Here is a 51,061-nt window from a genome sequence, read left to right on the forward strand (position 1 = left end):
GTTCGTTATGTGCCCGTACTCAGACTGAATTTTAAACCGGTTCAGAGCTGCTTTCCAGTCATGGTGCACGCTAATAACATCAAGCTGTTGTTATTTTTTATGAACTAGTCGCCACGCTCAGGAACTGGGTGTTTCTGCAACTTACGTTGTAACGTGCGCCGATGCATATTAAGTGTGCGAGCGGCAGCGGAAATATTACCGCCACAGTCAGCAAGTACCTTTTGCAGATGCTCCCACTCGAGGCGATCTACTGACATTGGTTTTGTCATAATCGCAGCTTCAGCGACACCCGGCTGATGATCAAAAGCTGCGACTATTTCATCCGCATCTGCGGGCTTGGCCAGATAGTATGTCGCACCCAGCTTCACCGCTTCCACAGCAGTTGCAATGCTCGAGTAGCCAGTAAGCACCACAATACGCACATCAGACTTACGTTCCTTGAGATATGCAACCAATGTTAAACCCGACGGCCCGGGCATTTTTAAGTCAACCACAGCGTGAGAGGGAAGATTTTGTGCAATCATTTGCATAGCTTCATTCACATTGTTTGCGACACTTACCACGAAACCGCGCCGGGCAAGAGCCTTCGCTAACACTGTGCAATACGTAACGTCATCATCCACCAGCAGCAGCGTGCGCGACAACGATTTTTTCAATCCTGGCAAGGTCATATTACATTCGTTACACGTAAACGAGCCAAGGGCAATATCACGCAGGTGCACACTCCCCCGCCATCCCGGTTCGATAATGAGAGTACGCCACCAAACCGGCGCAGTGTGGCATTGACCAGAAATAATCCGAGCCCCTGCCCACTTGCTTTAGTAGTAAAAAATAATTTTCCGGCATGTGTTTTAGCTGATGGCGTCAGGCCATTGCCGCGGTCAGAGACTTCGATCTTCAATTGCTCTGCATTGCAACTGGCCTCCACTTCAACACTGTGTTCCGAAGCATCGGCAGCATTGTTTAGAATATTAGTGATCACTTGGCCCAACACTAGTTCCGCTACAATCTTCGGTGCAGGAGATGGGCCCGTCCAGCGATAGCTCACCTGTGCAGCAGGACGCATGCTGCGCCATTGCGCAAGCAAATCTGCAAGATAACGATCAAGCTCAATACTGTAACCACTTTCCGCACGGGCTTGTTCTGTGGACGAAAGCATATGGGAAAGCGTGTTCTTACATCGCGTAACTTGGTCACGCAACAAGTGCAGTTCTTTTACCAATTCTGGTTGCATCGCATATTCGTGTTCCAGCTCTTTAAGCACTACCGCCATCGTCCCCAACGGCGTGCCTAGCTCATGCGCCGCACCCACTGCCAGTGTGCCAAGCGCCACCAGATGTTCATCACGCAGTGCGTTTTCACGCACTTCCGCCAGCATGCGCTCGCGTTCGCGCAAGGTGTTACCCATCTTCACCACATAATAACCGACCAACCCCACACCCAGTACAAACCCGAACCACAGAAGCCAAGCACTTGAGTCAAGACGAGCAACGTGGTCAATATGAAAATGCGGCAGCGGGATGTAAACGAACATCAAGAACGTGTAACAAGCCACGATTATCGCGGCCAACAACCAGGCATAGATCGCCAACAGCGTGGCGGCGGCTATTGTAAGTGGCAACAATAGCAGTAGCACAAACGGATTAGTGGTGCCCCCAGCCAGATAGAGCAACGTGCTCAGTAACAGAACATCCAGCACCAACTGTCCGAACACCTCGATTTCTTGCACTGGCCATGGCAATTTGAACCGTATCCAAGTGAGTATATTGAGAACCAGTAGCACGGTCCCGATCACTGTGAATGGCAAAGGCATCCCCATACCTTTGGCAACCACCAGCACCGCCAGCGTCAGACCGACCACAGCAATATTTTTGAGCACCAGCACACGTCGCAGATTTACTGGTGACGACATTGAGAAAGAAACAAATGACTTCATTAATTAATCCGATAATTCAATTTTCTCTCACTGAAGAAAGAAATAATAAACCATAGTAGCACCTAGCAGCCTGTCCGCTGTATACCTACTTACTATCCAATTATGATCGACGTACTTCGATTATAAAAGCTGAGCAGGGGGCATGATGTGAAATATAGAAGCAGAAAAAATTTGGGCAGCGTTTGTAGTGCACATGATGGCTTGAGCTAAGGAAACGCCTAATAATTCATAAATATAAGTCAATCATATTGATACTGACTATAGGTATTGCTTATAATCAAACGATGTTAAATTTAACCATTCGTCAGCTTAGAATTTTTGATGCCGTAGCACGGCATTTAAGTCATTCACGTGCAGCCAAAGAGTTGTATTTAAGCCAGCCGGCAGTCTCTATGCAAATCAAACAACTCGAACATTGTGTCGGCTTACCCTTGTTTGACCAAGTGGGCAAAAAAATGCACCTGACCGAAGCAGGACAGGAAATGCTGCACTACACTCGCAGTATCGCGCAGCAGCTAGAGGAAATGGATGCTATGTTGAGCGAGATGAAAGGGCTGGAATATGGTCGCTTGAATATCTCTGCAGTCAGCACCGCCAGCTATTTCATAGCCCAGCTATTGGCAAAATTTATTCAGCAATACCCCCAGATCAAAGTAAGCCTCAATGTTGCCAACCGGGATGCGGTCATAAAATTGCTCGCCGATAATAGCGCCGATCTTGCCATCATGGGTCAGCCACCGGAAGGGACGGTCATGCAGTCGCAACCGTTTATGCAAAACCCGCTGGTTGTTATTGCTGCACCCAACCACCCTTTGACCAAGGTATGCAACATCAAGCCCAAGCAATTGGCACAGGAAATTTTTTTGCTGCGCGAACAAGGGTCTGGCACGCGCGGTGTGGTAGAACGATATTTCGCCAGTCACCATTTGAAATTACCGACTCATATGGAAATGGACACGAATGAAGCTATCAAGCAATCAGTACAAGCAGGCATGGGAATAGGCATCATCTCTAAGCATTGCATCGAACTCGAACTGGAAATCAAGCGTCTACAAGTACTAGATGTGGATCATTTTCCTATCTTGCGTCACTGGCATATCGTCCATCGTAAAAATAAACGGCTTTCCACTGCTGCAAATGCATTTAATCAATTTTTACTGAATGATGCAGAGAGTCAGGCATCAGCAACAAAGCTTACTACAATACCGAGCAAGCGAAGCCGCACCAAGTAAGCAAAAAAATCTTTACTATCTGCCTTCATTATTTTAGGCAGCTATTATTATGTGCCGCTATTCGATAAAGCATAGCTGTTCTGAGATAGAGTGCGACATAGGCAAGGCCATGTATTTGTTCTTCGGCCAACGGCAATCGCAAGAAGGTGATGCGTCTGGAAACGTGCGAGTTCATCGGGCGTTTTATGCAACACATGTTGCCCAGTGGTTTCAAGCGTATCTGCCACTACGGCTTGCTCGGCCCCGCGCACAAAACCGCCAACCTGGCCGCTGCGTGCGCGGCGCTGGAAGCGCCCGAACCTGACTCGATTATGGTGGAATCGGTGGAAGCGTTCATGCGGCGGGTGGCGGGCATCGAGTGGCTGAACTGTCCGCACTGTGGCGAAGGCGTATTTCGGGTAGCGCAGGCGATTCCCCCGCACATGCCCCGCGCGCCATCATGAAGCCGCTCTTTTTTATTGCGCCGTCCCGGCAATCGTGTGTTTACACCTGTTGTGGATGCGCTCGTCCATACGGCAGGAATGGCGTTTGCATTTATCCTTTTGCGCGGTATTCAGGCAGCAATGTGCTGCAGAAAGTATGCTCCGGATCAACCGCTTATTCCTCACCCACTAGCGTACTCTCCGATCATGCAGTTGACGATCTGCCGCAAAACCTTACAATCCCCATAGGTTCCTCTCTCCGCAAGGTTCAGTTCAACAAGGTTTATCTGCCGCCAATAAGGTCGCGGGTTTAATAAACTTGGGGAGGGCGGCAGATAAACGCTATTCGTTGGGCATATTAATAATCTAAGAAGGAAAAAAAGAATGGTGAAGTTAGTTTCAGTTACAAAGGCTGGTGGCGAAATGCTTGATGACGAAAATGATGTTCGTGTTTCTGTGAACGCCGACAACATTAATATTTGCAAACCAGTACATGAAGATCAAGTAGGAAAAACAAAAATAGTCTTCAACGACGGTACAACAATTAACGTTGTAGAAACCTAAGAACAATTGCAAAAACTCATTAATACATAAGTGTCTCTAACCTCGCAAAATTTGCCCAACCCATCCATCAAGCGGGACGCGCTAAAGCGCGCCCCTTATGTCAAACGTTAGATTCGGACAGGGCCTCCGTTGAACGGAAAGGCCGGAGCAATGATCCGGAGTGGATGGCAACATTAAATAATAGCGCGATAAATACGCATGTATAAAACGCGGGAAAAATGCTAAAAAGCTAAAAAGCGAAGTGCGTAAATGCGCTGCCGCATAACTGAAAGCGTTAGGCGTCACGCACCTCCGCAAACCGCTCGCGTACAAAGAAGGAATCTATGGACATATTTATTGGAAGCTCCCGCGAGGCCTCAGAAGTACTCGATTGGGTGTCAGAGGCTCTTGAGCGCCAGGGTCACAAGCCAGTGCGCTGGGACAACCCTGGGCTGTTCCCACCGGGGAAGGCCACGTTCGACCGGTTGATTGAAATAAGCAAGACAGTTCATGGCGCCGTCTTCATCTTTGCGGAGGACGACAAGGCCTGGTACAGAGGCGACGGTGTGTATCTCCCGCGTGACAATGTGCTTATCGAGTACGGACTCTTTGCGGGTCGCCTTGGTGCAGGCAGATCGATCGTGGCAGTGCACAAGTCGCCAAAGCAACCGGCAGATCTTCTGGGCATAATCTACGTAGATGTCAGCGAACCTCGAAGAGAACGAGCGCGTGTGGAGCTTCGAATTTGGGCAGGCAGTCTTCAGTCTGAGCAAGTTGACCCGGCCACCCTCCAACTGCTCGCAAAGCTCGCGGAGAAGGACAAGACGATTGAGTCCTTGGGACACAAAGCCGCATTCGAAAATGAGAAGAGCCTGGAGCTTGAAGCAATCCTTGCTAAGAAGGGCATACTTGATCTCGCAGAGTTTGATTTGCAAACTGATGGCTATTGGAAGCTATTATTTGAGTACGGATTCTTCGTTGGGATAGTCGAGCAGCTCACAACCTTCTACGGCTCTCAAGACGCGATGAGCGCGGCGTTGAGTGATTGCGGGGCTGATGCGATAAAGGAGTCACTTGCTTGGGACGGAAATCCAATGCGAAACAGATTTCTTATGCGCAAGATTCTTCGGCAGTTCCGCGCATTGTTTCTAAAGGACTCGTTCCGCGAACTCCTGGAGCACACTGGCAATGAATCATTGGCCAAGATCAAGACAATCGCGTCCGACGCCATTACCAGGCGCCGCATGAGCGAGCCGCTGAATGACGCCCCTTAAGAAACACCTCCCAACCAACTGATTTTAAAAAGCGGAATTAAACGGGCTGTTCATTGACGACAAACTCGCGTAAGGCGTATGTAGGGTGTCAATAAGCGAAGCGCATTGCACCGGATGTTTTCCATGCGTCGCAATAACGTTCGCGCCCTGCGCTGGGGGGGTGCCAGGCACGACGGTAATCAGGCATGGCGGCAGCATCCTTGAGAAATCATTCGGCGTTACGGCGGACCCCTTACGCGCGTTGCATCACACAAAATTGAGATAGCCGCTTCAGAATTACACGCTAATGTTCATTTACTATCCAACTTGACAATGCTTATTAAATACTTATATTTTACAAATAAACACAATCGACTGGAAACCCAAAGCAGCCAAGCAGCTTTTTAAGTTACCCAAGTCAGCACAAACCTCCATTCGAGACAGTGTTGCTGATAAATTAATCTTACTTCCCGAAATGCGATGGTGTAAAAAAGCTGGTCAATCACGCATACGGCTATCGGCTTCGAGTTGGAAATTACCGCGTATTTTTTGAGTTTGACGGCACCGTCAATATTGTTGAAATTGAAGAAGTGAGGAAACGAGATGAACGCACCTACTAATATCCAAACCATCATGGGCGCAGACGGCAAGCCAGCGTTCGTTGTAATGCCCTACGCTGATTTTTTGAAATTACCAGGCAGCTTCCGCCCCGGCATGATTCCGCATGCAGTCGTCAGTGCCGCTGTAGATGGAAAACCCATGCTTCAGACATGGCGTGAATACCTGCACTTAACGCAAACTGAATTAGCCGAGCGCATGGGGATTACACAGGCCGGATATGCACAGATCGAAGCTGCCAAACGTCCGCGCAAGGCTACCCTGCTAAAAGCGGCTGAAGCTATGGGGATTACACTGGAGCAGTTGGCACTGTAAAGATCATAATACAAGATGTGACCCCGGGACTTTGCGGACGAGGAAGAAAACGCACGTTCAAATCGGAAGAATTAAGACAGTTTCGTCCCGGCGGCCACACCTGTGTAGGCTGTCAATAAGCGAAGCGCATTGCACCAATTACCATACGGCGCAATACGCTTCGCTATTGACACCCTACGGAGTACGCCTTACGCGCGTTTCCCCTCAGAAACTATCATGAATATTTTTTGTATTTACGCTCGTTTCAACCGGCGGCTGTGTGGTTTTAACAGCCGGAAATTTGCTCGTCCATGCAACATGGATAGCGCTTTGGCCGGACAGTTTGTGCGGCGTTTTGGTGTCGGTGCAAGCTACAAATGCTCTCCAAGATATACGTTTCTCCTTCACCCATTGCCACTCGTTCAGGACATTGGATTGACGCCGCACTTTAAAACCTTACAATCCCCATAGGTGCCGTTCCCTTTTGGTTCAGTCCAACGAGGTTTATCCGCCGCCAATAAGGTCGCAGGTTTAACAAGCTTGGGCAGGGCGGCAGATAAACGCTATTCGTTAGCTACTTTAGGAGATATAAATGCAATCTGGAAGTTGTCACTGTGGAGCGGTAAAATTTACCGCCCAAGGCGAGCTTGATCAAGCAATTGAATGCAATTGCTCACACTGCAGTCGTAAAGGTTTTTTGCTCTGGTTCATTCCTAGTGAATCACTCACCGTTACGGCGGGCGAAGATAAGCTCTCAACATATACTTTCAATAAACACGTAATAAAACATCAATTTTGCTCTGTGTGTGGCTGCCAACCTTTCGGTATTGGAAAGAAGCCTGATGGAACTCAAATGGCGGCAATCAATGTTCGCTGCGTGGAAGGTATTGATCTCGCGGACATCAAGCGAGTGCCAGTCAACGGCAAAGAGTTCTAGCAGGAGCAGCTAACAAAGCAATCAAGCGGATGGTTTTTAAGTTGTAGTTTTGCCATTCCGCTGCGCTCCATTTTATGGCAAAACTACAACTTAAAAACCACCGCTTATTGCGGCGTCAGGCTTTACGACAATCAACAAATAAAAGAAGAAAGATATGAATCGCTATATTGATGGATTTGTTATTCCAGTACCTAAAAATCGGATTGACGACTATCGGCTTGTCGCTAAAAAGGCGGCAAAAATCTGGAAAGAGCACGGCGCGTTGGATTATTGGGAATGTGTAGGTGACGATATGGATGTAAAAGACATATTGTCGTTTCCGCAGCTCACGAATGCCAAATCAGATGAAACTATAATATTTGCTTGGGTAGTCTTTGAGTCACGCGAGGCAAGAGATGCTGCAAATACTAAAATATTTGAAGACCCTCGAATGCATGAGTTGATGGACACATCAAATCCAATTTTTGATTGTAAGAGAATGGCGTACGGTGGTTTTAAGCAATTGGTGCACGGATAAAACCTATGCCATCATTCAAGCGGGGCGACTTTCGTCGCCTCTTAATTTAAACGTTATAATTCGCAGCTAGCTCATGAATTGACATTAGTATTCGAGGGTAATTTAATGACTGATATGATTTTATTAGGTACTCGCAAGGGTACCGTTATATTCGATTTTATAAATTCTAGCTGGCGGCCTCGTGCTATTGCACATGCTGGCATTCCAGTATGTTACGCAGCGCGTGATTCCCGAAACGGGACATTGTGGGCATCATTAGATCATGGGCACTGGGGACCAAAGCTATCTCGTTCTCGTGATGGTGGTGCGACGTGGGAAGATATTTCATCCTTAAAATACCCTAAAGGCGCAAGATATATCGTCAAATACTTGCCCACACCAGATTTCAATCCAGAATCACCTAGCGCTCAAGCAAAGTATGCAGATGCATCTGTGCTTAAAATATGGAATATTGCATTTGGTACTCCTAATCAACCAAACAGGCTTTATGCTGGAACAATTCCAGGTGGTTTATTTTTTAGCGATGATGGCGGTGATAGCTGGGAACTCAACCGTCAATTATGGAACCATGATAGTCGCGGTGGAGATTTATTTAAGGGTGATGCAACAACCGAAAACCATTGGCAAGGCACACCAGCCAGCATCGATTATGGGATTTTTGAACCTGGCATACATTCAATTTTTGTAGATACACACGACTCAAATCACATATACGTAGCAGTATCAACTGCAGGCGTCCTTGAGAGTACCGATGGTGGAAAAAGTTGGCATGGTCGTAATCGCGGGATGCTGATGGACTACCTACCTAACCCTGAGTCGGAATGGGGTCACGATCCGCATTTTGTGACAAGTTGCCCTAGTGAACCGAATCACCTTTGGCAGCAAAACCATTGCGGTGTTTTTTATAGTGATGATGGCGCTCAAAACTGGAGGAAAGTTAGCATGCCAGATCTTGGTGTAAATTTTGGCTTTCCAATCGCAGTTGATACTAAAAATGGGCGCACTGCTTGGGTTGTACCCGCACGTGCAGATTCTGAACGTATGGCAATTGATGGTGGTTTATTCGTAGCACGAACGAACGATGGTGGACAAACATGGGAAACCTTTAGAAACGGTTTGCCGCAAGATAACGCCTATGACATTGTACTTAGGCATAGTCTTGATGTATCTGGAGATCGATTATGCTTTGGAAGTACAACTGGCAATGTTTACTTATCAGAAGATCGTGGTGAGACATGGCAGTGCCTAGCTAACAATTTGCCGCCAATTTACTCAGTACGGTTTGGCTAAGAGCTATGCCTACAGTTCAATTGACGCAGCATCTTTACCGGTTTTTCCCGCAACTAGAGAATCAAAAGATAAAAGTGCCAGCAGGTTCAGTCGCGGAAGCACTACTGGCAATTAACGAGATTGCACCAGGGTTTACCGATTATGTACTTGACGAACATGGCGTACTGCGTAGACATGTAAATCTCTCCATCAATAACACTTTAGTCGTAGATAAAATAAAACTTTCTGATCGCATTCCAGATGACGGGGTTGTTTATATTTTCCAAGCTCTTAGCGGTGGCTGAAACTTTCAAATGTTAAGCACGATTATTATCTGGTTTTAATCAACTTAACTTCTTAGCTTTAAAGAATCACAGCAACGTAATCTAATCAAATCATAGGGTAGAGTAGAGAATAGGTTCTCGCCTGCCCTCCCTCATCAAACCGTACGTGCGCTATTAACGCATACGGCTTTCCGATGTTCTTCACGCCAAGGCATGCACACTTGCACGACCTACGTTACTAGTGCGACTGAGGGTGTCACACCTGTGCTCAATCATCGAGCGCGTAACAGCAGGCGTCAATTGCTTGGCCTTGGTATAACGCGGTAAGTTGGGCTACGCAGGTTGGAGCTGAGCTTGCGAAGCCCAACATCACAAGGAATGAATACATTCGTCACCGGCGTGCTGATGCTGGAAGAGGCACAACCTTCTTCACTGTTAATCTGGCTGAACGGCGCTCCGATCTATTGTTGGAACTGACCCCGCACACGCGTTGTTAAAGTTCACGTGCAGAAAAAACAACTTTGGGGAACTCTTGAGGTACATCCAGTATTTTCAAATATTTTTGTGCGACGTGCTCAGGAGTATCCAATGCATTGGTTTCATGTAGATCTATAAATCGATCTACCATAGAAAATGAATGCTTTGAAACAGCTCTAATTTTCGCTTGCATAAGCGTATCTACAACGCCGGGTGCTACTGAAAAAATATGAATATTTGCCGCACTCTTTAGCTCCATCTCTTTGGCTGCATGAAGAGATGCGTGGTCGAGGGCTGCCTTCGATGAACCATATAATGACCAACCATCGGTTACTTTTGATGCAGCGCCAGAAGAAACATTTATAACGATTTTCTTTTTTACTTCTTGTGGAATTTTCAAAAAAGCATTCATTAATTGTATTGGGCTTATAAGATTTACCTGCATAAGCAGTAAAATCTCTTCCGCTGTAAAGTCTCCAAGATACTTGATTGGATCAATCATGCCTGCATTATTAATGAGATATAGGGAATCCTGATTGGTGAATGACGCTTTAAATAATTCAAAAATGGATGATAGTTGAGACGGATTGCTCAAGTCTGCAAACACATGTTTGTAGTGCGTATGAGAGATGGAAGATGTTCGTGAAATTCCATATACAAAAACATCTTCGCGTTGCAACAATGCCTCTGCAATGGCCTTGCCCAAACCAGCAGATGTTCCTGTTATGAAGTAATAATGCATTATAAATATTTCCTGATTAGCCACAATATTTAGCCGCACAGACGAAGCGTTCAGTGCAGGGCGAAGTGACTGACGAAGCTGCGAAAGGGAACACGCCATGCATACGCTAACCACTTTAATGGCTAACTATTTTACACCGCATTTTTCCGGAAACTTGCCAGAAATCAAGCAAATCGGCTGACAAGTTCTGGGTACTATATGCACCCGATCCCATTGATACTTTCAATTCGTCAAAGCCATTTTCACAATCGGCGGGAACACGTTAGCTGCCTCATATGTTGAACACCGATGCTCCATGAAAAGACAGGGAAAGCTGCTCGCTGCACTGAGAGTTCATTTAGCTTGCATACCCAGTGCCGCCTGGTAATCAGCATACCCTTTGAACAAGTTGCTGGCGGCTTCAGCGGCCAGTAGGGCCGCATCGCCGTTGGCTAGTTCTCGTATATTGACAAATAATAGGGTGCTATCGCCTAGTTCAAAACGAGTACGCTCGCCTTCCTCAAGCTTCTGGGCGGCTGATTGTTGCAAAAGAGTGAGTGTCCGGCGCTTACGCGCGGCGGACAACGCTGACAAAACATCTTTCACTTCGGCGGCAATGCGATCCTCCTGCAACACACGCTCCGAATTTAAGCGTTGCAGATTGGCGCCAGCAACTTGAGCGCGACCGCTGGCGACCCGGCGCTGCAAGGGAATATTAACATTCAGACCCACATATAATTCATTGCGATTGAGATTGTCCTTGCCGTTACCTATATCCTTGGCGCCCATCACTGATAAATCGACTTCGGGAGCGCGTTGGTTTTGTTGCAGCTCCAGGTTTGTTTGTGTTTGCCGACTTTGCATGTCGAGACGACGTAATTCTGGTCTTTGCGCTTGCGCTGTTTGCAAGGCTTTAGAGTAACTCAGGGTGATCGTTGGTTCTTGACCAGGAAAACCAGATGGCAACTGTTCGGCGACTGGCACGCGCGGCTGATCCTCGGCGTCACGCCAGTACAGAGACAGTTGGATCGCGCTTTGTTCCAGCATCCGTTGAGCCATCACCCGGCGCTCGCGGCGCTCGATAATGGCCCGTCGATTGTCCAAAGCCTCAAATTTAGGAATATCTCCGGCAGTCACTCGCTTGCGTATCCCGGCATCGCGTTGTTCGGCAATGTGCAGCAATCGTTCAGCAATCTGCAATCGCTGGCCGGCCAGCACCCAATCCCAATAACGATGCGCAGCCAGCCGACGGATTTCCAGCAAGATTTGATCATAATCATGACCAGCAATCTTTTGACCTAGTTCCGCCTGTTTTAGGCTGGCGCGACGCTGATCGATTTCACGGTTCCGCCACAGCGGGATGTTAACGCCAAGTCGTGCTTCGCCGTCTGTGGCCGTCAGGTTCTTGCCGTCGTATACCGGATAATCGCCAGTGCCGCGCCGCCAGCCACCGAAGAACGTCGTACCTCCAAAGCTGGTGGGCTGTTCAATACTGACATCGTTATTCCGATTTTGGTACAAGCCAGTGACTGACCAGCGGTTTTGCACTTTTAACGTTGTATCAAATGCGCCTTCCGCCGTCTCATATTCTCCTTCGGCGGCGCGCTGGCGCTGTTTTGCTGCCAGCAAACTCGGGAAGGCTTGCTGCGCCGAGCTCTGCACTTCATCCAGAGTCAATGGCGCGGAGGAGCTGGCATTTCCGATCAGCAGCCAGCAGGACAAGAGTGCAAGCGTCAGAATGACGATTTTCTTCATAAGCCTTTTTTCTCGTGCTTGACATGGCTTTTACTTTCACCCTTGGGGTTTTCCATTACATCAGGTTCCGGCAATATTAGCATTGGGAAGCCATTGAAAATCCGCCATAACTCATAGCCCAAGGTCACCTGGCTCAGCAGCACCCAGCCATTGACACGCACGCCTTGGCGCAGGAACCGCGCACTGGGCCAGGCAATGTCGTCATCAGCATCCGCTATAATCAGGACACGAAAATTACCTTTACCATCGTCGGTGGCGTCGATCAGCGCTACCCTACCTGCGAATGAGCCTACCGAGAATGACGGCCAGCCGCCAAACTGTATCGCGGGATAGCCTTCAAACTGCAAGCGCGCCCGGCTGCCAGTGACAATCAAGGGCAGGTCATTACCGTCTACCCACAGTTCGACAGCACGTTGTTCGCTGTCGGGAATCAAAATCGCCAGTGCCTGACCAGCTTTCACCAGCTCCGCGCCGGGATTGGCCAGCAAGCGTAAGACCGTTCCGGCGCGTGGTGCGGTGACCGTTTGTGTTTGCTGGCGCGCCAGCCGGGTTTCCAGTTTTAATAAATCGGCGATGACGTAATTTTGATCTTCAACGGCTTTGTTCAGTTCGGCCCGTGCTTTTTCGATGGACGCTGCGGTATCTGCGGTGAGTTTTTGCCTGTCCGCGCCCAACGCGTCGACTTCGCTCTTTGCCGCTTGCAATCCGGCTAGCGCCCGTTCGACCTCGGCAACGCGTTGTGCCATTTCCAGTTGAGATAGCTCCAGGGTGCGTTGCGAGGACAAGCCATTGCCTTGCAATTTCTGCTGCCGCAACAAATTCAATGAGGCGGTATGCTGGGCAGCCTTGGCGGCATCTACCGATTGCTCGGCAGCCTTGAGGCGTTCGCGAGCCATGTTGATACGCGACTCGGCTGCGGATAAAGCCTGTGGCCGGGCTTGTTCTGCCATACTCAACTGCTCGCGAAAAGTTTTGACGCGACTATCTGTGGCGGCCTGTCTGGCCAATAAAGCTTGCTGTTCGCTTGCCAGGCGTTGCAACAACAATGGATCATTGTCGAGTAATTCCGCCAGCACATCACCCTCTTTAACTTGCGTACCTTCTTTAACCAGCCAACGCCCTACCCGGCCTTCCACCGGTGCGCTGATGATTTGCTGGCGCTCCGCAGGCGCATAGGCAACGACGCGTCCAATGCCGCGCACGTTCTGTTGCCAGGGCGTAAAAGCCAGCAAGACCATTAAAATAACAAACAGCATCATCAAGGAACGAGCAAGCCGACCTGCCAGTGGCAGGGTTTCCGCACGCGATAGCTCACGGAGTTCTGGCGCTAAAACGGGAGATGTATGTTTGGTTTCCATTACTGTTTACCGTAGTCTTCGGTAGTGGTTTCGATCAAAACACCGGATTCGATACGGGCGTGGCGCTGACAACGCGCGATAACTAGCGAATCATGGCTGGTGACAATCAGCGTCCACGGCGCATCGGTAGCCAGCAAGCTGTCGAGCAGTGTTGGCAAAATCCGCTGGTCAATGCGATCCAGCACGCCATCCAGTAACAACAGCCGGGGCCGACCGACTATGGCCCGTGCCAGTGTTAATCGTAAGGACTGCTCAGCCGTGAGCGGCGCGCCACTTACACACAAACGGCTGTTCAAACCGGCCGGCAAGGCGGCAATGGTATCCAGCAGGCCGACTTGCACCAGCACCTGCCGCAGGGCTAGTAATTCAAGTTCACGACCCAAACACAGATTGTCCAGTATGCTGGCTTCGACAATTTCGGTGTCACGTACCAGACTGATATTGTCACGTAACATGCCCAGATTGAGGTCACGCAAGTCATGATTATCCAAGCAAACATAGCCACTGCTGGGTGCGCGCAGACCAAACAGCATGTCCAGTAGGCTGCCCCGATTGGCACCATCGCTAATTACCAGCTTGTCGCCCGGAGCGAGACGCAAATCAAGGCTGCGCAACACATCCAGATAGGGGCTTTCCGGCAAGGAAGCACAGTAAATATCGACCTGATACGGCTTGTCAGTAATTTTCGGTGTTGCGCCCTGATTGCTTTCTTGGGGCAAATCCAGCAAATACCCCAGCTTATGGACGCTGGTTAGTAGTTCGTAATAGTTGCCCAGCATTTTACCCAAGCGGAGTAGTCCGTAAATCATGGCGCTAACCACCAGTTCGGCAGCAATCAATTGTCCCAGACTGAGCTGGCGTTCTATAACCATCCAGCCGCCCATACCCAGCAGCAAGGTGCTGGCAAATGCGTGCAGCATTAAGGCGCTAAGGTTTTGCCGGGCCAATATCCGGAAATGCCGGACTGAGGCCTCAAGGTAGTCATGTGCGATACGTTCGGTTTGCATATTTAAAAACGCACTGTCGCTAGCCGATTTGCCTAGCAGAGAGTTGACAGCGATATTTTCCAGCCAGCCCGCTGCGGCATATTTGGCTTCCGATCGCGCAATGGCCGTCGTCACGCCATTTTTACTCATTACGAACAGGATCAGCGCCAGCATGGCGATTAAAAACAGATCAAAGGCCAGCAGCAGAGGATGATAAAACGCCAGCAGCGCCATACCGATCACTGTTTGCAGCACATATCCCAGGGTTTCCAGCAATAATACCGTCACAGTTTTATTTAAGATGACCACATCGAAAAAATAGTTGGCTAACTTAGGGACATCGTGATCGTCGCGAATGGCGATGCGGGCTTGTTGCAGACGCAAAGCCACATTGCCAAACATACGCACAAACAAGCGGCGTTGCAGCATTTCCACCACATAAAACTGAAACGCGATCAAAATATTACTAAAAGTAACCAACACCAACAGCACCATTGTCAACACCAGCAATGGCTGCAATAGCGCACCGAAAGCGACAATATTGACCAGTACCTGTACCGCGATCGGCATCGTCAGTGACAATAAACCAATGCCGACGCCATAAGCGATCAGTGTGCCGACGTCCTCACGTTCCAGGCTGATCAGATGCTGAATGCGTTGTAACGGGGTTTGCGCTGACATAAATATTGCCTACTGTTTCATCACATTAAAAAACCATATCGGGAATTGATGATGCACTTCGTTCCTCGACAATTGCTCCCTGTATTGCCCCACCATGAATGTTGTGCAAACTTCCTGTTCTTGCTATTTCATCGCTTCGTTGCAATTTTCCGATTTTCAAGTTTAGCCCTCCGACATCTGCAAGCGTATCTCAACAAACTAACCTTCCGTTTCAACCGCTGTTGCTACTCCTTCAACATCTTTCGCTCTTTTGCTTGAAATCGCCGACGACGTCACCGCGCCAACCTATGCCGAGCTTTGCAATAAAAAATCACGACCCACTAAGTCTTAAGGGCACCTCTAAAAATCCAATTTTCGTCACAATACTGCGTTACTCGAAAAAAATTATCACTTACATATCAACTATATGCCGCGCTCAAATTTTTTACTCGCGCCTTGTCTTGTCTAGAAAATTGAATTTTTAGAGGCGCCCTTAATGAAGTGTTGCACGCTAATTGAAACTTCCGATGCGGCGCTAATCTCCGATATCAAAAATCAGAGGTCTTGTTAGTGGACGGCACCATTTCGTCCAACAGCTTGTCGGCCTTCTCCGCCATCTGCTCGCTGCTGTTGGCCAACTCACTGATTGCCTGCGTTGCAGCCAAGTTGCGTTCAGCCAGTTTGTGTACCTCTGCCGCCGTTGCAACGCCCTTGCCATGCTCGTCCACACGTTCTGCTTCAATAGCAGCATTGAGCGCCAGCACATTAGTCTGATGGGCAATATCATTAGTAATACCGATTTTTTTTGCGGTTTGCTTCATGGCAGTCACTGTTTGACGCACCGATTCGCCACCCTCGGTAACTTCCTTGGTTGCTTGTTCGTAGGTGGCCTGGCTTACGTATTGTCTGATCGCGCTTATTTCATCAGAAGTGCTAGAGAGATTGTCGGAGGCGCTGCGTACTTCAGTGACAAGCTGCGACAATTTGCCTACCATATTTTGCATGGCTGAGAGTAATTGGCCAATTTCATCCTTAGAGGTCACCTCGACCCTTGCAGTCGAATCACCTTCGTAAAATCGGTTTGATACGTTCATATCTGAATTCAACGGTTTGGTAGCGCTGCGCGTAAACCAGAAGACGAGACCTGCGGCCAACGCCAAAACAATCGCTAGTAGTGTCAGCTCCAACAACATGTTGCGGGTATTGTTGTAGTTGTCAACGGCTTCTTGGACGGTTACATGCATTAACTCTACATAATACTTCCCAAATGTACTCAAACTGGCATGATAATCGCTCAGGACGGGACGCAAAACGTGAGTCAAATATGTCCGTGATTCATCCTTTTTCCCTTCTTCAATCAAGGTTACCAATTTCTTAGAACCCTCAATATATTTAATTCGATTATCCAGAACGTGCTGTAGTAACTCCTTTCCTTTCGGTAATACAATAGCTTTTCTTTGCAACTTTTCTATATTTCCTTCAATTTTTTTCCGCGCTTCAAGAATTATCTCTTCTTGCTTAAACATGTCATCGCGACTATCAGTAAGCATCATGTTTCTTAGTGATATGGCAATCACGTTGATTTCATTATCAATTTCCATAACCATAGCCATTTTAGAATATCTATCATCAACTATAAAATTTAGCCTTTGGTCCTGGTGCGAAAGCCGCGTGATAGATAAGGCTGTAATTACTACTAGTAAAATCACAACCAGACCGAAACCCAATCCGAAACGCATGCCTATCTTCATATTTTTAAACATAATTACATCCTTATTCAACTTTAGGCATACAGCTTTCATCCTTGCTTCAGCTGAACGGTGACACAATTAAAGCTGAAACGATAAAAACGTTTGCTGCCTGCTGCTAGTAACTGTGCTACACCCGCAATTCTGCGGTCGCCATGCTGCTCCGGAAAAGTGAATATCGAGGACTTCCGCCTGAAACCGTCCCTGAAAGTCAACCCAGTAAATTCCATGTGCAGCCACTGCGCTAACTATCCGGCAGTCAAGGGTTGATTCGCTCAGCTTTATCGTTGCCTCTAGCAGCCTGTCGAATTATTCTCCAAATGGATCAAACAGCATCTTCAGATTAAGCGGTACTTTCGCATTACCGAAATTGCAGCAAAGCACAAATATGGATTGCAATTACAATTTTAGTTTAGGTTTTGGTCGCCATCTTTATAAAAATGGCTCAAACCGAGGCTTGTTTTTACACAGTCCTATCAGATTTTTAGCTTGACAATTATCTATAAAGTACAAATTTATCTATTAGTTAAATAATTTTAGATGCGAATAAGGAAGAACCCCTAGACAGTTATCATATCCCAGCTAGGCAACGATATACCGTAGCCAGTGCATCATCGTCACCGACATTGCCGGGGAAAATCACCACCAGCATCTCGGCATAGCGCGGGTGATCAGACGGGCAGCGGACCACTGAGCAGCCCGGCAGAATCTGTCCCAATACCCGCGAAGCCTTGAGCGCAAGCCCATCGGACAGCACGTCGTTCGAAGTGATGCCGCCTTTGCTGATGAGGAAGCCCAGTGTGGTCGGCAGGCCGCGTACCACGTCCATCAGGAACGCCGATACTTGTTCGCCGAATGCCAGACGCGAGGCTTGGTCGGCAAAGCCGCGTTCTGCGCGGCTGGTATAGATCACCGGTGTTGTATCGGCAGCGTGGGCACGCGCAGCTTGATGCAATACTTCCTGCAATAGGGCGGAACGTTCCGTGGCGATGCGATCCACGTCCACTTCAATGGCAATGATGCCCGCTTCTTGTAGCAGCATATTCAGTTGCGCCGTGGTCTTCTTGACATGCGAGCCGACGATCACCGCACCGGGTTTGCCGTTGCGCACGTACTGGCGCATGGCGCTGGCAGCCACAGGTTGAGGTGGTAGTTGTGTCAGTGCGGTGAGCAGGCTGGCGGCAGAGCGGAACAGGAAGCGCTTGCCGTTGGCGGCGGCAGTTTTCAATTGGGTGGCAAAGCAGTCCAGGTCGGTCTGGGTTTCCGCATCCACAACACAGCACACGTTGTCGTGCAGGTCCATCAGACGCGCCGAGATGTCACCGCGTATTTGGGCGAGCAGAAAACGCTCGACCTGATTCGCCTTGATGCGACCGGCAGTTTTTTCCTCGACATAATCGGGGAGGTAGCTGGTGGAATAGCCGAACACCGAGTCGCGCGCGAATTCGGTCTGGTGTACCGGTATGGCCACGCCATCGGCCATCAGGTAGTGGATGCTGTCGCGTGTGAAACGCCCGCCTTCAAAAAAGGCCGGAATCAGGAAGTGCGCATCAAAACCCGTAGCGCCGCCCAACTCTTCGCTCATTACATCGGTTTCCACCGGGTAATGACCGCGCAGCGTGGAGTCGGAGCGGCTGACGAAAATCGGATTGAAAGGCAGCCCTTGCGCGGCCAGGCTGGTCAAGGTCAACTTGAGGTTGCGGCACACTTCGCGCGTCACCGTGGCAGCACGCACCGCGTCCATGCCACGGGTGTTGGTGAGCACAAAGAAGAGCGGCGAGTCATCCAGCAACGCGGCACGCAGCGTTTCCTGATCCCAACGGGTCAGCAGCAGGCAGGAATGCACCGTCTGCGAACCGGCCGGGCCATCGTCGAGAACGATAATCTTGGTTTCAGTCATTCCGGTTCAGCTTTTTCTTAATACTGGCAATAGTGTTCATTCTAAGCATTGTCATAGCCAATAGTTATTGATGTACTTCTCACCCTTGTCGCATAAAAATGTGACGACATGTTCGAGCTTGTGTCGCTCGCGTAATTTTCGTGCAGCGACAAGGTGTGCGCCGGACGATGGCCCGACAAAGTGCCGTGCTCACGCGCCAGTCGGCGCATCTCCTGCACCGCCTCTGCGGACTCGACCGCGACGACCTCATCCAGCAAGGTGCCGGTCAGATTGCCCAGTTTTCTAACTTCGGCCAACGCATCGTTGACATGACAGTCACCGATGATGCGGACCTCGGCACCATAAGCACGTGAGATCGCGGTTCGTTCACGACTCAATCCATTGGGCATCAACGCCAGCATCTTTTAGCCTTTGACAGCAGCCAACATGCTCATCGGTTACCGGTATTGCCGCTACTCGCTTCCACGGTTTAGATCGAAGCGCACATATCAGGCGCTTCTTGACGAGTGCGACGAGGTCATGAGACCAACATGGCAATCTATTATTATGTGCATGCTTCATCTATCAGCTCTATCCAGTGTCGCACCGGCACGCCTGTGCCGCTTTGCAGATGGGTCAGGCAACCAATATTGGCGGTGGCAATGATGTTTGGTGCACCGCTGTTCAGCGCGTCGAGTTTGTTGCTGCGTAACTGCCGTGCCAATTCGGGCTGTAGGATCGAGTAGGTGCCGGACGAGCCACAGCACAGGTGAGAATCGGCAACCGGAGCCAACTCGAAACCTGCCGTACTCAACAAACGCTCGATCACGCCGACAATCTTCTGGCCATGCTGCAATGTGCAGGGCGCATGGAATGCCACCTTATTGCGTGGCGCAAGTTTAAGCAGGGTGACCAAGCGCACCTGTTCGGCCGCGATGATCTCGCTCAGATCGCGCGACAGACCTGCAATATGCGCGGCCTTGGCTGCATACTCGGGGTCATGTTGCAGCAGATGGCCGTAGTCTTTCACCATAACACCGCAGCCACTGGCAGTGATGACGATGGCTTCGCAACCCTGTTGTAGCAGTGGCCACCACACATCAATGTTGCGTTTGACGGCGAGTGATGCAGCATTTGGTGCATTGAGGTGCTGGTCGATTGCGCCACAGCAACCAACACCAGCCGGGCGTAGCAGCTGAATACCGAGGCGATTGAGTACGCGTGCCGTTGCGGCATTGATATTGGGCGACAGCGCAGGCTGCACGCAGCCATCCAGGATCAGCATCCGGCGCGGATGTACTGTGTTCGGCCATGTATCAGCGGTTTGTCGGGCGGGGATGCGTAGTCGCATGGACCCTGGTAGCAGGGGTCTGAGCAGTTGACCTAGCCTGAGCAGTGAGCCAAACAGCAGCCGATTTCCCAACAGCTTGCGCAGAGACCAGCGTTGCGCTTGTGCCCACCATCCGCGCGGGATACGCTGTTCGGCTATGTTGCGTCCTATGTCGAGTAAATTCCCGTACTGCACTCCGGATGGACAAGTGGTCTCACAGGCGCGGCAAGTCAAACAGCGATCCAGGTGTAGTTGCGTCTTCTCTGTGACCAGCTCACCCTCCAGCATCTGTTTGATCAAGTAGATGCGCCCGCGCGGACTATCCAGCTCATCGCCAAGCAACTGGTAAGTTGGGCAGGTCGCCAGACAAAAACCACAATGCACGCAGCTGCGCAATATCTGGCCTGCCTCCTGACCATCGGATGTGTGTTTGATGAAATCAGCAAGATTGGTTTGCATGAGTGGTAAGTGTAGATGACGGAATGGCCAGTTTAAAAATTAATGACATTTCAAAAATTCCTGAGACAAGCGGCATGGATAAAAACTCCTTGCGGGTCGAAGCTGTGTTTGATGCGGCGCTGGATGGCCTGTAGCGCAGACGGCAAGAGGTGAAACACCCCGCTAAGCTTGTCGCCGCCGCATCGGATCGCCAGATTGCGCACAACACCGGGCTGTAGTCGTGCAGTGCGAGCCTCGGCATCAATTGCGATTATTGCTTTGAGGCGCGCCAGCGACATAATCACGCCATTGCCGAGAGGCAGCGCGGAGCAAATCAAGGAAGTCGGCGGTCATGATTGAGTGTGCGTCAGCATGAAGCCGTCATCCTATCCCGGCCAAGCGGCGATATACCGTAGCCAGTGCATCATCGTCACCGACATTGCCGGGAAAGATCACTACCGGCATCTCGGCATAGCGCGGATGATCAGACGGACAGCGTACCACTGAGCAGCCCGGCAGAATCTGCCCCAATACCCGCGAAGCCTTGAGCGCAAGCCCATCGGACAGCACGTCGTTCGAAGTGATGCCGCCTTTGCTGATGAGGAAGCCCAGTGTGGTCGGCAGGCCGCGTACCACGTCCATCAGGAACGCCGATACTTGTTCGCCGAATGCCAGACGCGAGGCTTGGTCGGCAAAGCCGCGTTCTGCGCGGCTGGTATAGATCACCGGTGTTGTATCGGCAGCGTGGGCACGCGCAGCTTGATGCAATACTTCCTGCAATAGGGCGGAACGTTCCGTGGCGATGCGATCCACGTCCACTTCAATGGCAATGATGCCCGCTTCTTGTAGCAGCATATTCAGTTGCGCCGTGGTCTTCTTGACATGCGAGCCGACGATCACCGCACCGGGTTTGCCGTTGCGCACGTACTGGCGCATGGCGCTGGCAGCCACAGGTTGAGGTGGTAGTTGTGTCAGTGCGGTGAGCAGGCTGGCGGCAGAGCGGAACAGGAAGCGCTTGCCGTTGGCGGCGGCAGTTTTCAATTGGGTGGCAAAGCAGTCCAGGTCGGTCTGGGTTTCCGCATCCACAACACAGCACACGTTGTCGTGCAGGTCCATCAGACGCGCCGAGATGTCACCGCGTATTTGGGCGAGCAGAAAACGCTCGACCTGATTCGCCTTGATGCGACCGGCAGTTTTTTCCTCGACATAATCGGGGAGGTAGCTGGTGGAATAGCCGAACACCGAGTCGCGCGCGAATTCGGTCTGGTGTACCGGTATGGCCACGCCATCGGCCATCAGGTAGTGGATGCTGTCGCGTGTGAAACGCCCGCCTTCAAAAAAGGCCGGAATCAGGAAGTGCGCATCAAAACCCGTAGCGCCGCCCAACTCTTCGCTCATTACATCGGTTTCCACCGGGTAATGACCGCGCAGCGTGGAGTCGGAGCGGCTGACGAAAATCGGATTGAAAGGCAGCCCTTGCGCGGCCAGGCTGGTCAAGGTCAACTTGAGGTTGCGGCACACTTCGCGCGTCACCGTGGCAGCACGCACCGCGTCCATGCCACGGGTGTTGGTGAGCACAAAGAAGAGCGGCGAGTCATCCAGCAACGCGGCACGCAGCGTTTCCTGATCCCAACGGGTCAGCAGCAGGCAGGAATGCACCGTCTGCGAACCGGTCGGGTCATCGTCGAGTACGATAATCTTGGTTTCAGTCATTCCGGTTCAGCCCTTTCTAAATGTTGGCTAATGTTCATTCCTGATCGAACATTAGCCAACCTCTAGAGCGTGGGCAAAATGCCCACGCTCTAGAGGAAATACGAATAAATCTGCACTTCCCTAATGGATTGCCCAGGTTTAACCCAACATGACCGTCGCCCTTGCCAGCATCGCATCCGCAGTCAGACCGTTGAAGGCCATGATCTCACCAGCACTGGCAGTGGTCTCACCGCGTTTCCAGGCCATTACTTCGCGGCGTGCGGCACGAGTGCGCAGTAGCACCGGTTCGAGTGGGCCGGAGGGTCCGCCGGATACGGCGATCAGCGCGTCACCATCAAACAATGCGTTGAAGTGATCGTCATCCAAGAAGGCGTTGTCCGGCTCCGATACGGTATCCCAGGACACATCGCTTGGGCGATACAGGCGGCGTGGATTGGCTATGCTGACGATACGCACGCGATGTCCAGCCGCTTCAAGTTTGTCCTTGGCTTCGAACACCGGCAGCAACACCATGTCGCCGGTAACCGCAAATACCACGTTTTTTTCCCCGGCAGCGCTTTCATACAATTTCACCGCCCCATCCGCGATGCCCCGACGCGCCTGTTCCAGCGTGGTGTACACCGGCAAAGGACTCTTGGAGGCGATCACGATGATGCCCTTGTTATAGGTGTCCAGCGCCCATTCGTAAGCGGCCTGAATCTGGTTTGCATCGCAGGGAAACAAGGGATACACGTTGCCATTGCGCATCTGCGCCGCGAAGTAGTTCTCAATCTCCGGGCGTTGATGGGTCCAGCCGTTGCGACCCTGTTCCAGGGCGCCTGCGGTGAACATGCACACCAGCGAAGGCGTCCTGCGGCGAAGTTCCGCCATCGCCTGAGTGACGGTCTGCATGATAGGCCAACCGTTGATCGCGAAACTTTCATAGGACAGCCAGATCGAACGGGAGCCGAACAAAGCCAGCCCGGCAGCCAGGCCTGCGCAGGCATCCTCGTTGAGCGGCTCATAAACTTGCCCGGATGGTTCCTGGTGGTACAGATCATCTTTTACCGGATGGCGTATTTTCAACGCGACGTTGATGTTGGACATCGCCGATGCTTCGTTACCGTCGGCGTTGGTGACCACGAAATTTTTGTCATGTAGTCCCACGAACGCCACCAGTGCGCCGAATGCTGTAGACGGCACCTGTTTGTCGCCCGGCGTAAACTCCTTGATCGGCAAAGCCGGCAAGCTGGGGATAGGCAAAACGTGTTCGGTGACTGCGGTCTTCGCAGCCGGGCCGCCGCCAGCGCGCGAGAAGTTGTCACGCACGATCTGCCAAGCTTGCGGGTTGAGCGCACGGCGCTGCAGGGCGGTGATGATGTGCTCCGCGTCCAGCGTGTCGGCGGGGTACAAGTTGTGCGACTTGGCGCCCAGCCTGTGTACACCGCTGCCTTTTAACTGTTTCAGGATCAGCGCAGTGCGAGTTCCATTCAGAGCGCTTTTTGCTGCTACATCGGTTGCTTGCAACACAGCCGCAGCAAACGCCAGGCGCTGCTTGTGCGAAAAGAGGCTGCTGTCCACGTAAGCGCCGGATTGATTCTGGTCGTCGAAATCCTTTGCATTCACCAGCAATACGTTCTCGAAACCATGCCCGCGCCAGTAGGCAATCATTTCTTCGTTGCTCCAGGTGGTGCACATGGAGTGATGCTCCTGGCTGTAGCCGTTCCAGATCAACGCAGGCAGGAAATTAGTCACCTTCGGGTAGGCGGTATTGAAATGCATCATGCTATTCAACACATAAGGTTCGCCCATGCCGCCATCGCCTATGGTCACCGGGAACAATGTACCCGGATGCAAGAATGCGCCTGCCATGGCGAAATGTTGGCCTTGACCCAGCGGACCGGCAGGTGCCAGCAGACCGGGAATTGCGCCAGACAAGTGGCCGAGCAGGCCGTGCTTTTCACGGAAACGCTCGCGCATCTGCTGCACGGTGGTGATGCCCATCTCCTCCAGTGAGCTATCCAGGAACATCGCAGAATAAAAACCGGGGGCGTGATGCCCTACTTCGGTAACGATGTTGGTATGGCCAAGCATCACCAGTGATGCGTAAACCTCGGCGCTGGAGGCGAAACCGCCGGGGTGACCGGAAGACTTCGACGCGCAGATTTGCAAGGTCAGATAGCGCAAGGCATCTGCGGCCAGCAGCGTTTGATATGCAGCCGATGGATCGGCGGCATCGCTTATTTTTTTTGCATCCGCCGCAATGGCCGGCTGGGAGGCGTGTTCGGCAAAGCCCTGCCAAGCAGGAGCGAAGTATTGGATGCCCTGGCAAAACGCAGGGAGGGGCTCGGAATGGGCAGATGAGTTCATGGCTGGCTTCATAAAATTAAGATGATGTCATCTTACGGCAATAAATATCTTTTCACAATCCGGTTTTTGTTTCATAATGTGAAATATGAAAAAATATAAATCTCAACCTGTTTCCTCTTCCATCCAGGTCATCGACCGTATGGTTACTTTACTCGACGCGCTTGCCGCAGAAGGCAGCACATCGCTGAAAGTCCTCGCAGCGGAGACCGCGCTGCATCCGTCCACCGCATTCCGCATATTGAATTCGATGATCCTGCATGGACTGGTTAGACGTGATGAGGCTGGGGCCTACTTGCTTGGGCCGCATCTCCTGCGACTGGCCGCGCAAGCGCGTATTGATCAGGATCTGCGTGCCATTGCACGGCCGGAAATGGAGTGGTTGCGCGATCAAATCGGTGAGACAGTGAATCTCACCGTGCGCCAGGGAGATGAAGTGGTCTACGTAGAACGCGTCAGCCCTCAACGCATGATGCGTGTGGAGCAAGTGGTCGGCAGCCGCGCGCCGCTGCATGTCACCGCAGTGGGCAAGCTGATATTAGGTGAGGCGGGCGAGAGCGTGATCGACGATTATATTCACCGCACGCGCTTGCCTGCTTATACTGTAAATACGCACTGCAATCGCAAGCAGCTGCTGGCGGATATTCAAGCCAGTCTGACTCGTGGCTACGCGCTGGATAATGAGGAAGCCGAGCTTGGCGTGGCTTGTATCGGCGTATTGGTGCGCGATGCAAGCGGTGCTGTTGTTGCCGGTTTGTCGGTGTCAGCGCCGGTGGAACGGCGCAAACTCGACTGGGTGGGTCTGGTACAGGAGACCGCGCACCGTATCTCGGCACACATGGGCTATGCCGGGTAAGCTGCGCCAAATCGAGGTCGATTTATGACAATACGTCTTGCCCATCGTGTTTCTTTCAAAAGCATTGCAGCCGAAAGTCGATTACTACGCTCACCCCACATTGGGAAAGGCTCGAAATGGCGGAATAAAGTGTAGGCGATGGTAAAATGAACGCAATCCTCCGCGCTAAAATATGCCAACCATATATTCCACACCGAGAAAGTTGCTAACCTCGTATTGATAGGTCATTACTGTGCACGTATACGATACCATTGCCGCAGTGGATTTGGGTTCCAATAGCTTCCGGCTGCAAGTCGCGCGAGTGGTGGAAGATCAGATATATCTACTCGATTCCCTGAAAGAAACAGCTCGCTTGGCTGCAGGGTTAAAACCGGACAATTTTCTGGACGACGAGTCCCAACTACGTGCCCTTGCATGCCTTAAGCGTTTTGGCGAGCATTTACGTGGCTTGCCAACCCACGTAGTAAAGGTTGTAGGTACAAGCACTTTCAGGCTGGCAAAAAATGCCCCCGCTTTTCTTGAAAAAGCAGAAGCTGCCTTGGGTTTTCCGATTAAAGTAATCACTGGTCTAGAGGAAGCGCGGCTAATTTATCTGGGCGTGGCACATTGTATGCCACCATCGCAAAATCATAGGATGGTGGTTGATATCGGTGGTGGTTCTACCGAATTCGTGATTGGCGAGGGTTTAAAGCCGCTTCGCATGGAAAGCTTGCATATGGGATGCGTCAACTATAGCAAGCGGTTTTTTGGCGACGGTAAAATGACTAAAGATGCCATGCAGCAGGCAGAACTCGCGGCGCGCATGGCGCTACAAACAATTCGTTTTGAGTTTTCCAGTGGGGATTGGCAAGAAGCGATTGGGTCATCTGGCACAGCACGTGCATTAGCTGATTTGTTAAAGCAAAACGATTGGAGCAATGAAGGTATAACGGCAGAGGGGCTGGCAAAACTTCGCTCCATGTTACTGAAAGCAGGAGAATGCAAGCGGCTGAATACACTTGGGCTGAAACCGGATCGCATTCCTGTTTTGCCTGGCGGATTCGCCATTATGTCGGCAATTTTCACTGAATTGAATATTCAGCATATGAGCATAACGAGCGCCGCCCTGAAAGAAGGGGTGTTATATGACCTGTTGGGTCGTTTGCATCATCAAAATACCTGATTAGTCACGAAACACAGAAGGCTCATCTGGTGAGCCTGTAAAGGCGGATAATAATATGCACATACCGACAAGAGGAGATGCGCGATAGGATCAACCAGATGTTGAAGATGAATTCGTTTAGCTGATGCACTTCCAGCAGATGGCGAATCCGCGCAAGTTAAATTTGGTCTAGAGCCAAAAAAATTAAAGTTTACTCACACCTCAAAAACAATTTTTATACAAAAACCAGGGTGAAGGTTTGAAGCTTCAATGCTAGCATGATGTTGAGTTGCAATTTCTTTCGCTATGGAGAGGCCTAAGCCAGATCCATACGCGTCTTTATTTTCGCCTCTGTAGAATCTCTTAAAAATATGTTGTAAATCAGACTCAGGGAGACCTAGCCCAGAATCAATAACCTCTACAGTAATATTTTGTTCATTATTGAATATGGCGATATCTACCTTCCCGTAATTTGGAGTGTATCGAATAGCGTTATCAACTAGATTACTAAGCAGCACTTTTAACTCATGACTTACACCATCAACCATCGCTACACTTGATGTATTTAGTCCCAAGTCTATTGATTTCACTTGAGCTAAAACTAAAAACTCTTGGATACTTTCTTTTGCAAGGTCGAGTAAATTTACTGCTTCAGTTTTCCTAATTTGATTGTTGGGTTCAATCCGCGCTAACGTAAGTAATTGACTGATCAATTGCTCAGAGCGCGTTATGCCACAACTTAAAATTTTAATTGCACTATCACGTTCTGATTTATTTTTCGCTTGTTCGACCAATGTAATTTGAAGTCTTAATGCGGTAATAGGCGTTCGTAACTCATGTGCGGCATCCGAAGTAAACCGCTTTAACAACGCGACCGTATCAGAAACTTTACCCATAAACATATTAAGTGAATTTACTAAAGGTTTAATTTCACTTGGTATTTTTTCTGTTGCAAAAGGTTTTAGATCAAGACTTTGGCGATGCTCAATTTCCTCAGAAAGCACTGACAGAGGACGAAGCGCTTTACTAATCGCTAAAAAAATCAGTATGACCAATACAGGTATGAGCACTAGCTGTGAGGTCATTAGACTCACCGCAGTTTCTTTGATAGTGAGCTGTCTTAGCTTTAAAGATTGCGCAACCTGGATGGTTTCATTTTTGACTTGAATTGAAAAAAAACGCCATTGCTTACCCATGTATCGTTGGGTTGATAAGCCAAGAGTAGAGGGCAAAGGTACTTTTTCCTCGGGATGAGAAACGTACAGCATGGTGCCATCTTGCGCTAACACGCGCACGTAAAATTCCTGCTCTTTTTCAATTTCTGTATGACTTCCAACTGGACTATTAATATATAAACGCGAACTATCATGAATCGCAAGATGTTGAGCTTCTATTGCACTCGCTACTTGCTGCAGGGTGGCATCGTATAACTCGTCTAACTCATTTTTACTGACTACATAAGAAGCCCAGCTGATTAGCCCATACACAATCAGTACCGACAATGAGATATATATGAGTAAAAAACGCTTGATAGAGCGATTCATTTAAGTGCCTGAAAAATTTTCAGCATTTAGGAAAGGTGTAGCCAACGCCACGAATATTCATAATGATTTTTGATCCAAATTTACGTCTGATTATGTGAATATGTACTTCAATTGCATTACTCTCGATTTCGTCACCCCAACCATAGATTTTTTCTTCCAATTGATTTATTGAGAAGATAACGCCAGGATTTTCAAGCAATGTTTGCATAATGCCGAAAGCTCTAATTGATAAACGCTCGGACACATTTCCATAAGTCATTGTGTAGGTGGCGGGGTCTAATGATGCACCAGCGTATTGAATAAGAGGATTGCTTCTACTTTCTTTACGTCTTGTTAAGGCACGAATTCTGGCTACCAACTCATCAATCGCAAATGGCTTAAGCAGATAATCATCGGCTCCGCTATCCAGCCCTCTAACGCGATCCTCAATACTATCTCTTGCTGTAATGATAAGCACTGGCGTTGTATTTCCCGCAGAGCGTAATTGCGTCAGGTATTCGATACCAGAGCGTTTTGGCAAACCTAAATCCAATAAAATAAGGTCATAGGTTTCCAGGCTTATTGTATGTTCGGCAGCAAATGTATCTTGCACCCAATTGACTACGTAGGTTTTCAAAGCCTTTTTAAGACTTTGCCCAATCATCAAATCATCCTCAACTAAGAGTATTCGCACCACATTGTTCCTAATGTTGAGTTAGTTAAAAAAATTTAACCCCCTACAAACCGAGACTTGCATTTTGCTACGATTAACTTAATGGAAACTTAACATCAATCCTTAATCTTTAAGTTTCCATTAAGTTTGCATCTTTACATTACGTACATTCTATTTAAGCACGTTAATTAAAATGCAATTTAAATCGACACTATTTCTTAAAAGCGCAGCCATTCTATTTGCCAGCCTATCGGTATTGGCCGGTTGCCAATCGATTCCTGAAATAGCAGATCAATCTAAGGTCATGCAAAATACGATTGCATACGATCAGCAGTTAACTAACGGCGCTTCACCTGAAACACTGGATGGTGCAGCAAAACTGCGATCACAAATGCTATTGACCGAGTTGGAGGCTGTGCACTACGCATTAAATAACAATGCCGCATTTAAATCATTACTAATTGATTTAAAAATAGCAAAAGCGGACTTAGTCAATGCAGGCTTACTACCTAACCCCGAGTTTCTTTTTTCATTTGGTGTCACAAATAAGCCCTATCGATATGCCATAGACTTACCTTTAGAAGCGCTTTGGTTGCGTCCTATTAGAATCCGCTCAATGAAGAGTGAGGCAGATGCAATTACTTACAAGCTAACGCAATCTGGGCTTAATCTGATCAAAGATGTACGTGTGGCTTACGCACAATCAGTGTTGGCACAAGAGCGATTAAGTGTGGCTGATACTTCTAGTCAATTGCGCGCCAGAATATATACCTTATCAATTAAGCGTCTTGAGGCTGGCGATTTGAATGGTAAAGACATACTCATTGCGAAAAATGATGCGGTAATCGCACAGCGTGACTGGGAACTGGCGCAGTACGATGTAAAAATCAAACAGGAGATACTTTTAAATCTGCTTGGTGCATCGCAAAAACATCGCAATATTACGTTGTCTTCAAATGTGATTCCTGCTTGCCAAGATGAAGAAATCGACAAATTATTAAGCACTGCGCTCACACAACGTCCAGATTTGATAGCCGCGCAATTTTCAATTGATTCTGCAAAGGAAAAAATCAAGCTATCTAATTTGAATTGGTTAAAACTCACAGCTACGGCAGATGCCACCAGTGGACAAAACAATGGGCACACGCTTGGGCCATCTGTCAGAACGACCTTACCAATACTCAACCAGAATCAAGGTGCTGTTAGCAGAGCAGAGGCAGAATTAGAACGCGCTGAGTTAAACCTTGAGGTTTTAAAGCAGCAAGCAATTCTGGAAATCAGAACGTCATATCTTCAATATCAGCAATCTTGCCATGACTGGAATGTGTTGCAAGAAAAGCTGATGCCATCAATTCAACAAATGATCCAACTCACAGAACAAGCCTATCAAGAGGGTGATATTTCATATTTACAAACGCTGGAAGCAAACCGTCAGTTTGTGGATATACAGATGAGACAAGTGCAATTAAAAGCAGATCTCATCAGTAAACAGGCAGAAATAACACGTAATCTTAGTCAAAAAGCCAAAGGTAACTTAAATGAAAGTTAAGCCATTTAAATTTGAATTCATAAAACATAACCCAAAAATTGGATTAATGTTGATAGCAGGCTTTTTGATTATAACAATTTGTTTTGTTTCATTAAAACTGATTGCAAAGCCTGCTGAGGTGCGCGAAAAAAATGTAACCAAGCAAGCGATTACGCACGAAAGTGACTTGAATACAGTACACATTAGCGATGAAACTTATCGTAAATTAGGTATTGAAATTGCGCTAGTCAAACGTGAAGCGATTTCAAAAAATAAAAATTACGGCGGCGAAGTAATGGTGCCAATTGGTGGTAAAGCCAGCGTCACTGCACCCATTTCTGGAAAGCTGGTGTCTTCTTCGCCAGAAGCTCTACGCCCTGGTGCGCAGGTAAATGTAGGACAGTTGCTTTATCGAATCCAACCCATGTTAACTGCAGATGCACGTGCAAATATGGTCACCGCTTTGGCCGATGCCAATAGCTTGGTAAATACGTCTAAAACACAAGTTGATGCGTCACAGATTGCCTTAGCGCGCGCTAAAAAACTACTCGCTGATTTGGTAGGAAGTAAGCGCAATGTCGATGATGCATATGCAAATTTTGAAGTTTCTCAGAGAAATCTAGAGGCCGCGAAGGTAAAGCAGAATGCATTATCACAAGTTGTGAATGTTGGCACCATTGCGCCAATTGATGTAAAGGCACCGCAATCTGGCACGATCACCAATATTTTTTCAGTACCTGAGCAATTGGTTTCAGCTGGAAATCCAATTATTGAGATTTCAGAATTACATACACTTTGGGTGCGAGTGCCTGTTCCAGTAGGTGAGATAAATGAAATTGACCAGCAGGCTGATGCAAAGGTCAGTCTGCTTGGCTCAGGAACTAACGCAAAACTGTTTACTGCAAAGCCTATCTCTGCCACACCAACGGCTGATCCGTTAACAAGCTCTGCGCATCTGTACTATGCAATCCAGAATGATCAATCCGCTTTCCGACCTGCTGAACGGGTATCTGTATCTCTTAACACTTTTAATAATAAACAAACAATATTGACGATTCCTTGGAGTGCAGTTGTGTTCGATATTCATGGAGGCAGCTGGGTTTATACGCAAAAATCAAGCACTACCTTTGAGCGCAAGCGCGTATTTTTAGAGCGTGTGAGTAGTGGTAATGCTGTGATGAGCGAAGGCCCAGCAGTAGGTTCGAAAATTGTGGTGAATGGCGCTTTAGAGCTGTTTGGAGTTGAAACAGGTTTCGCACATTAAATACGGTAGGTAACCTAACATGTTAAAGAATATGATTTATTCTGCGGTCAATGGTCGTCACGCAGTACTGTTTCTATCGATAGTAATCATGTTGGTTGGTTTATTTGCGGCAAAGCAAGCCCCTTTAGATGTATTCCCCGAGTTTGCCCCAATAAAAGTCGAAATTCAGACAGAAGCGCCAGGACTATCTACGGAAGAAACCGAGCAACTAATTAGCATGCCATTGGAGCAACTACTGAACGGAACGCCGCACCTGAAAACGATACGTTCTAAATCAGTCGTGGGGCTGTCTTCTGTTGTCATGCTTTTCGAGGAAGGCACAAATATACAAGAAGCAAGACAGTTTGTTCAAGAGCGATTAAGTCTGGCGGCCACCCGGTTACCCGTTGTCGCAAAAGCACCCGTATTGATGCCACCATTGTCATCACTTTCGCGCGTTTTGAAGATTGGCGTTTCCTCAAAACAGTTATCACAAATGGATATCAGTAACATAACCATGTGGACGATACGTCCTCGGTTAATGTCGGTACCCGGTATTGCAAATGTTGCTGTTTGGGGGCAGCGCGATAAGCAATTACAAATAGTGATTGACCCTAATCGTTTGCGCGCAGCTGGACTGACCATACCACAGATAATTAAGGCCGCTGGCGATGCTGCCAGCATTGAGTCGGGAGGGTTTGTAGATACACCGAATCAACGCATCGCGCTGCGTCATAAAAACCTGAGTACGCAACCTGATGAACTAGCAAAAATAGTGGTAGATTTTAAAAACGGTTCTCCAGTTCGATTGGGAGATGTTGCTGAAATTACTATCGGCAGTCCACCACCAATAGGCGATGCAGTCATTAATCATGGTGATGGATTATTACTGATTGTAGAAAAACACCCGAATGCCAATACGATAGAGGTCACAAAAAATGTAGAACTTGCACTTGCCGAGTTGAAGCTAGCGCTTCATCAGCTTGAGATTGATTCAACCATTTTTAGACCAGCGACCTTTATTGAGCGTGCTATCCAAAACCTACAAAATGCACTGTTAATTGGTGCGGTTTTAGTGATGGGCATCTTGATGATTTTTTTACGCAACAAACGTGCTGCGTTCATCAGTATTTGCGCTATTCCATTATCTTTAATCACTGCTGTATTGGTGTTAACAATATTTAATATAGGCATCAATACCATGGTTATCGCAGGACTTGTCATCGCATTAGGTGAGGTAGTCGACGATGCCATTATTGATGTTGAAAACATCATTAGGCGCTTGAAATTAAACCAGCTTTCAGAGAAACCCAAATCCAAACTCAACGTGATTGTAAACGCCTCATTAGAGGTGCGTAGCGCCGTGGTATATGCCACGATGATCGTGATGGTCGTTTTTCTGCCGGTTTTATTTTTAGATGGCATCGCAGGTGCTTTTTTTAAACCATTAGCCACAGCTTATTTGCTTGCCATTCTGGCCTCGCTAGTCGTTGCGCTCACGGTCACACCTGCTTTGTCTTATTTCCTGTTGAAATCTGAATCAGATGACAAGGAAATCAGCCAGGTGACGTGGTTACGTAACCGTTACGCCAAGTTGTTAGATGTCTTTTTAATCAATCCCAAAAAAATTGTGGTCACAACTTTACTAGCATTTTCAATTGCGGGTACGGGCTCACTTTTCTTGGGATCAGAATTTTTACCCAAGTTTAAAGAGACTGATTTCTTGATGCACTTTCTCGAACGACCAGGCTCATCAATTGAGCAAATGAAAAAAATGAGCATACGTGCGAGCAATGATTTGCTTGCGATTCCCGGTGTTAGAAATTTTGGTGCGCATATTGGTCGTGCAGAAGCCGCAGATGAAGTGGTCGGCCCAAACTTTACCGAGCTATGGATTAGTATTGATCCTGAGCTGAATTATGACAAAACTGTCGCCTCGATTCAGCAGGCCATGCAAGGCTATTCTGGCATTTTTGCTGATGTACAAACCTATCTGAAAGAACGTAGTAAAGAAGTGTTATCTGGAACCAGCTCTAGCATTGTGGTGCGGCTTTTTGGTCCTGATTTAGCTGTATTACGGCAGCAAGCTGAAGCGATCAAAAGCACAATGCAATCCGTTGATGGTGTAACAGATTTAAAAGTTGAGCCACAAGTGTTGGTGCCGCAAATTGAAATCCGCCTTAAACAGGATGCAGCTCAGCGTTACGGCATTAATACCAATGATATTCGCAAAGTAACCAGTATGGTATTGAAAGGAACCAAGGTAGGTGAAGTATATGAAACGCAACAAAAGGTAGATGTCGTGATCATCGGCAATGCCGACAGTAAATTAGACCTGTCTGCAATTCAGCAATTACCCATAGACTCACCTTTTGGATCTCAATTAAGAATTAAAGATGTGGCAGACGTTTATTTTGTAGGCATGCCAAATGAAATCAAGCGCGAAGCAGTATCTAGACGTATTGATATTGTAGCCAACGCCAAAAATAGAGATCTAGGCGCAGTTGCTTCTGACATTGAAAACAAAGTTTTAAAGATGCAATTTCCCTCTGGCTATTACCCGCAATTTTTAGGTGAATATACAGCACAAAAAGCAGCGAAAAATAGATTGGCAGGACTATCTATTTTGATGTTATTTGCCATTGTATTGATTGTATACGTTGATTTTAAATCCTACCGCCATACCTTGATATTAGTCGCTTCCTTACCATTTGCACTCATTGGCGGCGTGATTGGCGTGTTTATTTCAGGAGGTGTCGTTTCACTAGGCTCAATGGTGGGATTTATCGCTGTACTGGGTATCGCGGCCAGAAACGGCATTTTACTCATCAGCCATTATCGACATTTGATAATCAGTGAAAATGTTGCAATGAGTAGCATTGAGCTCATTAAACGTGGTTCAAATGAGCGGCTTATTCCCATTTTAATGACTGCACTCGCAACCTCTTTAGCATTATTACCCATCATATTTAAAGGCCCTATTTCGGGATACGAAATTGAGTATCCCCTTGCAATCGTAGTTGTTAGTGGATTACTCACTTCAACCATTTTAAATTTGGTGTTGTTACCGTCTATCTTTTTAAAATTCTGTATGAAAAATTAAAGTAGTGGATCACCTCAAGAAAAAATGGTCGCTGGAGCAAATTGCAGGCACACTCAAAAATATGCATCCTGACAAGCCCGCACATCGAGTGAACCACGAAACGATTATTCCTCCGTCACGGGTAAGCGTATGGTGTATTGACCCCCTGCTTTTTCATCACGTACCATCATGAGCAGATTATGCTTCTGTGCATCCTCTACCAATTCTTTGAACGTACGATAACCATAAGCCGATTCAGTAAAGCCTGGCCTTCGACGCTGCATGGTTGGCTTGACCATGGAATACCATATTTTTTCCTCTCCCCGTTCGGCAATCAGTGCTTCTATGGTTTCGACAATAAAATCCAGTGCTTCCCGCTGCTTATCATCTTCAGTCTTAATTGATTTTTTCGTTCTGCCACCGGCAGACGATTTGGCCGGAGATTTTTTCTCAGCACGTTTTTTTTGTGCTTCTTGCTCACGCACCAGATCATCATAAAAAATGAATTCATCGCAATTGGCGCTAAGCAAATCAGAGGTTGAATCCTTAACCCCAATCCCGATCACATATTTATTGTTTTCTCTCAGCTTTGAAACCAATGGAGAAAAATCCGAATCACCGCTGATAATGACGAAGGCATCAACATGGGATTTGGTATAACAAAGGTCCAGTGCATCTACGACCATACGGATATCGGCAGAATTTTTTCCTGATTGGCGCACATGCGGAATCTCGATCAATTCAAAAGCCGCTTCATGCATCGTCGCCTTGAATTCCTTGTAACGATCCCAGTCGCAATAAGCTTTTTTGACAACAATACTGCCCTTGAGTAGTAAGCGTTCGAGCACCTTCTTGATATCGAACTGCGCATATTTAGCGTCACGTACACCTAAGGCAATGTTCTCGAAATCACAAAATAAAGCCATGTTGGAAATTTCAGGTTGACCAGCCATCTGTTACTCCTAAATTAAATTAGTTGATGTTGCTACACCTGTTCTTCGACTTATTGTCAACTAGCCTCGCGTATTCGACTGCGTCTCGAACTGCATCAGATCCACTAGCGGCTGTGCTTGCCAGCCAGGTTTCCTGTGCTCTGTCACAACATTAGTAAAAATGCCGCCACGAACGTAAAATTTGGCGGTAAGGCGCATGAAACGCGGTTGGATAGCGGTGACCAGATCATCCAGAATACGATTGGTAACGTCTTCATGAAAATGTCCTTCATTGCGAAATGACCATATATACATCTTGAGACTTTTCAGTTCGACGCAGGTCGTATCCGCGATGTAATCGAGGATCAACGTAGCAAAATCAGGCTGACCAGTCTTGGGACACAGACAGGTAAACTCGGGAATTTCCATGTGAATGTGGTAATCGCGCTCGACACTGGGATTGGCGAAGGTTTCCAGTTGTTTGCTGGCCACGGTTTTGCTGGGCAGTGAGCTCATTTTGATATGCCTTGTGGGTCGGTTAGAATACAGCGCATTATAATGTCCAACTGATTGAAATTGCGTCTTTCTCACGTCAAGATCGCTGGATTTAAATCCTTCGTTGATCCCACCCATATTGCGTTACCCGGTCAGATCGTCGGCATTGTCGGTCCGAATGGCTGTGGAAAATCAAACGTCATTGACGCGCTCCGCTGGGTACTGGGTGAATCTCGCGCTTCGGCACTACGTGGCGAATCTATGCAAGATGTTATTTTTAACGGCTCCGGTAAGCGCAAACCGGTCTCGCGCGCTAGCGTCGAGCTGATCTTCGATAACAGTTTGGGCAAAGCTGGTGGTCAATGGTCAAGCTACGCCGAAATCTCTATCAAACGTGTGCTGCTACGTGACGGAAATTCCAGTTACCACATCAATAATCAGCATGTGCGGCGTAAGGATATAACCGACATTTTCCTGGGCACTGGTCTAGGCGCGCGAGCTTATGCCATTATCGAACAGGGTATGATTTCACGCATCATCGAGGCTAAACCGGAAGAGCTGCGTATATTTTTAGAGGAGGCTGCCGGGGTATCTAAATACCGCGACCGCCGCCGCGAAACTGAGCTTCGCATTTCCGATACGCACGACAACCTGCTCCGCGTTGATGACATCCTGCTAGAGCTGACCAAACAACTTACCCGTTTAACCGCACAAGCAGCGGTAGCCAAACGTTACTGCGAACTGGAATCCAAGCGCGACACTACACAACAATTGTTGTGGCTGGTAAATAAGCAGGAAGCCGAGACACGCCGAGTACGTTTTGCCCAAGGAGCTGAGAAAACCAAAAATGAGCTGGAAGCTGAGACTGCGCGTCTGCGTGAAATGGAAAGCCAACTGGAACACACGCGTAGTGAGCATTACACACAAGCAGATGCACTGCATGCCGAGCAGGGCGAACTGTATGCTGCTAATGCTGAGATTGCGCGACTAGAGCAACAGATAGCTCATCTCAACGATCAACGCATGCGCTTGACCAAACAGCTGGCCGATAACGAGCTACAGTTAGAGCAACAGCGCGTTCAGTTGCAAGGCGTAGAGTCTTTGTTGACACATTGGCAGCAACAACAAAAAGAGGCAGATATTCGAGTTAAGGATAGTGAAAATCGCGCGAACGCCGAAGCATTGCATCTGCCGCAAGCAGAAGAAGCAGTCCGCATCGAAATGGAGCGTCACAACACAATGCAACGCGAACAGCTGATCGCGCAGCAGCAACTGCAACAGGCCAATTCGGAACTCGAACATATTCAGCGAAATGTGCAACAGCTAGAAGTGCGCCGCTCGCGCTTGCTGCTGGAACAGGACAATCTGCCGCAGATAGATAGCGAAGCGTTAACACAGATGCAGTGTCAATTTGCCGAGACAGAGATAGAACGCGATGCGCAACAACAGGAGCTGACAGAACTTCAGGCGCAATTACCGGAGGCTGATACGGCACGGCGTAACCAGCGTATCGCAATGCAGGAGCTGGAACGACAACTGTCCCAAGTAGAGGCGAGACTTTCCGCATTACAACAGCTTCAAAAACAGGTTGATAACGACAAAAATCTAAAACAGTGGTTATCCAAACATCAATTGGACCAACTACCGCGCCTGTGGCAATCCATCGGCATCGAGGCAGGCTGGGAAGACGCGCTGGAAGCCGTTTTGCGCGAACGTCTCAATGCGCTAGCCCTACCCCACCTTGATAATGCAGAACATTGGAGCGATGCGCCACCGGCCAGGCTGGCTGTATTTTCAGTGGGCGGAGCTCTTAATTCCAAAGCCCAACAAGATAATGGGCTGACCCCGCTTGGTCAGTTCGTAAGCTACCAGAACCCACAGGTAGCAACGGTGGTGATGGACTGGTTATCTGATGTGTATGTCACGGATACGCTGGCACAAGGATTGAAGTTGCGTGAACGCTTGCCTGGCGGTGCTTGGTTAGTGACGCCACAAGGACACCTGATTGGCGCGCATAGCGTGCTGTTCCATGCTCCAGACAACCAGGTGCATGGTTTGCTGGCGCGGCAACGTGAGATTGAGCGTTTGACGGAGACAGCGCAACAACAGGCGAAGTCATTGGATGATGGTAAAAGCCAGGCAGCACTGGCAGAGGAAACCTATCACGCTATCGAAAGCCGCATTTCGCGCTTACGCGCGGCAGACAGTGCATTGCAACAGCGCCTGCATGAGGTACAAGTACAGATTCTAAAATTAACCCAGGCCAACGAACGCAGCCACGAGCGCGCTACGCAGATCACACATGAATTGCAAGAGCTGGCCGAACAGTCTGCTGGCGAGCAATGCCAGCATCAGGAAATCGCTGAGCGTATGGTCATTTTGCGCGAAAGTATTGCGACACAACAAGTAGAAACTGATCAGATGAAACTACAAGTTGTCGCTCAGGAATCCATACTGCGCAAGCAGCGCGAATGCTCACAAAAGGCGCAAAACGAATTGCAGGAAGCCCGTTTTTTCGTCAAATCCTGCACGGAAAAAATCGCCGATCTAAACCACAATTTTAAACAGATCGGGTTAACGCTGGCGCAGTTAGAACACACGTTGATACAAAACCATGCTGAGTTAGACCATATAGAAGATGGCAACAGCAAACAACAATTGCAGGAAGCGCTGAGCAATCGCCAAACACGTGAACAGGCACTGACCGAGGCTCGCAACACGCTGGAACAAACCACCAATAATCTGAATAAACTGGAACAAGAACGCCTGTCTTGCGAACAAAAACTGCATCCACTGCGTGAAAAACTGAGCGATTTATTACTCAAGGAACAGGAAGCACGTCTGCAATGTGAACAATGGGCGGAGCAATTGCAAGATGCGGATGAAACAACACTACTCGCCCTGCTCGAAAGCGGCAATATCAAGCTGAATGCGTTACAGAACGAATTAAATCGCCTGAACAACGACATAACTGAACTGGGTTTGGTGAATCTGGCGGCGCTCGAGGAATTAAATGTGGCACAGGAACGCAAAACATATCTGGATGCCCAAGCGAAAGACTTGACTGAGGCAATGGACACGCTGAGAGGGGCAATACGCCGCATCGACAAGGAATCACGAGAATTATTGATGACCACTTACAATGAGGTCAATCGCCATATGGCAGAAATGTTCCCAGTACTCTTTGGCGGAGGCGAGGCACGCTTGGTGCTAACTGGCGATGAAATCCTGGATAGCGGCATACAGGTGATGGCACAACCACCGGGCAAAAAAAACGCTTCAATTCACCTGTTATCAGGAGGCGAAAAAGCGTTAACTGCGATTGCACTGATATTCTCGATGTTCCAGCTTAACCCCGCACCTTTCTGCCTGTTGGACGAGGTTGATGCTCCTCTTGATGACACCAACACCGAACGGTTGTGTAAGCTGATCCAGAAAATGGCACAGCACACCCAATTCATCTTTATCAGCCACAACAAGATCACCATGGAACTGGCACAGCAGCTGGTAGGCGTAACCATGCAGGAACGCGGCGTATCGCATGTGGTGACAGTGGATATTGAGGAAGCACTGCGCCTGCGTGACGACGGTTAAATAACTTCAGGGTGCATCTAGGAGGCAGTTTGAGAATCGAATGATCACCTGCGGGAAAGCTATTTTGCCAGATCTTTAGATCAATAAACAACCCCGCCCCAAGGGGCGGGGTATTATGACGAGTTGCTCGAAAATCGTTAATTTTCATTGCAACAAATTATATTCGCCGCAAGCGGCGGGGAATTTACCCGAAAGCGATTAAAAATGGAGTGTGACATAAGCCGTAAAAAATAGCTTAATCATTGTTACACTTCACAATTCTCCGATAGGATTATAAATAATGATGGAAGAGCTTTTCAGACTACGTTGGGAGGAGAGAAATCGCGCGCTACAGCAAGAATTCCTCCGCGTACGGCAGGAGATAAATACTAGAGGTTTTCAAAATCCATCAGGGCACGAATCAAAAAACAACAACTAGCGATTTGGCAAAACCGTTATTGGGAGCATTGCATTAGGGATGAGGCCGATTGACTGGAGATACTCTGGCATTCATCGGTATGTCCAATATGGCATTGTTGATGAAAACCGGAGTATGCTTAATCCGTTTATTTCTGAGGGTATTCGGTATGAATGATTCTTGTCGAGTTACGCTGTCGCTAACCCGACCTACCGGACTGCACTATAGCCTTATTAGTGATTGCTCAAATGTTCTTATCTTGTCTGCGTGGTGTTGCACTTTCCATCCATTTCTTTACGCGGATGGCATCACCAACGCGCGTATTTTTTCCTTGTGAATCCAATAACACAATGATTACCGGACGATCCTTAATATGAGCATGCATCACTAGACAGCGCCCTGCTTCATTTATGTAGCCAGTTTTGCTTACATCTATATTCCAAGATGCATTCTTCACCAACGGATTTGTATTTCCAAAACGAAGCGGGGCGAATCCAGGTGCAGCAACCATATGAGACGCGGTAGTGGTGTACTTATTGATAAGCTTATAGTGTTGTGCTGCAATCACCATTTTTGCCAAGTCATGTGCAGTGGAAGTGTTGTCACTATTTAAACCAGTTGCATCACGGAACTGGGTTTTCTTCATACCCAGTTCGAGCGCCTTTTCATTCATCATCGCCACGGCTGCATGGGTGCCACCCGGATAAGTGCGCGCTAATGCAGCCGCCGCACGATTCTCAGAAGACATGAGTGCCAGATTAAGCAATTCACCTCGCGTCAGCGTCATGCCAATACGCATGCGCGAATGAGTGTTTTTCAGAATATCAAAATCAAACACGCTGATAGTAATTTTTTCATCCAAGGGCAACTTCGCGTCCAACACCACCATCGCAGTCATAAGCTTGGTGATGGACGCAATAGGTACGATGGCACTTGCATTCTTGCTATATAGGGAGCGCTGATCCTGTTCATCGTAAATCAGTGCAATCGATGATCTCAGCTTGGGCGAAGAAGGATACTTCAGCACAGCATTAGTCAGATAGCCACCCTTATTGTGGGTAATAGCTGTACCGGGTGCGGCCTTTGCGGCCAGAGTAGGCGCTAGCAGTAACAGCAGCACTATTAGTTTTTTGTACATCTCTTCTCCAGGGAGGGAAATCACTGTGCGTAGCATACCGCAACATAGAAATAACTCAAAGGGAAAGACTCTGCAATTTAGGGATAAATTTGAAGCTAGATTGTATTTCCAAAGAGGGGCGAGGTTGAAGAGTTGATGTTCTAAATTAGTCACGATGCAAGGCATTGTGACTAATTAATCGAAGTATGGCTGCAAACCTCGGTGCACATTAAATAATGGAGTCCGGCTGATTCCTAGGTGCCACCACTATTCTTAATTTCCACAATATCAACAATAGCCCCAGAAACGCCGCCAAGGCGCTGAACGAGTACATTACACTTGCACCCCAGTGCTCCCATAGCGGGGCACTCAATAATCCACCAACCATACCGCCCGCGCCGTAAGTAAAACTACCAAACAGCGCCTGCCCTTTAGATTGATGCCGCCCGCGAAAGTACTGATGTACCAGCGCCATAGCCACCGCATGAAAGGCACCAAAGGTGGCGGCATGCAATACTTGTGCAAACAGAGTCAACGGCAGCAAGTCCACCCCCCAGCCAATCAACAAAAAACGCAGCACTGCACAGGCAAAACTTACGATCATGATTTTCGACAATGTGAAACGCATCATTAGCCACGGCATGGCGAAAAACACCGCAATCTCGCAGATTACACCTAGTGCCCACAGCCAACCAACTGCACTTTTAGAATAGTCATGCTCCACCAGATAAATAGAATAAAAAATGTAAAGAGGCCCATGCGCCAAAGCCATCAGAAAGCATGCGCCAAACAATACCAGCACTTGTGGTTGTAATACCAAACGCATAATGGGCTGATTGTCGGTATGGTGCACCAGCACCTCGGTGGGTGGGATCTGACGTGCGAACAGAAAAATGCCAAATTGAATCGCTACACCTACCCACAATATCCAGGCGATAGCGATGGTGTCAAACGCATAGCCCAGCCCCAAGACCGAAACAATAAATCCAAGCGAACCCCAAGAACGAATACGGCCATAACGCGCAGTGTGCTTACCCAGATAGGTCAGCGTAGTCGCCTCCACAAGCGGCATGGAAGCACTCCAGAAAAAACTCATCACCATCATAACCAGCAACAAACCGGCGAATTCAGTCGTGAAAAAAACGCCCAAATAGCTGAGAACACTGCACAACGCCGCCAGTTGCACTATCATCAAACGCTGCCCGGTTCGGTCGGCCAGCCAGCCCCATAGTGTAGGAGACAACATCCGCATCACTGGCTGCACCGACATTAAAATGGCAATTTGCATTGCATTGAAATGAATGGATTGCAGATACAAACTCCAGTAAGACGCGAACATCCCCACAGAGGCAAAGTAAAAGAAATAAAAACCGGCGATACGCCAGTAATAATTTTTATGAAGGGTCACAGCAACAAAAGTGGGGATGAACATGCGGTCAACGCCCGCAAAAAGGAATTATCTCACGCGGATAAAATAATATTACGCAATGCTCTTGAAATCAAAAAAGTCGACCCCATTCTTACGCTACACATTTTTTAAAGAAATCATTTTGGAGAAGCAGATGGAACACACCGAAGGCTCATCCCAACAGTCTGAACAGGCTACCCCAACTGAAGAGACGCTCAACCAAGAGGTTATGCCAAGCATTGAAGAGATGCTGCAACAAGCTGAGCGCAAATCACAGGAACACTATGATGCTTGGATGTACGCCAAGGCAGAAAGCGAGAATATTCGTCGGCGCGCGCAAGAAGACGTGAGCAAGGCAAGAAAGTTGGCCGTGGAGCATTTCTCTAATGAAATGCTGATGGTGAAGGATAGCTTGGAAGCGGGATTAGCTGTTGAAACTGCCACAGTAGAAAGTTTCAAGAACGGCATGGAGCTAACGCTCAAGCAGCTCGCTGCCGTATTCACCAAATTCAACATAACAGAAATTAATCCGCTCGGCGAAAAATTCGACGCTCACTGGCACCAAGCCATTAGCATGGTAGACAGTGAGCAAGAAGCTAACACGGTTGTGAGCGTAATGCAGAAAGGATATCAACTGCACGATCGGGTGTTACGTCCTGCATTGGTGATGGTGGCCAAAGCGAAGGAGTAATAACCATACAATTAAAGGCAGCCAGCTGCTTCTTGATTACATTTTCGCGGAATTTTACAAAAAAATATCGTAACACTTGAAATACACATCTGCTGCCCACAGATTAACGAAGCACAGGCAGCACAGACTATCAACATTACAACGAAAAGGAAACGTTATGGGCAAGATTATTGGTATTGACTTGGGCACCACGAACTCGTGTGTTGCTGTCATGGAAAACGGCAAATCCAAGGTGATTGAGAACGCTGAGGGTACGCGCACCACGCCTTCCATCATCGCTTACATGGAAGACGGCGAAGTACTGGTTGGCGCACCAGCCAAGCGGCAAGCAGTAACCAATCCAAAAAATACGCTATACGGTGTCAAGCGTCTGATCGGACGCCGTTTTGAAGAACCAATGGTGCAGAAGGATATGGGCATGGTGCCGTATCCCATTGTTAAGGCCAAGAACGGTGATGCATGGGTTAAGGTTCGCGACAAAGACATTTCCATTCCGGAAATTTCCGCACAAGTGCTCATGAAAATGAAAAAAACTGCCGAGGATTATCTGGGTGAGTCGGTCACTGAGGCGGTCATCACAGTGCCTGCCTACTTTAATGATAGTCAACGCCAGGCAACTAAGGACGCTGGCCGCATTGCCGGTTTGGAAGTAAAGCGCATCATTAATGAGCCAACCGCAGCTGCGCTGGCATTTGGTATGGATAAGCAGGAAGGCGATCGCAAGATCGCAGTATATGACTTGGGCGGCGGCACTTTCGATATTTCCATCATCGACATCGCTGAAATTGACGGCGAGCACCAGTTCGAAGTGCTATCCACAAACGGTGACACTTTCCTCGGCGGCGAAGATTTTGACATGCGTGTAATAGAATACCTGGTTGAGGAATTCAAGAAAGAAAGCGGCATCGACCTGAAGAAGGATATGTTGGCTCTGCAGCGCTTAAAAGACGCGGCTGAAAAGGCCAAAATTGAATTATCCTCCGCACAGCAAACTGAGGTGAACCTGCCTTACATCACGGCAGATGCCAGCGGGCCGAAACATCTGGCCATCAAAATGACCCGCGCCAAGCTTGAAAGCCTGGTGGAAGAATTAGTTGCGCGCACAATAGCTCCATGCAAGATTGCCATGAAAGATGCAGGTGTCTCCAATGCCGACATCGCCGACGTGATTCTGGTGGGTGGACAAACACGGATGCCGATGGTGCAGGAGAAAGTCAAGGAATTCTTCGGCAAGGAAGCTCGTCGTGACGTGAACCCAGATGAAGCAGTGGCAGTGGGCGCGGCAATTCAGGGTGGCGTGCTACAAGGTGAAGTTAAAGATGTTCTACTACTGGATGTAACTCCACTCAGCCTGGGAATTGAAACCTTGGGCGGCGTGATGACAAAGCTGATCAAGAAAAATACCACGATCCCAACCAAAGCCTCACAAATATTCTCTACTGCCGACGACAATCAAAATGCAGTGACCATCCACGTATTGCAAGGTGAACGCGAAGTTGTTTCTGGAAATAAGAGCTTAGGGCAGTTCAACCTCTCCGACATCCCGCCCTCACCGAGAGGCATGCCGCAGATTGAAGTGACTTTCGACATTGATGCCAACGGAATTCTGCATGTAGGCGCAAAAGACAAAGCTACCGGTAAAGAATCCAAGATTACCATCAAGGCTAATTCCGGTTTGTCCGAAGCTGAAATTCAAAAAATGGTAGAGGATGCAGAAACTTATGCCGATGATGACCGCAAGGCAATCGAATTGGTTGCATCGCGTAATCAGCTGGATGCATTAATTCACTCCACGCAGAAATCCGTAAAGGAATATGGCGAACAACTGACTGAGGATGAAAAAGCTGCGGTAGAATCTGCGTTGAAAGAAGCTCAAGAAGTAGTGAAAGGCGACGACAAGGAAATTATAGACGCCAAAGCTGAAGCACTCTCCACTGCTGCGCATAAACTGTCAGAAAAGATGCACGCCGCTGAAGCCAGCCAGTCCCACGAGCCTGGTGATCCTGGTGCACAAGCCGGTAGCAACAACGATGACAGCGATGTAGTAGATGCTGAGTTCACCGAAGTAAAAGATGAAAAAGTAAAAGATGAGAAGGTAAAAGACGAAAAAAAATAACCTAAATTGAACGAGAGATGTCGAAACGCAATCATCGCGACTTTAAAACTAGTTAATTAACTTTGATTCATACACATACGAGCAAAAAATTATCTAGGCGACATCTCTAGTTTCCTTTCCCAAAATATGATTAATTCGGCCTGATACAGCGATATTTACTCTTAGCTATCGCTGATATTGGCTCACTGTTAGAATTGAACACATCGTATCGATACATACTCGCCAGCCTAGTCTGTCGAAAAAACGATAATGGATTGAATACAAAACAGATGCTATTTCTGGATTTATTATTAAATTAACGACCTTAACAATAAACCCATTATAGAAATCTTGAATCATTAACCCCTTAACGCTTCATGCAAAAATGAAAAAACGTGACTATTACGAAGTGCTAGGCGTCAACCATGACGCATCAGAAGAAGACATAAAGAAATCCTATCGCAAGCTGGCAATGAAGCACCATCCTGACCGTAATCCGGACAATCCCAAAGCAGAAGAGCGCTTCAAGGAAGCCAAAGAAGCTTATGAGACACTATCCGATTCTCAGAAGCGCGCCGGCTATGACCAGTATGGGCACGCCGCTGCCGATGCCGGCATGGGTGGAGGAGGATTCAGTGGTAGTTCAGCCGGCTCCCAGTTTGGCGACATTTTTGGCGACATTTTTGGCGCCGGAATGAGTGGGGCAAGCTCCCGCGGACACAACCAAATGCACCGTGGCGCCGACCTAAGCTACAATTTGGAAGTTACGTTGGAGCAGGCTGCACGCGGTACCGAAACGCAAATTCGCATACCGACCATGACCAAGTGCGATACCTGTCATGGCAGCGGTGCCAAGCCAGGCACGAACACGACCACCTGTACCACTTGCGGCGGGCATGGACAAGTACGCATGCAACAGGGAGGATTTTTTTCTATCCAACAAACCTGTCCGCGCTGCCATGGCAGCGGCAAATCTATCATATCGCCGTGCGGCTCTTGCCACGGCACAGGTCGAATCAAGCAACATAAGACACTCTCTATAAAAATTCCGGCCGGCGTTGACAACGATGACCGCATCCGTCTATCCGGCGAAGGCGAGCTTGGCAGCAACGGCGGTCCACCCGGCGACTTGTATGTAGTCATCCGCATCGCACAGCACACGGTATTCCAGCGCGACCACAATGATCTGCATTGCGAAATGCCGATCAGTTTTGTTGTTGCCGCGCTGGGTGGAGAAATTGAAATTCCCACGCTTGATGGTTCAGCACGCATCAAGATTCCAGCTGAAACGCAATCCGGCAAAGTCTTCCGCCTTCGCGGTAAGGGAATCAAAGGAGTGCGCAGCGCAACCTTTGGCGATCTGCACTGCCACGTAATGGTAGAAACCCCAGCCAACCTCACTGATCGTCAAAAAGAATTGCTACGTGAATTTGAGAGCATTAATGAAGGAGATAGCGAACGCCATAGCCCGCGTGCAAAATCTTGGATGAACAAGGTTAAAGAATTTTTCGGATAGTAAGTAAGTTTGTCACAAAGCTTTTTAAATAGCCGAATGCCGATAACACTGCTTAAGTGAGCTAAGGCGCACAAGAAGCTTTTTTTATAGTGTTCATCACTATGCATGCAAGTCACTTGCCATTTCTGCATCTTGACTATTGAGTCAGAAAATTTGAACTGGTGGCAGATTAGCAGTCTGCTTCCGAACGAATCCGATAATTACGCGATGCTCGGCAAGCTTTACCAAACAGGTCAATATTTCATGTTGAGTTTGATGCACAATGTAAACGTGCATTCCCAAGTGCAATAATTTTCTCCGCACCACGCAAACTTACTCGCCCTGCGTGGTGCTGTCGATATAACCCTATCGGCTCTCCAACTCTTCCCAGCGTGCCATCAGTTGGAATAACTCATCCTCGATAATAACAGTGCGTTCTTGTAGCTGTTTGGCGTGGGTTGGATTATCACGGTAAAGATTGCCCGCACCCAAAGTGGCTGCAAGCTCTTCCTGCTCTTTTTCCAGGGACGCGATTCGCTGCGGAATCTGCTCTAGCTCACGCGCTTCTTTGAAGCTCAATTTGGTGATAGGTTTTAACTTAGCAGCTTCAGTCTGCGGCGATGGTTTGGCAGGTGCAGTTACACCAACAGGCTCACGCTGTGCGTCCTGCAGCTTTTTTACACGCACCCAATCTTCATAACCACCAACGTATTCCATCAATTTACCATCACCCTCGAAAGCGATGACCTGAGTCACCACGTTATCGAGGAAAGCACGATCGTGGCTGACCAGAAATAGTGTGCCATCGTACTCGGCGAGCAGTTCTTCCAGCAACTCCATCGTTTCAATATCGAGGTCATTGGTCGGCTCATCCAGTACCAGAACATTAGCCGGGCGACTGAATAAGCGCGCCAGTAGCAAGCGGTTACGCTCACCACCGGACAAGCTTTTAACTGGTGAGCGGGCACGTTCCGGCGCGAATAAAAAATCGCCAAGATAGCTAATAATGTGCTTGCGTACACCGCCAATTTCAATAAAATCAGCACCCTGGCTGATAGTGTCGGCCAGCGTAGCCTCTTCATTCAGTTGCGCACGTAATTGATCAAAATACGCCACAGCCAACTTGGTACCCATCTGTACCTTACCGCTATCCGGGGCTAATTCGCCCAAAATAATTTTGAGTAGCGTGCTCTTACCAGAGCCGTTGGGCCCTAACAAGCCAATCTTGTCGCCTCGCTGAATACGGCAGGAGAAATCTTTAATTACTTGCCTGTCACCGAATGATTTGCTGATTTGCGACAGTTCCGCCACCAGCTTGCCGGATCGGTCGCCCGCCTCCAGATTCATTTCAACTTTACCCACACGCTCACGTCGCGCACTGCGCTCGCGCCGTAACTGCTCCAGCCGCCGCACCCGTCCTTCATTGCGCACGCCCCGCGCTTTGATGCCCTGACGTATCCATACTTCTTCCTGCGCCAGCACCTTATCGAACTTGGCATTGAGCACCACCTCGTCCTGCAACATCAACTCCTTGAAGCGCAGGTAAGCCGCAAAGTTACCGGGGAAACTGGAAAGATTGCCACGATCTAGTTCGACTATACGAGTGGTAACGTTATCCAAAAAACGTCGGTCGTGGGTCACGAACAACACGCTGCCGCGAAAATTGTTCAGTAAGCCTTCCAACCATTCAATAGAAGAAAAATCAAGATGGTTAGTGGGCTCATCCAGGATCAACACATCCGGCTCAGCCACCAATGCCTGCGCCAATGCTACACGCTTACGCACTCCCCCTGAGAGGTCACCCACTCGACTGTCGGCATTGAGCTCAAGACGCTGGATGGCAGTCTCAATACGCGCCTGCACCGCCCAACCGTTTTGTGCCTCAAGCTTTGTTTGCAGAGGTTGCATCGCCTCCAACAGACTTTCGTAATCGGCATCCGGTTCGGCAAGTTGATGCGACAAATGATGGTAATCGGTAATAATTTGTTGAAGTTCACCCAGCCCGCGCGCAACTTCGTCAAACACAGTTGCTTCTATATTTAATTCTGGTTCCTGGCTTACATAACAGATACGCACACCGGGTGCACGCCATACGATCCCATCGTCTAACGCAGCTTGGCCGGCCAGTACTTTTAACATACTGGATTTACCGCCGCCGTTGCGCCCGATCATACCGACGCGTTCGCCTTCGTCCAGTTGGAAATTAACATGATCTAGCAGTGGTACATGGCCGTAAGCAAGCGCGGCCTTATCAAGAGTAATGTATGGCATTTATAGTATATTTAGTTTAAGCGAAAAAATTGATGAAAAAACGAAAAATGTACTGGTCATAGCACAATAGAAAAAAATCTAAGCGCCAACACAGGTGTTCGGCAACCTCGATAGAAATACGACGGACAAGAGTAACTTGGCAATCAAAATGTTACTGACAGGATTTTTCATGCTTTTCCAGCTGCCAACAATTTATTCAAATCCTCAATAATTTCTTTCGAATGATGCGAAGTTTCTACCTTGTCATACACCTTGCTAATTTTAGCTTGCGGGTCAATCAAAAAAGTATATCGCCGCGCCAACTTGAATAACCCAAGATTCCGCAGCACGCCATAACGCGTGGTCACCTCGGCGTTCTTGTCCGCCAGCAACGGAAATGGCAGAGCGTATTTCTTGGCAAAATCTGCATGACTCTTGCTGTCGTCCACGCTAACACCGGCCACCTGAACGCCGAGCTCGGTTAATTGATTCAAATCGTCACGAAAGTTGCATGCCTGTTCAGTGCAGTTAGGCGTATCATCTTTGGGGTAAAAATACAGCACTAGCCACTGGCCGTAAAAATCCGCCAATGTATAAATCTTTCCATTCTGGTCGGGCAGGTTGAAATTTGGTGCATCTGCTCCGATTTTTGGCACTATGCCCGCACGTGCAAGCTGGCTTGCTACCAGCAATGCCAATATGCTTAATAGACTAAATATTATCAATATCTTAATGCTACTCTCCCCATACTTAATTTTCAGACGAAGCTCCTAAACCACAGTAATAATTCGCCATAGCGACAACATAATCCCAACACCGTAATGATACCAGCCGAACGCCACATCGTGCTTGCACTCAATTAAACAGAAGCCAACGATATAAATAGTCAAATAAATTGTCTGGATTTTCCGCACATGATTTATCCGAGCGAACTTTCTACAGAAGATTCGGAAAATAAATTTTGAAGAAGTTCAAGACGATTGAGCATGCAGGGTCAACGTACACAGAAAGTAGTTGCACGGTAAGTCTTCGGCTCTGCGAAAACCTGACTACCGGGCTTCCGGAGACATAGTTACATGCCATGCCCAGAAATGACTTATACCGTAATGGATAAACATGGCGCAAATCACCTGTTATTCAATTTCTAATTTAATCAATCACTAACAATCCATTCCCAAGCACAATGGACTTGACCATTGGCGCATTGTTATGGAAAGTATGCATGACTACTTCGAGCTGATCCTCCAGCACATCAAGACTTAGGAGTACTCGTGCGTCAGCATAGCTTGGCATAGTGGTCGGGCGTTTGGGAACCCAGCACCGACGCACGTCGTTGATGCAGCCAAAAAACGCGCCTCGACCTGAAACATTAGTCGGATTGGTTCACTATTGGCACAGCCCTGGCGGATTTCGGCAGGTGTTTCGGGGAGTTTTTTTCCAGTCTTCCTGTACGACAGAATTGCTTTGCGGCTGCCTTTGGTCAGGTGCGAATTTGCGCCAGCTATGCCGATACAGCAATTTGTACACCGATGACAGCAGCATCAAGCGCTCGTAAAGCATTTCACGTCTACACTTCGGAATGAATATCACCTGATATTTGCATTCCCATCTACTGCCACCTCAGCCCAACCGGAGGGTTTCCTAATATTGGGTTAAAAAATGCAGCTGCCTTTATTGTGGCCCCCTCTGTCAAGACAATAATGTATCAAGTTTAAGATGGTCGCCTTTGACATGCAACCGAACGGTGCTGCCCCGGTTTCGTCCTTCTGTTTTTGTTTCTATTTCTACTTTTTCTCTTTTCTCTAAACGTATTTTTTCTACCTCG

General features: G+C 48.4%; 41 protein-coding genes and 1 pseudogene. 20 read left to right on the forward strand and 22 right to left on the reverse strand.

Annotated elements, in window-relative coordinates:
- Positions 1-104: 104 nt before the first annotated feature.
- The gene (locus MJ769_RS07075) at positions 105-671 is read right to left on the reverse strand and encodes a response regulator transcription factor (protein WP_239235664.1); all 567 of its coding nucleotides are present in this window, start codon (positions 669-671) and stop codon (positions 105-107) included.
- A complete protein-coding gene (locus tag MJ769_RS07080; protein WP_239235665.1) occupies positions 668-1,936 on the reverse strand; it encodes an ATP-binding protein in 1,269 nt (422 codons plus the stop codon). The genes MJ769_RS07075 and MJ769_RS07080 overlap by 4 nt, the downstream gene beginning before the upstream one ends.
- 284 nt (positions 1,937-2,220) lie before the next feature.
- Here MJ769_RS07080 and MJ769_RS07085 point away from each other — a divergent pair, with 284 nt between their 5' ends.
- From MJ769_RS07085 to MJ769_RS07105, 5 genes are all read left to right on the forward strand, one after another.
- Positions 2,221-3,168: a LysR family transcriptional regulator gene (locus MJ769_RS07085; protein WP_239235667.1), complete on the forward strand. Its 948-nt coding sequence runs from the start codon at positions 2,221-2,223 to the stop codon at positions 3,166-3,168.
- 149 nt (positions 3,169-3,317) lie between these two features.
- Entirely contained in the window at positions 3,318-3,611 is a 294-nt protein-coding gene (locus tag MJ769_RS14725; RefSeq protein WP_445083079.1) for a transposase, read from the forward strand.
- A gap of 363 nt (positions 3,612-3,974) precedes the next feature.
- Positions 3,975-4,154 carry a hypothetical protein gene (locus MJ769_RS07095; protein ID WP_239235669.1) on the forward strand — a complete coding sequence of 60 codons (180 nt, stop codon included), beginning with the start codon at positions 3,975-3,977 and terminating at the stop codon, positions 4,152-4,154.
- Positions 4,155-4,477: 323 nt separating this feature from the next.
- The gene (locus tag MJ769_RS07100) at positions 4,478-5,407 is read left to right on the forward strand and encodes a nucleotide-binding protein (RefSeq protein WP_239235671.1); all 930 of its coding nucleotides are present in this window, start codon (positions 4,478-4,480) and stop codon (positions 5,405-5,407) included.
- Between the two features lie 582 nt (positions 5,408-5,989).
- Positions 5,990-6,319 carry a helix-turn-helix domain-containing protein gene (locus MJ769_RS07105; protein WP_239235673.1) on the forward strand — a complete coding sequence of 110 codons (330 nt, stop codon included), beginning with the start codon at positions 5,990-5,992 and terminating at the stop codon, positions 6,317-6,319.
- Positions 6,320-6,523: 204 nt separating this feature from the next.
- Here MJ769_RS07105 and MJ769_RS07110 read toward each other — a convergent pair whose 3' ends face one another.
- Positions 6,524-6,745 (reverse strand): hypothetical protein, encoded by a 222-nt coding sequence (locus MJ769_RS07110; RefSeq protein WP_239235675.1) that lies wholly within the window; start codon positions 6,743-6,745, stop codon positions 6,524-6,526.
- A 145-nt stretch (positions 6,746-6,890) separates the two neighbouring features.
- Here MJ769_RS07110 and MJ769_RS07115 point away from each other — a divergent pair, with 145 nt between their 5' ends.
- The 5 genes from MJ769_RS07115 (at position 6,891) to MJ769_RS14440 (ending at position 9,782) form a co-directional block, all read left to right on the forward strand.
- Positions 6,891-7,235, forward strand: a complete 345-nt coding sequence (locus MJ769_RS07115; RefSeq protein ID WP_239235677.1) for a GFA family protein — start codon at positions 6,891-6,893, stop codon at positions 7,233-7,235.
- 154 nt (positions 7,236-7,389) lie between these two features.
- On the forward strand, positions 7,390-7,752 hold the full coding sequence (locus MJ769_RS07120; RefSeq protein ID WP_239235678.1) for a DUF1428 domain-containing protein: 363 nt from the start codon (positions 7,390-7,392) through the stop codon (positions 7,750-7,752).
- Between the two features lie 105 nt (positions 7,753-7,857).
- The gene (locus MJ769_RS07125; protein ID WP_239235680.1) at positions 7,858-9,042 is read left to right on the forward strand and encodes a WD40/YVTN/BNR-like repeat-containing protein; all 1,185 of its coding nucleotides are present in this window, start codon (positions 7,858-7,860) and stop codon (positions 9,040-9,042) included.
- A gap of 5 nt (positions 9,043-9,047) precedes the next feature.
- Positions 9,048-9,326, forward strand: a complete 279-nt coding sequence (locus tag MJ769_RS07130; protein ID WP_239235682.1) for a MoaD/ThiS family protein — start codon at positions 9,048-9,050, stop codon at positions 9,324-9,326.
- A gap of 333 nt (positions 9,327-9,659) precedes the next feature.
- Entirely contained in the window at positions 9,660-9,782 is a 123-nt protein-coding gene (locus MJ769_RS14440; protein WP_256445699.1) for a hypothetical protein, read from the forward strand.
- 16 nt (positions 9,783-9,798) lie between these two features.
- On the opposite strand, the gene MJ769_RS07135 is transcribed toward MJ769_RS14440, so the two are convergent.
- From MJ769_RS07135 to MJ769_RS07150, 4 genes are all read right to left on the reverse strand, one after another.
- Entirely contained in the window at positions 9,799-10,524 is a 726-nt protein-coding gene (locus tag MJ769_RS07135; protein ID WP_239235683.1) for an SDR family NAD(P)-dependent oxidoreductase, read from the reverse strand.
- 333 nt (positions 10,525-10,857) lie between these two features.
- A complete protein-coding gene (locus MJ769_RS07140) occupies positions 10,858-12,258 on the reverse strand; it encodes a TolC family protein (RefSeq protein WP_239235685.1) in 1,401 nt (466 codons plus the stop codon).
- The gene (locus tag MJ769_RS07145) at positions 12,255-13,616 is read right to left on the reverse strand and encodes an HlyD family secretion protein (protein ID WP_239235687.1); all 1,362 of its coding nucleotides are present in this window, start codon (positions 13,614-13,616) and stop codon (positions 12,255-12,257) included. Before MJ769_RS07145 ends, MJ769_RS07140 begins: the two co-directional genes overlap by 4 nt.
- Complete coding sequence (locus tag MJ769_RS07150; protein ID WP_239235689.1) at positions 13,616-15,283, reverse strand: ATP-binding cassette domain-containing protein; 1,668 nt, start codon at positions 15,281-15,283, stop codon at positions 13,616-13,618. The genes MJ769_RS07145 and MJ769_RS07150 overlap by 1 nt, the downstream gene beginning before the upstream one ends.
- A 171-nt stretch (positions 15,284-15,454) precedes the next feature.
- Here MJ769_RS07150 and MJ769_RS07155 point away from each other — a divergent pair.
- A pseudogene (locus tag MJ769_RS07155) lies at positions 15,455-15,614 on the forward strand (IS1595 family transposase); the annotation flags it as partial.
- Between the two features lie 196 nt (positions 15,615-15,810).
- Here MJ769_RS07155 and MJ769_RS07160 read toward each other — a convergent pair.
- The 7 genes from MJ769_RS07160 to MJ769_RS07195 all read right to left on the reverse strand — a co-directional run bounded on the left by MJ769_RS07160 (position 15,811) and on the right by MJ769_RS07195 (position 24,719).
- Positions 15,811-17,064 (reverse strand): methyl-accepting chemotaxis protein, encoded by a 1,254-nt coding sequence (locus tag MJ769_RS07160; protein ID WP_320412153.1) that lies wholly within the window; start codon positions 17,062-17,064, stop codon positions 15,811-15,813.
- Between the two features lie 517 nt (positions 17,065-17,581).
- Complete coding sequence (locus tag MJ769_RS07170; RefSeq protein WP_239235692.1) at positions 17,582-18,910, reverse strand: four-carbon acid sugar kinase family protein; 1,329 nt, start codon at positions 18,908-18,910, stop codon at positions 17,582-17,584.
- 41 nt (positions 18,911-18,951) lie between these two features.
- Positions 18,952-19,311 carry a hypothetical protein gene (locus MJ769_RS07175; RefSeq protein ID WP_239235694.1) on the reverse strand — a complete coding sequence of 120 codons (360 nt, stop codon included), beginning with the start codon at positions 19,309-19,311 and terminating at the stop codon, positions 18,952-18,954.
- A gap of 143 nt (positions 19,312-19,454) precedes the next feature.
- On the reverse strand, positions 19,455-20,678 hold the full coding sequence (glcF, locus tag MJ769_RS07180; RefSeq protein WP_239235696.1) for a glycolate oxidase subunit GlcF: 1,224 nt from the start codon (positions 20,676-20,678) through the stop codon (positions 19,455-19,457).
- A 50-nt stretch (positions 20,679-20,728) separates the two neighbouring features.
- Entirely contained in the window at positions 20,729-20,956 is a 228-nt protein-coding gene (locus MJ769_RS07185) for a hypothetical protein (protein WP_239235697.1), read from the reverse strand.
- A gap of 82 nt (positions 20,957-21,038) precedes the next feature.
- Positions 21,039-22,370, reverse strand: a complete 1,332-nt coding sequence (locus tag MJ769_RS07190; RefSeq protein ID WP_239235699.1) for a four-carbon acid sugar kinase family protein — start codon at positions 22,368-22,370, stop codon at positions 21,039-21,041.
- A 138-nt stretch (positions 22,371-22,508) separates the two neighbouring features.
- On the reverse strand, positions 22,509-24,719 hold the full coding sequence (locus tag MJ769_RS07195) for a phosphoketolase (protein WP_239235701.1): 2,211 nt from the start codon (positions 24,717-24,719) through the stop codon (positions 22,509-22,511).
- A gap of 85 nt (positions 24,720-24,804) precedes the next feature.
- Between MJ769_RS07195 and MJ769_RS07200 the strand changes: the two genes are divergently transcribed.
- The gene (locus MJ769_RS07200) at positions 24,805-25,572 is read left to right on the forward strand and encodes an IclR family transcriptional regulator (protein WP_239235703.1); all 768 of its coding nucleotides are present in this window, start codon (positions 24,805-24,807) and stop codon (positions 25,570-25,572) included.
- A gap of 232 nt (positions 25,573-25,804) precedes the next feature.
- On the forward strand, positions 25,805-26,734 hold the full coding sequence (gene ppx / locus MJ769_RS07205; protein WP_320412154.1) for an exopolyphosphatase: 930 nt from the start codon (positions 25,805-25,807) through the stop codon (positions 26,732-26,734).
- Between the two features lie 194 nt (positions 26,735-26,928).
- Here ppx and MJ769_RS07210 read toward each other — a convergent pair whose 3' ends face one another.
- Positions 26,929-28,257 (reverse strand): ATP-binding protein, encoded by a 1,329-nt coding sequence (locus tag MJ769_RS07210; protein ID WP_239235709.1) that lies wholly within the window; start codon positions 28,255-28,257, stop codon positions 26,929-26,931.
- A gap of 19 nt (positions 28,258-28,276) precedes the next feature.
- A complete protein-coding gene (locus MJ769_RS07215) occupies positions 28,277-28,933 on the reverse strand; it encodes a response regulator (RefSeq protein WP_445083080.1) in 657 nt (218 codons plus the stop codon).
- Between the two features lie 169 nt (positions 28,934-29,102).
- Between MJ769_RS07215 and MJ769_RS07220 the strand changes: the two genes are divergently transcribed.
- Genes MJ769_RS07220 through MJ769_RS07230 form a run of 3 tightly spaced genes read left to right on the forward strand, consistent with a single transcriptional unit; the run spans position 29,103 to position 34,783 of the window.
- Positions 29,103-30,458 (forward strand): TolC family protein, encoded by a 1,356-nt coding sequence (locus MJ769_RS07220; RefSeq protein ID WP_239235711.1) that lies wholly within the window; start codon positions 29,103-29,105, stop codon positions 30,456-30,458.
- On the forward strand, positions 30,448-31,701 hold the full coding sequence (locus MJ769_RS07225) for an efflux RND transporter periplasmic adaptor subunit (protein ID WP_239235713.1): 1,254 nt from the start codon (positions 30,448-30,450) through the stop codon (positions 31,699-31,701). Before MJ769_RS07220 ends, MJ769_RS07225 begins: the two co-directional genes overlap by 11 nt.
- Positions 31,702-31,720: 19 nt before the next feature.
- A complete protein-coding gene (locus MJ769_RS07230; protein WP_239235715.1) occupies positions 31,721-34,783 on the forward strand; it encodes an efflux RND transporter permease subunit in 3,063 nt (1,020 codons plus the stop codon).
- Positions 34,784-34,887: 104 nt separating this feature from the next.
- Here MJ769_RS07230 and MJ769_RS07235 read toward each other — a convergent pair whose 3' ends face one another.
- Positions 34,888-35,715 (reverse strand): NYN domain-containing protein, encoded by an 828-nt coding sequence (locus MJ769_RS07235; protein WP_239235717.1) that lies wholly within the window; start codon positions 35,713-35,715, stop codon positions 34,888-34,890.
- Positions 35,716-35,775: 60 nt separating this feature from the next.
- Positions 35,776-36,210: a preQ(1) synthase gene (queF, locus tag MJ769_RS07240; protein ID WP_239235719.1), complete on the reverse strand. Its 435-nt coding sequence runs from the start codon at positions 36,208-36,210 to the stop codon at positions 35,776-35,778.
- 60 nt (positions 36,211-36,270) lie between these two features.
- On the opposite strand from queF, the gene smc reads away from it, so the two are divergent.
- The gene (smc, locus tag MJ769_RS07245; protein ID WP_445083081.1) at positions 36,271-39,783 is read left to right on the forward strand and encodes a chromosome segregation protein SMC; all 3,513 of its coding nucleotides are present in this window, start codon (positions 36,271-36,273) and stop codon (positions 39,781-39,783) included.
- A 641-nt stretch (positions 39,784-40,424) separates the two neighbouring features.
- Here smc and pbpG read toward each other — a convergent pair.
- Together pbpG and MJ769_RS07255 are read right to left on the reverse strand one after the other, a co-directional pair.
- On the reverse strand, positions 40,425-41,318 hold the full coding sequence (gene pbpG / locus MJ769_RS07250; protein WP_239235723.1) for a D-alanyl-D-alanine endopeptidase: 894 nt from the start codon (positions 41,316-41,318) through the stop codon (positions 40,425-40,427).
- Between the two features lie 208 nt (positions 41,319-41,526).
- On the reverse strand, positions 41,527-42,729 hold the full coding sequence (locus MJ769_RS07255; RefSeq protein ID WP_239235725.1) for an MFS transporter: 1,203 nt from the start codon (positions 42,727-42,729) through the stop codon (positions 41,527-41,529).
- 130 nt (positions 42,730-42,859) lie between these two features.
- Here MJ769_RS07255 and grpE point away from each other — a divergent pair, with 130 nt between their 5' ends.
- The 3 genes from grpE to dnaJ all read left to right on the forward strand — a co-directional run bounded on the left by grpE (position 42,860) and on the right by dnaJ (position 47,007).
- Positions 42,860-43,396: a nucleotide exchange factor GrpE gene (gene grpE, locus MJ769_RS07260; protein WP_239235727.1), complete on the forward strand. Its 537-nt coding sequence runs from the start codon at positions 42,860-42,862 to the stop codon at positions 43,394-43,396.
- A 157-nt stretch (positions 43,397-43,553) separates the two neighbouring features.
- The gene (gene dnaK, locus MJ769_RS07265) at positions 43,554-45,512 is read left to right on the forward strand and encodes a molecular chaperone DnaK (RefSeq protein WP_239235729.1); all 1,959 of its coding nucleotides are present in this window, start codon (positions 43,554-43,556) and stop codon (positions 45,510-45,512) included.
- 364 nt (positions 45,513-45,876) lie between these two features.
- A complete protein-coding gene (dnaJ, locus tag MJ769_RS07270; protein WP_239235736.1) occupies positions 45,877-47,007 on the forward strand; it encodes a molecular chaperone DnaJ in 1,131 nt (376 codons plus the stop codon).
- 345 nt (positions 47,008-47,352) lie between these two features.
- On the opposite strand, the gene MJ769_RS07275 is transcribed toward dnaJ, so the two are convergent.
- The gene (locus tag MJ769_RS07275) at positions 47,353-49,257 is read right to left on the reverse strand and encodes an ATP-binding cassette domain-containing protein (RefSeq protein WP_239235738.1); all 1,905 of its coding nucleotides are present in this window, start codon (positions 49,255-49,257) and stop codon (positions 47,353-47,355) included.
- 167 nt (positions 49,258-49,424) lie between these two features.
- On the reverse strand, positions 49,425-49,970 hold the full coding sequence (locus MJ769_RS07280; RefSeq protein ID WP_239235750.1) for a peroxiredoxin: 546 nt from the start codon (positions 49,968-49,970) through the stop codon (positions 49,425-49,427).
- Between the last annotated feature and the right edge of the window lie 1,091 nt (positions 49,971-51,061).

This window comes from Candidatus Nitrotoga sp. BS, from assembly GCF_927797785.1.
In the GTDB taxonomy this organism is placed as follows: domain Bacteria; phylum Pseudomonadota; class Gammaproteobacteria; order Burkholderiales; family Gallionellaceae; genus Nitrotoga.

Bases quoted from the DNA above. Each gene is read 5' to 3' on its own strand.
- MJ769_RS07075 (WP_239235664.1), bottom strand. From the start codon at position 671: ATGACCTTGCCAGGATTGAAAAAATCGTTGTCGCGCACGCTGCTGCTG.
- MJ769_RS07080 (WP_239235665.1), bottom strand. From the start codon at position 1,936: ATGAAGTCATTTGTTTCTTTCTCAATGTCGTCACCAGTAAATCTGCGA.
- MJ769_RS07085 (WP_239235667.1), top strand. From the start codon at position 2,221: ATGTTAAATTTAACCATTCGTCAGCTTAGAATTTTTGATGCCGTAGCA.
- MJ769_RS14725 (WP_445083079.1), top strand. From the start codon at position 3,318: ATGCGTCTGGAAACGTGCGAGTTCATCGGGCGTTTTATGCAACACATG.
- MJ769_RS07095 (WP_239235669.1), top strand. From the start codon at position 3,975: ATGGTGAAGTTAGTTTCAGTTACAAAGGCTGGTGGCGAAATGCTTGAT.
- MJ769_RS07100 (WP_239235671.1), top strand. From the start codon at position 4,478: ATGGACATATTTATTGGAAGCTCCCGCGAGGCCTCAGAAGTACTCGAT.
- MJ769_RS07105 (WP_239235673.1), top strand. From the start codon at position 5,990: ATGAACGCACCTACTAATATCCAAACCATCATGGGCGCAGACGGCAAG.
- MJ769_RS07115 (WP_239235677.1), top strand. From the start codon at position 6,891: ATGCAATCTGGAAGTTGTCACTGTGGAGCGGTAAAATTTACCGCCCAA.
- MJ769_RS07120 (WP_239235678.1), top strand. From the start codon at position 7,390: ATGAATCGCTATATTGATGGATTTGTTATTCCAGTACCTAAAAATCGG.
- MJ769_RS07125 (WP_239235680.1), top strand. From the start codon at position 7,858: ATGACTGATATGATTTTATTAGGTACTCGCAAGGGTACCGTTATATTC.
- MJ769_RS07130 (WP_239235682.1), top strand. From the start codon at position 9,048: ATGCCTACAGTTCAATTGACGCAGCATCTTTACCGGTTTTTCCCGCAA.
- MJ769_RS07135 (WP_239235683.1), bottom strand. From the start codon at position 10,524: ATGCATTATTACTTCATAACAGGAACATCTGCTGGTTTGGGCAAGGCC.
- MJ769_RS07140 (WP_239235685.1), bottom strand. From the start codon at position 12,258: ATGAAGAAAATCGTCATTCTGACGCTTGCACTCTTGTCCTGCTGGCTG.
- MJ769_RS07145 (WP_239235687.1), bottom strand. From the start codon at position 13,616: ATGGAAACCAAACATACATCTCCCGTTTTAGCGCCAGAACTCCGTGAG.
- MJ769_RS07150 (WP_239235689.1), bottom strand. From the start codon at position 15,283: ATGTCAGCGCAAACCCCGTTACAACGCATTCAGCATCTGATCAGCCTG.
- MJ769_RS07160 (WP_320412153.1), bottom strand. From the start codon at position 17,064: ATGAAAGCTGTATGCCTAAAGTTGAATAAGGATGTAATTATGTTTAAA.
- MJ769_RS07170 (WP_239235692.1), bottom strand. From the start codon at position 18,910: ATGACTGAAACCAAGATTATCGTTCTCGACGATGGCCCGGCCGGTTCG.
- MJ769_RS07175 (WP_239235694.1), bottom strand. From the start codon at position 19,311: ATGCTGGCGTTGATGCCCAATGGATTGAGTCGTGAACGAACCGCGATC.
- glcF (WP_239235696.1), bottom strand. From the start codon at position 20,678: ATGCAAACCAATCTTGCTGATTTCATCAAACACACATCCGATGGTCAG.
- MJ769_RS07185 (WP_239235697.1), bottom strand. From the start codon at position 20,956: ATGTCGCTGGCGCGCCTCAAAGCAATAATCGCAATTGATGCCGAGGCT.
- MJ769_RS07190 (WP_239235699.1), bottom strand. From the start codon at position 22,370: ATGACTGAAACCAAGATTATCGTACTCGACGATGACCCGACCGGTTCG.
- MJ769_RS07195 (WP_239235701.1), bottom strand. From the start codon at position 24,719: ATGAACTCATCTGCCCATTCCGAGCCCCTCCCTGCGTTTTGCCAGGGC.
- MJ769_RS07200 (WP_239235703.1), top strand. From the start codon at position 24,805: ATGAAAAAATATAAATCTCAACCTGTTTCCTCTTCCATCCAGGTCATC.
- MJ769_RS07210 (WP_239235709.1), bottom strand. From the start codon at position 28,257: ATGAATCGCTCTATCAAGCGTTTTTTACTCATATATATCTCATTGTCG.
- MJ769_RS07220 (WP_239235711.1), top strand. From the start codon at position 29,103: ATGCAATTTAAATCGACACTATTTCTTAAAAGCGCAGCCATTCTATTT.
- MJ769_RS07225 (WP_239235713.1), top strand. From the start codon at position 30,448: ATGAAAGTTAAGCCATTTAAATTTGAATTCATAAAACATAACCCAAAA.
- MJ769_RS07230 (WP_239235715.1), top strand. From the start codon at position 31,721: ATGTTAAAGAATATGATTTATTCTGCGGTCAATGGTCGTCACGCAGTA.
- MJ769_RS07235 (WP_239235717.1), bottom strand. From the start codon at position 35,715: ATGGCTGGTCAACCTGAAATTTCCAACATGGCTTTATTTTGTGATTTC.
- queF (WP_239235719.1), bottom strand. From the start codon at position 36,210: ATGAGCTCACTGCCCAGCAAAACCGTGGCCAGCAAACAACTGGAAACC.
- pbpG (WP_239235723.1), bottom strand. From the start codon at position 41,318: ATGTACAAAAAACTAATAGTGCTGCTGTTACTGCTAGCGCCTACTCTG.
- MJ769_RS07255 (WP_239235725.1), bottom strand. From the start codon at position 42,729: ATGTTCATCCCCACTTTTGTTGCTGTGACCCTTCATAAAAATTATTAC.
- grpE (WP_239235727.1), top strand. From the start codon at position 42,860: ATGGAACACACCGAAGGCTCATCCCAACAGTCTGAACAGGCTACCCCA.
- dnaK (WP_239235729.1), top strand. From the start codon at position 43,554: ATGGGCAAGATTATTGGTATTGACTTGGGCACCACGAACTCGTGTGTT.
- dnaJ (WP_239235736.1), top strand. From the start codon at position 45,877: ATGAAAAAACGTGACTATTACGAAGTGCTAGGCGTCAACCATGACGCA.
- MJ769_RS07275 (WP_239235738.1), bottom strand. From the start codon at position 49,257: ATGCCATACATTACTCTTGATAAGGCCGCGCTTGCTTACGGCCATGTA.